The 57,671-nt window shown below is 73.4% G+C and carries 50 protein-coding genes, 2 tRNA genes and 1 pseudogene (1 of these 53 cut by a window edge); 45 read left to right on the forward strand and 8 right to left on the reverse strand.

All coding sequences use genetic code 11. From position 1 onward, the window contains the following. The 3 genes from IFT45_RS17630 to holA all read left to right on the forward strand — a co-directional run. The coding region (locus IFT45_RS17630; RefSeq protein ID WP_371810892.1) for a ComEA family DNA-binding protein at positions 1-662 on the forward strand (662 nt) is incomplete at its 5' end. Further along, positions 659-3,154 (forward strand): ComEC/Rec2 family competence protein, encoded by a 2,496-nt coding sequence (locus tag IFT45_RS06715; RefSeq protein ID WP_192127311.1) that lies wholly within the window; start codon positions 659-661, stop codon positions 3,152-3,154. The genes IFT45_RS17630 and IFT45_RS06715, both read left to right, overlap by 4 nt. 60 nt (positions 3,155-3,214) lie before the next feature. Continuing rightward, a complete protein-coding gene (holA, locus tag IFT45_RS06720; protein WP_192127313.1) occupies positions 3,215-4,249 on the forward strand; it encodes a DNA polymerase III subunit delta in 1,035 nt (344 codons plus the stop codon). 907 nt (positions 4,250-5,156) lie between these two features. Here the strand turns inward: holA and rpsT are convergent. After that, positions 5,157-5,417, reverse strand: coding sequence for a 30S ribosomal protein S20 (gene rpsT / locus IFT45_RS06725; RefSeq protein ID WP_056054191.1), 261 nt, complete (start codon positions 5,415-5,417; stop codon positions 5,157-5,159). Between the two features lie 236 nt (positions 5,418-5,653). Between rpsT and IFT45_RS06730 the strand changes: the two genes are divergently transcribed. From IFT45_RS06730 to hemW, 5 genes are all read left to right on the forward strand, one after another. Then, positions 5,654-6,841 (forward strand): pyridoxal phosphate-dependent aminotransferase, encoded by a 1,188-nt coding sequence (locus IFT45_RS06730; protein WP_056054195.1) that lies wholly within the window; start codon positions 5,654-5,656, stop codon positions 6,839-6,841. Positions 6,842-6,962: 121 nt separating this feature from the next. Further along, a complete protein-coding gene (locus IFT45_RS06735; protein ID WP_192127315.1) occupies positions 6,963-7,277 on the forward strand; it encodes a hypothetical protein in 315 nt (104 codons plus the stop codon). Positions 7,278-7,386: 109 nt separating this feature from the next. Next, complete coding sequence (gene lepA, locus IFT45_RS06740) at positions 7,387-9,237, forward strand: translation elongation factor 4 (RefSeq protein WP_192127317.1); 1,851 nt, start codon at positions 7,387-7,389, stop codon at positions 9,235-9,237. 4 nt (positions 9,238-9,241) lie between these two features. Continuing rightward, on the forward strand, positions 9,242-10,033 hold the full coding sequence (locus tag IFT45_RS06745; protein ID WP_192127319.1) for a DUF1990 family protein: 792 nt from the start codon (positions 9,242-9,244) through the stop codon (positions 10,031-10,033). Between the two features lie 2 nt (positions 10,034-10,035). Continuing rightward, positions 10,036-11,262: a radical SAM family heme chaperone HemW gene (gene hemW / locus IFT45_RS06750; protein ID WP_192127321.1), complete on the forward strand. Its 1,227-nt coding sequence runs from the start codon at positions 10,036-10,038 to the stop codon at positions 11,260-11,262. 66 nt (positions 11,263-11,328) lie between these two features. Here the strand turns inward: hemW and IFT45_RS06755 are convergent, their stop codons facing one another. Next, a complete protein-coding gene (locus IFT45_RS06755; RefSeq protein WP_082514328.1) occupies positions 11,329-11,868 on the reverse strand; it encodes a DUF4870 domain-containing protein in 540 nt (179 codons plus the stop codon). Positions 11,869-12,116: 248 nt separating this feature from the next. Between IFT45_RS06755 and hrcA the strand changes: the two genes are divergently transcribed. The 11 genes from hrcA (at position 12,117) to leuA (ending at position 23,410) form a co-directional block, all read left to right on the forward strand. Beyond that, positions 12,117-13,139: a heat-inducible transcriptional repressor HrcA gene (gene hrcA, locus IFT45_RS06760; RefSeq protein WP_056054204.1), complete on the forward strand. Its 1,023-nt coding sequence runs from the start codon at positions 12,117-12,119 to the stop codon at positions 13,137-13,139. A gap of 139 nt (positions 13,140-13,278) precedes the next feature. Further along, positions 13,279-14,391: a molecular chaperone DnaJ gene (gene dnaJ / locus IFT45_RS06765; protein ID WP_056054207.1), complete on the forward strand. Its 1,113-nt coding sequence runs from the start codon at positions 13,279-13,281 to the stop codon at positions 14,389-14,391. Between the two features lie 2 nt (positions 14,392-14,393). Continuing rightward, positions 14,394-15,137, forward strand: a complete 744-nt coding sequence (locus tag IFT45_RS06770) for a 16S rRNA (uracil(1498)-N(3))-methyltransferase (protein WP_192127323.1) — start codon at positions 14,394-14,396, stop codon at positions 15,135-15,137. A 56-nt stretch (positions 15,138-15,193) separates the two neighbouring features. Then, on the forward strand, positions 15,194-15,616 hold the full coding sequence (locus IFT45_RS06775) for a histidine triad nucleotide-binding protein (protein ID WP_056055846.1): 423 nt from the start codon (positions 15,194-15,196) through the stop codon (positions 15,614-15,616). Then, a complete protein-coding gene (locus tag IFT45_RS06780; protein ID WP_056054213.1) occupies positions 15,606-16,694 on the forward strand; it encodes a PhoH family protein in 1,089 nt (362 codons plus the stop codon). Before IFT45_RS06775 ends, IFT45_RS06780 begins: the two co-directional genes overlap by 11 nt. Beyond that, entirely contained in the window at positions 16,691-17,152 is a 462-nt protein-coding gene (gene ybeY, locus IFT45_RS06785) for an rRNA maturation RNase YbeY (protein WP_192127325.1), read from the forward strand. Before IFT45_RS06780 ends, ybeY begins: the two co-directional genes overlap by 4 nt. 7 nt (positions 17,153-17,159) lie before the next feature. Beyond that, positions 17,160-18,464 (forward strand): hemolysin family protein, encoded by a 1,305-nt coding sequence (locus IFT45_RS06790; protein ID WP_056054220.1) that lies wholly within the window; start codon positions 17,160-17,162, stop codon positions 18,462-18,464. Beyond that, positions 18,461-19,399, forward strand: coding sequence for a GTPase Era (gene era / locus IFT45_RS06795; RefSeq protein WP_167259033.1), 939 nt, complete (start codon positions 18,461-18,463; stop codon positions 19,397-19,399). The genes IFT45_RS06790 and era overlap by 4 nt, the downstream gene beginning before the upstream one ends. A 100-nt stretch (positions 19,400-19,499) precedes the next feature. Then, positions 19,500-20,774: a sensor histidine kinase gene (locus IFT45_RS17475; RefSeq protein ID WP_056054226.1), complete on the forward strand. Its 1,275-nt coding sequence runs from the start codon at positions 19,500-19,502 to the stop codon at positions 20,772-20,774. Next, entirely contained in the window at positions 20,771-21,457 is a 687-nt protein-coding gene (locus IFT45_RS06805; RefSeq protein ID WP_056054229.1) for a response regulator transcription factor, read from the forward strand. The genes IFT45_RS17475 and IFT45_RS06805 overlap by 4 nt, the downstream gene beginning before the upstream one ends. A 192-nt stretch (positions 21,458-21,649) precedes the next feature. Next, positions 21,650-23,410 carry a 2-isopropylmalate synthase gene (leuA, locus tag IFT45_RS06810; protein ID WP_056054232.1) on the forward strand — a complete coding sequence of 587 codons (1,761 nt, stop codon included), beginning with the start codon at positions 21,650-21,652 and terminating at the stop codon, positions 23,408-23,410. A gap of 280 nt (positions 23,411-23,690) precedes the next feature. Here leuA and IFT45_RS06815 read toward each other — a convergent pair whose 3' ends face one another. Continuing rightward, positions 23,691-24,353 carry a trimeric intracellular cation channel family protein gene (locus IFT45_RS06815; RefSeq protein ID WP_056054235.1) on the reverse strand — a complete coding sequence of 221 codons (663 nt, stop codon included), beginning with the start codon at positions 24,351-24,353 and terminating at the stop codon, positions 23,691-23,693. 34 nt (positions 24,354-24,387) lie between these two features. On the opposite strand from IFT45_RS06815, the pseudogene recO reads away from it, so the two are divergent. Beyond that, positions 24,388-25,107: pseudogene (gene recO, locus IFT45_RS06820) on the forward strand (DNA repair protein RecO); the annotation flags it as partial. Between the two features lie 143 nt (positions 25,108-25,250). Beyond that, positions 25,251-26,051, forward strand: a complete 801-nt coding sequence (locus IFT45_RS06825; protein ID WP_192127327.1) for an isoprenyl transferase — start codon at positions 25,251-25,253, stop codon at positions 26,049-26,051. Between the two features lie 3 nt (positions 26,052-26,054). On the opposite strand, the gene IFT45_RS06830 is transcribed toward IFT45_RS06825, so the two are convergent. Both IFT45_RS06830 and IFT45_RS06835 read right to left on the reverse strand, forming a co-directional pair. Continuing rightward, positions 26,055-26,726, reverse strand: a complete 672-nt coding sequence (locus IFT45_RS06830; RefSeq protein WP_167259037.1) for a hypothetical protein — start codon at positions 26,724-26,726, stop codon at positions 26,055-26,057. A gap of 59 nt (positions 26,727-26,785) precedes the next feature. Next, positions 26,786-27,775: a LysR family transcriptional regulator gene (locus IFT45_RS06835; RefSeq protein ID WP_185232365.1), complete on the reverse strand. Its 990-nt coding sequence runs from the start codon at positions 27,773-27,775 to the stop codon at positions 26,786-26,788. 81 nt (positions 27,776-27,856) lie between these two features. Here IFT45_RS06835 and IFT45_RS06840 point away from each other — a divergent pair, with 81 nt between their 5' ends. The 5 genes from IFT45_RS06840 to IFT45_RS06860 all read left to right on the forward strand — a co-directional run bounded on the left by IFT45_RS06840 (position 27,857) and on the right by IFT45_RS06860 (position 33,510). Beyond that, complete coding sequence (locus IFT45_RS06840) at positions 27,857-28,945, forward strand: aminotransferase class V-fold PLP-dependent enzyme (RefSeq protein ID WP_192127329.1); 1,089 nt, start codon at positions 27,857-27,859, stop codon at positions 28,943-28,945. A gap of 151 nt (positions 28,946-29,096) precedes the next feature. Further along, on the forward strand, positions 29,097-30,482 hold the full coding sequence (locus IFT45_RS06845) for a glycine--tRNA ligase (RefSeq protein ID WP_056054249.1): 1,386 nt from the start codon (positions 29,097-29,099) through the stop codon (positions 30,480-30,482). Positions 30,483-31,682: 1,200 nt separating this feature from the next. Continuing rightward, positions 31,683-32,639: a hypothetical protein gene (locus tag IFT45_RS06850; RefSeq protein WP_192045622.1), complete on the forward strand. Its 957-nt coding sequence runs from the start codon at positions 31,683-31,685 to the stop codon at positions 32,637-32,639. Beyond that, complete coding sequence (locus IFT45_RS06855; protein ID WP_371810893.1) at positions 32,636-33,349, forward strand: DsbA family protein; 714 nt, start codon at positions 32,636-32,638, stop codon at positions 33,347-33,349. The genes IFT45_RS06850 and IFT45_RS06855 overlap by 4 nt, the downstream gene beginning before the upstream one ends. Next, entirely contained in the window at positions 33,346-33,510 is a 165-nt protein-coding gene (locus IFT45_RS06860; protein WP_192127333.1) for a hypothetical protein, read from the forward strand. Before IFT45_RS06855 ends, IFT45_RS06860 begins: the two co-directional genes overlap by 4 nt. Before the next feature lie 81 nt (positions 33,511-33,591). Here IFT45_RS06860 and IFT45_RS06865 read toward each other — a convergent pair whose 3' ends face one another. Then, on the reverse strand, positions 33,592-34,152 hold the full coding sequence (locus IFT45_RS06865) for an aminoacyl-tRNA deacylase (RefSeq protein WP_192127335.1): 561 nt from the start codon (positions 34,150-34,152) through the stop codon (positions 33,592-33,594). Positions 34,153-34,167: 15 nt separating this feature from the next. On the opposite strand from IFT45_RS06865, the gene dusB reads away from it, so the two are divergent. The 10 genes from dusB to IFT45_RS06915 all read left to right on the forward strand — a co-directional run bounded on the left by dusB (position 34,168) and on the right by IFT45_RS06915 (position 46,714). Further along, a complete protein-coding gene (gene dusB / locus IFT45_RS06870; RefSeq protein ID WP_056054265.1) occupies positions 34,168-35,325 on the forward strand; it encodes a tRNA dihydrouridine synthase DusB in 1,158 nt (385 codons plus the stop codon). A gap of 107 nt (positions 35,326-35,432) precedes the next feature. Then, complete coding sequence (locus IFT45_RS06875; protein ID WP_056054268.1) at positions 35,433-36,704, forward strand: deoxyguanosinetriphosphate triphosphohydrolase; 1,272 nt, start codon at positions 35,433-35,435, stop codon at positions 36,702-36,704. A gap of 82 nt (positions 36,705-36,786) precedes the next feature. Next, complete coding sequence (gene dnaG, locus IFT45_RS06880) at positions 36,787-38,694, forward strand: DNA primase (RefSeq protein WP_192127337.1); 1,908 nt, start codon at positions 36,787-36,789, stop codon at positions 38,692-38,694. A gap of 223 nt (positions 38,695-38,917) precedes the next feature. Beyond that, a complete protein-coding gene (locus IFT45_RS06885) occupies positions 38,918-40,549 on the forward strand; it encodes an ABC transporter substrate-binding protein (protein ID WP_056054273.1) in 1,632 nt (543 codons plus the stop codon). 141 nt (positions 40,550-40,690) lie between these two features. Continuing rightward, the gene (locus IFT45_RS06890; protein ID WP_156369972.1) at positions 40,691-41,782 is read left to right on the forward strand and encodes an ABC transporter permease; all 1,092 of its coding nucleotides are present in this window, start codon (positions 40,691-40,693) and stop codon (positions 41,780-41,782) included. Position 41,783: 1 nt separating this feature from the next. Beyond that, positions 41,784-42,794 (forward strand): ABC transporter permease, encoded by a 1,011-nt coding sequence (locus tag IFT45_RS06895; RefSeq protein ID WP_192127339.1) that lies wholly within the window; start codon positions 41,784-41,786, stop codon positions 42,792-42,794. After that, positions 42,791-44,551 (forward strand): ABC transporter ATP-binding protein, encoded by a 1,761-nt coding sequence (locus tag IFT45_RS06900; protein ID WP_192045626.1) that lies wholly within the window; start codon positions 42,791-42,793, stop codon positions 44,549-44,551. Before IFT45_RS06895 ends, IFT45_RS06900 begins: the two co-directional genes overlap by 4 nt. Positions 44,552-44,589: 38 nt before the next feature. Then, positions 44,590-45,486 carry an ATP-binding cassette domain-containing protein gene (locus IFT45_RS06905; RefSeq protein WP_371810894.1) on the forward strand — a complete coding sequence of 299 codons (897 nt, stop codon included), beginning with the start codon at positions 44,590-44,592 and terminating at the stop codon, positions 45,484-45,486. Further along, the gene (locus IFT45_RS06910; RefSeq protein WP_185232379.1) at positions 45,483-46,496 is read left to right on the forward strand and encodes a D-isomer specific 2-hydroxyacid dehydrogenase family protein; all 1,014 of its coding nucleotides are present in this window, start codon (positions 45,483-45,485) and stop codon (positions 46,494-46,496) included. The genes IFT45_RS06905 and IFT45_RS06910 overlap by 4 nt, the downstream gene beginning before the upstream one ends. Before the next feature lie 145 nt (positions 46,497-46,641). Continuing rightward, positions 46,642-46,714: transfer RNA gene (locus IFT45_RS06915), tRNA-Asn, on the forward strand. 172 nt (positions 46,715-46,886) lie between these two features. Here the strand turns inward: IFT45_RS06915 and def are convergent. Then, positions 46,887-47,453: a peptide deformylase gene (gene def, locus IFT45_RS06920; protein ID WP_192127341.1), complete on the reverse strand. Its 567-nt coding sequence runs from the start codon at positions 47,451-47,453 to the stop codon at positions 46,887-46,889. A 40-nt stretch (positions 47,454-47,493) separates the two neighbouring features. On the opposite strand from def, the gene IFT45_RS06925 reads away from it, so the two are divergent. The 9 genes from IFT45_RS06925 (at position 47,494) to IFT45_RS06965 (ending at position 56,500) form a co-directional block, all read left to right on the forward strand. Next, positions 47,494-48,408: a DMT family transporter gene (locus tag IFT45_RS06925; RefSeq protein WP_371741158.1), complete on the forward strand. Its 915-nt coding sequence runs from the start codon at positions 47,494-47,496 to the stop codon at positions 48,406-48,408. Between the two features lie 145 nt (positions 48,409-48,553). Beyond that, positions 48,554-49,792: a glycosyltransferase gene (locus IFT45_RS06930; protein ID WP_056054294.1), complete on the forward strand. Its 1,239-nt coding sequence runs from the start codon at positions 48,554-48,556 to the stop codon at positions 49,790-49,792. A 29-nt stretch (positions 49,793-49,821) separates the two neighbouring features. Beyond that, positions 49,822-49,895: transfer RNA gene (locus IFT45_RS06935), tRNA-Ile, on the forward strand. 117 nt (positions 49,896-50,012) lie between these two features. Then, entirely contained in the window at positions 50,013-50,330 is a 318-nt protein-coding gene (locus IFT45_RS06940) for a hypothetical protein (protein WP_192127343.1), read from the forward strand. Positions 50,331-51,208: 878 nt separating this feature from the next. Then, positions 51,209-52,339, forward strand: coding sequence for an LLM class flavin-dependent oxidoreductase (locus IFT45_RS06945; protein WP_056055849.1), 1,131 nt, complete (start codon positions 51,209-51,211; stop codon positions 52,337-52,339). Between the two features lie 99 nt (positions 52,340-52,438). Then, a complete protein-coding gene (locus IFT45_RS06950) occupies positions 52,439-53,071 on the forward strand; it encodes an FMN reductase (RefSeq protein ID WP_056054301.1) in 633 nt (210 codons plus the stop codon). Positions 53,072-53,162: 91 nt separating this feature from the next. Then, on the forward strand, positions 53,163-54,080 hold the full coding sequence (locus tag IFT45_RS06955) for a DUF1684 domain-containing protein (protein ID WP_192127345.1): 918 nt from the start codon (positions 53,163-53,165) through the stop codon (positions 54,078-54,080). 47 nt (positions 54,081-54,127) lie between these two features. Beyond that, on the forward strand, positions 54,128-55,783 hold the full coding sequence (locus IFT45_RS06960; RefSeq protein ID WP_371810895.1) for a bifunctional 3'-5' exonuclease/DNA polymerase: 1,656 nt from the start codon (positions 54,128-54,130) through the stop codon (positions 55,781-55,783). A 225-nt stretch (positions 55,784-56,008) separates the two neighbouring features. Then, positions 56,009-56,500, forward strand: coding sequence for a DUF3145 domain-containing protein (locus IFT45_RS06965; RefSeq protein ID WP_056054307.1), 492 nt, complete (start codon positions 56,009-56,011; stop codon positions 56,498-56,500). Between the two features lie 107 nt (positions 56,501-56,607). Here IFT45_RS06965 and fabF read toward each other — a convergent pair whose 3' ends face one another. Next, a protein-coding gene (gene fabF / locus IFT45_RS06970; RefSeq protein ID WP_056054310.1) for a beta-ketoacyl-ACP synthase II crosses the window boundary here: on the reverse strand, positions 56,608-57,671 show its 3' portion. Its footprint extends 175 nt past the window's final position; 1,064 of the gene's 1,239 nt are visible here — the last part of the coding sequence; its start codon lies off the right edge, out of view; it ends in the stop codon at positions 56,608-56,610.

Genomic DNA, 57,671 nt, shown 5'->3' on the forward strand with positions numbered 1-57,671 from the left:
TGCTGGTGCTCGCGGTGGGCTCGGTCGTCGCTACGGCGGTGGCCACGGGAGGGGGAGCGGGGGGAGGCGCGGGCGAGACCGCGATCACGACGGCGTCGTCGCCGGGCGGCTCGTTCGACGACGAGGCGGGAGCGGCGGCGACCGGCGCGGGGGCCGGGTCGGGCACCGCGGGGTCGGTGTTCGTCCACGTGCACGGCCACGTCGCCCGCCCCGGCCTCTACGAGGTGCCGGCGGGAGCCCGCGTCGTCGACGTCGTCGCCGCGGCCGGGGGCTTCGCGGAGGGGGCGGACGAGGCGGGGGTCAACCTCGCCCGGCCGGTGGTCGACGGCGAGCAGCTGCGGGTGCCGGGGGTGGGCGAGGTCGTGGACGGGAGCGGTGCGGGCGGTGCCGTCGGGGGCGGGGCGAGCGGTGGCGGCGGGGGTGCTGCCGGCGGGGGCGGGGCGTCGGGTGCGGGGGGCGGCGCGGGCGGCGGCCTGGTCGACCTGAACCGCGCCGACGCCACGGCTCTCCAGGCGCTGCCCGGGGTCGGCCCGGCGACCTCGGCCGCCATCGTCGAGTGGCGGGAGGGCTCGGGCGGGTTCCGGTCCGTGGACGACCTGCTCGAGGTGCGGGGCATCGGCGAGAAGACCCTCGAGTCGCTCCGGCCGCTGGTCACGGTGTGACCGTCGGCGACGGCGGGGCGGCTCCGCCCGTCGACGTCCGCCTGGCGGTCCCGGCGGGCGTGGCCTGGGCGGTGCTCGTCGTCGCGCTGCCGTGGTCGGCGGGGCGGCAGCTGGTCGTGCTGGCGGGCCTCGCGGTGGTCCTGCTGGCGGCCGGGGCGGTGGCCGCCGTCGCGGGGAGGGGCGGCCGGGGCGTCGGCCCGCCGGGTGCGGCGGGGACGGGTGCGGAGGCGTGGGCGGAGGCGGGAGCGGGGGCGTGCGTCGGGGCGTCGACCGGGCCGCTGTCCCCGTCGGGCCCCCTCAGGAGGCCGCGGGCCTCCCGTGCGACCGCGGTCGCGACCCTCGTGCTCGTGACGGCGGGGCTGGCGGGTCTCCTGCTCGGGGCGGCCGCGGCGCGGGCGGACGACCGGTGGCCGCCCGCCGTCCTCGACCTGCAGGGCAGGGTGGTCACGATCGAGGGCACCGCGACGGCCCGGATCGTCCCGGGCAGCACTACCGCGGAGCTCGACGTGGGCCTCGTCGAGGTGGGCGGTCGGGCGGTCTGGCGTGGCGACTCCTCGCTGTTCCTGCTGGGGCCCCGGGTCTCGGGGCCGACCGTGGAGATCGGCCAGGCCGTCCGGGTCCTGGTCTCGCTGCTGCCCGTGGAGCGCGGCGATCCGCACCCGTGGGCGGCGGCGTCGCGGGGGCCGCTCCGGGCCGGAACCGAGGCGGAGGGCGTCGAGGCCGTGGCGAACGGGCTCCGGGGGGCCTTCCGCGACGCCGTGGCCGAAATGCCCGGCGACGGCGGCGCCCTGCTGCCCGGCCTCGCGCTGGGCGACACGTCGGCGGTGCCCGACGACCTGCGGGAGGCGATGGAGACGGCCTCGCTGACCCACCTGACCGCCGTGTCGGGCTCGAACTGCGCCGTCCTCGTCGCGCTCGTGATGCTCGTGGGCGGGGCGCTCCGGGTGCCCCGCGTCGTCCGCATCGGGGTCTCCTGCGTCGTCCTGCTGGCCTTCCTCGTGCTGGTGACGCCCGACGCGAGCATCCTGAGGGCCACGGTCATGGCGCTCGTGGTGCTGGTCCACCTCGCCGCCGCCCGGCCCGTGTCGGGCCTCCCGGTCGTCGCCCTGGCCGTGACGGGGCTGCTCCTCGCCGACCCCTGGCTTGCTCGCGACGTCGGCTTCGCCCTGTCCGTCCTGGCCACGGCGGGGCTCGTCGTGCTGGCGCGACCGCTGGCGGCCGAGCTCGCCCGCGTGCTGCCCACGCCGATCGCGCTGGGGCTCGCGGTCCCGGCGGCGGCTCAGCTCGCGTGTCAGCCCGTGCTGCTGCTGCTCGAGCCGAGCCTCCCGGTGCACGGGGTCGTGGCGAACGTGCTGGCCGAGCCCGCGGCTCCCGTCGCCACCGTGGCCGGCCTCCTGGTCTGCGTGACGGCGCCGTGGGCGCCCGGCCTGGCCGAGCTCGTCGCACGCGTGGCGTGGGTGCCGGCGAGCTGGGTCGGCGCGGTCGCCCGCACCGTCGCGGCGTGGCCGGGGGCTCGTCTCGAGTGGTCCGACGGGCCGGCGGGCGTGGCCGTGCTGGTCGTCGCGTCCGCACTGGTGGCGGCCGTCGTCCTGACGCCGCGTGGGCTGCGGGCCCGACGGCTGCTCGGCGTCGCGCTCGTGGCGGCCCTCGTGGTCCCGGCCGGCGCGGCCGTGGGCGCCCGCCTCGGGGAGCGCGCGGGCGTGCCCGATGACTGGGTGGTCGTGCAGTGCGACGTCGGTCAGGGCGACGCCGTGCTCGTCCGGAGCGCCGGGCGCGTGGCCCTGATCGACGTGGGCGACGACGAGGAGGCGCTGGCCGGCTGCCTGCACCGCTTCGGGGTCGACGAGGTCGACCTGCTCGTCTTCACCCACTTCGACACGGACCACGTCGGGGCGGTCGGCGTGGTCGCGGGCAGCGTCGGCACCGTGCTCGTCGGGGCGCCGGGGAGACCGGCCGACGTGGCCGTCGTCGACGGCCTCCGGGCGGGAGGCGCGGAGATCGTCCCCGTGACGGCCGGCGCCCGCGGGGTGCTCGGCGACCTGGCCTGGTCGGTGCTCTGGCCGGTCGACCCCGAGGCCTCGGGCAACGACGCGAGCGTCGTCACCGCGTGGCGCCCCACGGCCGGGTGCGTCACCGGCTGCGCGTCGCTGCTCGCGCTGGGCGACCTCGGCGAGGCCGCCCAGCGGAGGCTCCTGTCGACTCCGGCCGGCGAGGAGGCCGTGGGGCCGGTCGACGTGGTCAAGGTGTCGCACCACGGCTCCGCCGACCAGCACGCGGAGCTCTACCGTCGCGCTCCGGCCCGGGTGGCGATGATCGGCGTCGGGAGGGAGAACGGCTACGGGCACCCGACCGACGACGCCCTCGCGCTCGTCGGCGGGGCCGTCGTCGCCCGCACCGACCTCGACGGCGACGCAGCGGTGACCGTCCGCGGAGCACCCCGTGACGACGGCGCCGCGGCGGAGCTGCGCCTCTGGCGGCGGCGTCGTGGGTGACGGAGGGGTCCGTTACGCTGGTCACCGGCTGCCCGGGGCGGCCGCACCTGGAGGAGGACCGTGGCCGCGAAGACGACCGGCAAGACCGTCAAGAAGGCGTCGGTCAGCGTCGACCAGGTCGCGTGGCACCAGATCCGGCCGGCCCCCGTCGTGCTCGTGAGCGGGCCGGAGCAGTTCCTCGCCGACCGGGCCGTCAGGCAGCTGCGCGACCAGCTCACGGCGGAGGACCCGAGCCTCGAGGTCAACGACCTCGAGGCCGACCACTACCAGCCGGGCGAGCTCATCTCGCTCGCGAGCCCCTCCCTGTTCGCCGAGCCGCGCCTCATCCGGGTCTCCTCCGTCGAGAAGTGCACCGACGCGTTCCTCACCGAGACCCTCCGGTACCTCGAGTCGCCCGCCGACGACACGTACCTCGTGCTCCGGCACGGCGGCGGCGTGAGGGGCAAGAAGCTCCTCGACGCGCTCCGGTCCGGGATCGGCGGCGGCTTCGAGGTCGTCTGCGCCGAGCTCAAGAAAGAGACCGAGAAGCTCGACTTCGCCGCCGCCGAGTTCCGGGCCGAGCGTCGTCGGGTCACGTCGGGGGCCCTCCGTGCCCTCGTGACGGCCTTCAACGACGACCTCGCCGAGCTGGCCAGCGCGTGCCAGCAGCTGATCTCCGACGCGGCGGACGAGATCACGGAGGCGACGGTCGAGAAGTACTACGCCGGCCGTGTCGAGACGAACGCCTTCAAGGTGGCCGACATGGCGATCGCGGGTCGGCAGGGCGAGGCCCTGGTGCTCCTCCGGCACGCGCTGTCGTCCGGGGCGGATCCGGTGCCCGTGGTGGCCGCGTTCGCGATGAAGGTCCGCACGATGGCGAAGGTGCAGGGCTCGTACGGGCCGTCGGGCCAGCTGGCCTCGCGCTTCGGCATGGCGCCGTGGCAGGTCGAGCGGGCACAGCGCGACGTGCGTGGCTGGAGCGAGGACGGCCTCGGGCGGTGCATCGAGCTCATCGCCGAGACCGACGCCGCCGTCAAGGGCGCCGAGCGCGACGCGATCTACGCCCTCGAGCGCATGGTGACCGCCGTCGCCACCCGCGGCTCCCTCGCCCGCTGACCCGCGCCTCCCCGGCTCCCGCCCCGCCCCGGGCCGCCCCCGCCCCGCGGCTTCCTCGCCCACTGACCCGCGCCTCCCCGGGCCGCCCCGCCCCGCGACTTCCTCTCCCGCTGACCCGCGCCTCCCCGGTCCCCGCCCGGCCCCGCGACTTCCTCTCCCGCTGACCCGCGCCTCCCCGGGCCGCCCCGCCCCGCGACTCTTCGGGCCGCCCCGCTCCGCGCCCTCGCGCCCGCCCGAAGACGGGCCGTCCTGCGTCCGTCGCGCGCCCGCGACGGTCGGCAACTCCTGCTCACGGTCGCGCGCGCGGCGGGTCGCCCGCCCCGGCGAGCACCCCGCAGGAGTTGTCAACGGTCCGCGGAGTAGGCGCGGTGCCCGTGCCGTGGCTGCCCAGCACGCTCGGCGGAGCACGACGTGCGTCGGCAATTCCTGCTCCTGGTAGCGCGAGCCGCGTGGGGGGACGACCCGGCGGGCATCCCGCAGGAGTTGTCGACGGTCCGCGGGGGAGGCGCGGTGCCGGTTCGGCCGTTCCGCGGACGCTCGTCGCCGTGGAGCGTGCGCGTCGGCAACTCCTGCTCCGTGTCGCGGGAGCGGCGTGGGGGCCGACCCGGCGGGCATCCCGCAGGAGTTGCCGACGGTCCGCGGGGGAGGCGCGGTGCCGGTTCGGCCGTGCCGCGGACGCTCGTCGCTGTGGAGCGTGCGTGTCGGCAACTCCTGCTCCGTGTCGCGGGAGCGGCGTAGGGGCCGCTCCGGCGAGCACGCCGCAGGAGTTGCCGACAGGGCCCGCCCGCAGCCGCGGCCGCCGGCCGCGGGCACGACGAAGGCCCCGTCTTCGAGGAGACGGGGCCTTCATCGTCGACGACCAGGTCGTCGGGGATGCTGCGTCAGCGACGCCTCACCGGGGGTCGGCTCAGAGAGCGCTGACCTGCTTGGCGATGGCCGACTTGCGGTTCGCCGCCTGGTTCTTGTGGATGACGCCCTTGCTGGCGGCCTTGTCGAGCTTCTTCGCCGCGAGGGCGAGGGTGCTGGTGGCCTTGTCCTTGTCGCCCGAGACGATGGCCTCGCGCGTGGCGCGGATCGCGGTCTTGAGCTCGCTCTTGACGGCCTTGTTGCGGTCCTGGGCCTTCTTGTTGGTGCCGATGCGCTTGATCTGCGACTTGATGTTTGCCACGTTCGCTACTTCCTTGGTTTCTGTGTCTGGACGAGTGATGCGCCAGCCGACCGGAGGACGGTGCGTCCTGCCCGGGCTGCCGCCGGTGCTGCCACCGGAGCGGCTCACGGCTGGGATCGCGTTCCGTCAGTTCAGACGTAACGCGCAAGCCAACAGGCAACGTTACCAGTCGCGTCCGCCATCCTCAACGACCGCGGGGCCGGAGGCGCGGCGTGTCGCCCGTAGTACCGTTCAGCATGCCTTCGCTCGCCCCGCACGTCGCGTCCGTCCCCACCTCCGGCATTCGACGGATCTTCGAGATCGCGGCGAAGCTGGACGACGTCGCGATGCTCGTCGTGGGGGAGCCCGACGTGCCCGTGCCGCACCACGTCGCCGACGCGGCGAGGCGCGCCTGGGCCGACGACCGCACGAACTACACGCCGAACGGCGGCGTCCCCGCGCTCCGCGAGGCCCTCGTGGCGAAGCTCGCCCGCGAGAACGACGTCCACGTCGACGTCGAGCAGGTCTGGGTGACGGTCGGCGCCACGCAGGCCCTGCACCAGACGATGGGCCTGCTGCTGGCCGCGGGCGACGAGGTCCTCGTGCCCGACCCCGGCTACACGACCTTCACGATGAACGCGCGGATGCTCGACGCCGTCCCCGTGCCCTACGCGCTGTCGCCCCAGCGCGGCTTCGTGCCGCACGTCGACGACCTCGAGAAGCTCGTCACGCCGCGCACCCGCGTGATCATCGTCAACTCGCCGTCGAACCCCCTCGGCGTCGTCTACGAGCGGGAGGTGCTCCAGTCGCTCCTCGACTTCGCGGCGCGCCACGACCTCTGGGTGATCAGCGACGAGGTCTACGAGTACTTCACCTACGGCACGCCCCACGTCAGCCTCGCGAGCCTCGACGCCGACGACCGCGTCTTCAGCGTCTTCTCGACGAGCAAGACGTACGCGATGACCGGGGTCCGGGTCGGCTACCTCGTGACGCCGCGCGGCCTCGCCGACACGATGCGCACGGTGCAGGAGGCCGCGATCAGCTGCGTCGCCGAGCCCGACCAGCTGGCGGCCCTCGCGGCCGTGCTCGGCGACCACTCGCCGGTCTCCGAGGCCCGCGAGCACTACCGCAGCAACCTCGAGCTGGCGAAGGGCCTGCTCGACGAGCGGGGCATCCGCTACCTCGACCCGCAGGGCGCCTTCTACCTCTGGATCGACGTCGGCCACGCCTCGCAGGGCGACGTCGCCGCCTGGGCGGAGGACCTCTTGTTCCAGCACCGCGTCGCCGTCGCGCCGGGCAGCGCGTTCGGCCGCTCCGGCGAGGGCTGGATCCGCGTCTGCCTCGCCTCGTCGCCCGAGGTGATCACGCGGGGCCTGGCCGCGCTGCCCGCTCCCGGTGACCCGCGACGCCCGCTCGGCCGCGCCTCCGTCGTGTCGTCCGACTGAGCGTCGCGTCACTCGGCTGACCCGTCCGGTGTCTCCGGCACCCCGGGCGAGGGCGGCCCCCCGGCCGTTTCCGGGGGTCAGCCCCCGAGGAGTCGCGGGTCGATTTTCCTAGGCTCGGTGCATGACCTCGACCACCACCGCCCCCGCCCCGTCCCCCTCCGTCGCCGCCCCCGCCGCCGCCTCCGCGCCCCTCAGCGTCACGAGCCTCGTGCTCGGCCTGGTCTCCGTCGCCGCGGGCTTCACCCTCGTCGTGCCGATCGTCGGCCTCGTGCTCGGCGTCGTCGCGCGCCGTCGCGAGCCCGAGGCGCGCACGTTCTCGACGATCGGCATCGTCGCCAACGCCGTCATGCTCGCGGGCGCGGCGATCGTGCTGGGCCTCGGCCTGGCCGTGGGCGTCCCGCTCGGCGTCGCGCACCTCCTCGGCGGCCTCGGCTAGGCGGCCCGGGCCGACCCTCCGGGGGCGCGGGTCGGCGCTGCCGGGCCCTCGCCGCGTCGCCGGCGTGGGAGAATGCTCGGACCCCCGCCCGCCACCCCCAGAGGACCGTGTGAGCCCCCAAGCACTCCGAGCACTCGAGCCGGCCCAGACCGCGCCCGAGCAACTCCGCAACTTCTGCATCATCGCGCACATCGACCACGGCAAGTCGACGCTGGCCGACCGCATGCTCGGCATCACCGGCGTCGTCGAGAGCCGCGCCATGCGCGCCCAGTACCTCGACCGCATGGACATCGAGCGCGAGCGCGGCATCACGATCAAGAGCCAGGCCGTCCGCATGCCGTGGGAGCGCGACGGGGCGACCTACGCGCTGAACATGATCGACACCCCCGGGCACGTCGACTTCAGCTACGAGGTCTCCCGATCGCTCGCCGCCTGCGAGGGCGCGATCCTCCTCGTCGACGCCGCGCAGGGCATCGAGGCCCAGACGCTGGCGAACCTCTACCTGGCGCTCGAGAACGACCTCGAGATCATCCCGGTGCTCAACAAGATCGACCTGCCCGCGGCCGACCCCGACAAGTACGCGGCCGAGCTCGCGAGCCTGATCGGCGGCGACCCCGCCGACGTCCTCCGCGTCAGCGGCAAGACCGGCATGGGCGTCGAGGAGCTCCTCGACCGCGTGGTCGACCGCATCCCGTCGCCGGTCGGCGTCGCCGACGCGTCGCCGCGAGCGATGATCTTCGACTCGGTCTACGACAGCTACCGCGGCGTCGTCACCTACATCCGGATGATCGACGGCACGCTGCACCCTCGCGAGAAGGTGCAGATGATGTCGACGAAGTCGACGCACGAGATCCTCGAGATCGGCGTCTCGTCGCCGGAGCCGGTGCCGAGCGCGGGGCTCAGCGTCGGCGAGGTCGGGTACCTCATCACCGGCGTGAAGGACGTCCGACAGTCGAAGGTCGGCGACACCGTCACGACCCACGCGAAGCCGGCCACCGAGGCGCTGCCGGGCTACACCGAGCCGCTCCCGATGGTGTTCTCGGGCCTGTACCCGATCGACGGCAGCGACTACCCCGACCTCCGTGAGGCGCTCGACAAGCTGAAGCTCTCCGACGCGGCGCTGGTCTACGAGCCCGAGACGTCGGTGGCCCTCGGCTTCGGCTTCCGCTGCGGGTTCCTCGGCCTGCTGCACCTCGAGATCATCACGGAGCGGCTCGAGCGCGAGTTCGGCCTCGACCTGATCACGACGGCGCCGAGCGTGGTCTACGAGGTCACGGCGGAGGACGGCAAGACCGTCACCGTGACCAACCCCAGCGAGTTCCCCGGCGGCAAGATCGCCAGCGTCCGCGAGCCGATGGTGAAGGCCGCCATCCTCGCCCCGAAGGACTACGTCGGCGTGATCATGGAGCTGTGCCAGCAGCGCCGCGGGTCGCTGCTCGGCATGGAGTACCTCGGCGAGGACCGCGTCGAGATCCGCTACGCGATGCCGCTCGGCGAGATCGTCTTCGACTTCTTCGACAGCCTCAAGTCGAAGACGGCCGGCTACGCGAGCCTCGACTACGAGCCCACCGGCGAGCAGGAGGCCGACCTGGTCAAGGTCGACATCCTGCTGCAGGGCGAGCAGGTCGACGCCTTCAGCGCCATCGTCCACCGCGACAAGGCCTACGCCTACGGCGTGCTGATGACCGGGCGCCTCCGCGAGCTCATCCCGCGCCAGCAGTTCGAGGTGCCCATCCAGGCCGCGATCGGCGCGCGGATCATCGCGCGCGAGAGCATCCGCGCGATGCGCAAGGACGTCCTCGCCAAGTGCTACGGCGGCGACATCACCCGCAAGCGCAAGCTGCTCGAGAAGCAGAAGGAGGGCAAGAAGCGCATGAAGACCATCGGTCGCGTGGAGGTCCCCCAGGAGGCGTTCATCGCCGCCCTCTCCGGCGACACGGAGAAGAAGGACAAGAAGTAGCCCCATGCGCCGAGCCACCCACACCGAGACCCGGACCACCTACGGCGAGGTCGGGGCCACCCAGGCCGCCGACCTGATGCAGTACCCGCCGGTCGGCTTCACCCCGGTCGAGTACCGCACCCGGGTGGGCCACGGCGACGCGCGCTTCGAGGCGGCCTGCATCGCCGCCCTGACCTGGAAGATCCAGGAGCGCAGCGGCATCACGGTGCGCGTCGACGGCGTGCCGCCCGCCGACGACACCGGCTACGTGCCGGTGACGTTCGACGAGTCGGGCGAGCCGGTCGACCCGGCGCACTGGAGCGAGGAGCGCCCCGACGAGTCGCGCTACGCGCCCGACGGCACGCCCTTCCTCACGGCCGGCACGACCGCGACGCTCGTCATCTCTGCCTGGGGCCGCCAGGTGGAGGCGCCGGTGCGGGTCGTCTACGTCGTCGACGAGCCGAAGCGCAAGGGCTTCGCCTACGGCACGCTCGAGGGCCACCCCGAGAGCGGAGAAGAGAGCTGGATCGTCGACCAGACCGACGACGGCTCGGTGTGGCTGACGATCCGTGCCTTCTCGCGCCCGAGCACGTGGCGCTGGCGCCTCGTGTCGCCGTTCATGAAGCGCACGCAGACCCTCTACACGAAGCGCTACCTCCAGGCCCTGAGCCAGAACGACGAGACCGGCGACGCGAGCGAGACCGTGCCGAGCGTCGACGACGTCGACCTCGCGGCCGCCGCCGAGGCCGCGGCGGACGACGAGGAGTCGCGCCGTCACGGTCCCGACGAGGTCCGCGACGTGCGTCCGGGCCACTGACGGTGCCCGGAGCCCTCCCCGTCGCCGACCCGGCCCCCGCCGACGGAGCCCTGCCCGCCTCCGTGGTCGAGGGCGTCGCCGACCGCGACCTCGGCGTCTACCTCCACGTCCCGTTCTGCCGTGTCCGCTGCGGCTACTGCGACTTCAACACCTACACGGGCGACGAGCTGCGCGGGGCCCGTCGAGACGACTACGCCTCGCAGGCGGTGGCCGAGGTCGCCCAGGCCGGCCGTGTGCTCGAGCGGGCGGGCCTGCCGCCGCGCCGCGCCTCCACCGTGTTCTTCGGCGGTGGCACCCCGACGATGCTGCCGCACACCGACCTCGCGACGATGCTGCACGCCGTCGTCGACACCTGGGGGCTGGAGGCGGGGGCCGAGGTCACGACGGAGGCAAACCCGGACAGCGTCGACGCGGAGTACCTGCGCGCCCTCGCGGCCGCCGGCTTCACCCGCGTCAGCTTCGGCATGCAGTCGGCCGTGCCGAGCGTGCTGGCGACGCTCGAGCGCACCCACGACCCCGAGCGGATCCCGCTCGTCGTGGCCTGGGCGCGGGAGGCCGGCCTCGACGTCAGCCTCGACCTCATCTACGGCACGCCGGGCGAGACCCTCGACGACTGGACGAGGTCGCTCGACGTCGCGCTCGCCCAGGAGCCCGACCACCTCTCGGCCTACGCCCTGATCGTCGAGGACGGCACGAAGCTCGCACGGCAGATCCGCCGCGGCGAGGTCGCCCAGCCCGACGACGACGCGGCCGCCGACATGTACGAGCTGGCCGACGCCCGCCTGGCCGAGGCCGGCTACGACTGGTACGAGGTGAGCAACTGGTCGAGGGGCGTCGAGCACCGGTCGCGCCACAACCTGTCGTACTGGACGGGCCAGGACTGGTGGGGCGTCGGGCCCGGTGCGCACAGCCACGTTGGCGGCGTCCGCTGGTGGAACGTCAAGCACCCGGCCGCCTACGCCCAGCGGATGACCGCGGGGGAGTCGCCCGGGGCGGGGCGGGAGACCCTCGACGACGAGACGCGCCGGGTCGAGCGCGTGCTGCTCGCCGTCCGCACCCGGGACGGCCTGCCGACGAGCGACCTCGACGCGACGGGCCGGGCGGCGGTCGCCGGGCTCATCGCGGACGGCTGGATCGACGGCCGCGCCGCCCTAGCAGGCCGTGTCGAGCTGACGCGCACCGGGCGCCTGATGGCCGACGCCGTCGTCAGCCGGCTGCTCCCGGCGTGACGCGAGGCGCGCCTCCCCGGGGGAGACGCGCCTCGGTGGGTGCGGCGACGCTGTCGCGCCGGCGGGCTACGCCTTGATGAACTCGATCGTCAGCGGGTACTTGTAGTACTCGCCCTTGTTCGCGGCCAGGGCCGCGAGGATGCTGAAGACGAGGATGACGATGGCGACGGCGGCCGAGATCAGGTAGCCGACGAGCACGATCCAGAGCAGGGCACCGACCACGCTCGCGATCGTCATCGTGATCTGGAAGTTGAGCGCCTGACGCGTGTGCTCCCGGATGAACGGACCGCGGTCCTTCAGCACGAGGTAGCCGACGAGCGCCGGGATGAACCCGAACAGGATCCCGCCGACGTGGATCAGCGTCGACCAGAGCTTCTCGTCCTCGGGGCGGAGGGGCTGGCCGGCCTGCTGGTAGCCGGCACCGCCGCCCGGGGCCTGCTGCCCCCAGGGCTGCTGCTGGCCGTAGGGCTGCGGGCCGCCCTGCGGCGCCTGCTGGCCGGGTGCCTGCTGGCCGTACGGCGGCGGGCCGGGCTGGCCGGCCGGGCCGCCCTGGCCGGGCTGCTTGGCGTAGGGGTCGTGCGGCTCTGCGGGCGGGGTGTCGGTCATCTGCTCACCTGGTTCGTCGTGGTCGGAGGTGACGGCCTCCCGCCCTGGAGGGGTCGGTGCCCGAGGGCGTCGACCGGACCGCGCGGTCCGGTGTCCGTCACGCCGAGCATAGGACAGGGAGGCGCGGCGCGAGTAGGTGCCGCCAGGCCGGTGGCGTAGCATTGGCAGTCTGGTACGGCGAGTGCCAGCCGGTCCGTGTCGACGCCCCCGGGGCGCGGCGGGCCCGTGGTGCGATGAGGAGGTGTGCGGTGGTCTCGGAACGAGGGCTCGAGGTGCTGCGCGTCATCGTGCACGACTACGTCGCCTCCCGCGAGCCCGTGGGCTCGAAGTCCATCGTCGAGCGGCACCAGTTCGGCGTCTCCGCCGCGACGATCCGCAACGACATGGCCCTCCTCGAGGAGGAGGAGCTCATCGCGGCCCCGCACACCTCGAGCGGCCGCGTCCCCACCGACAAGGGGTACCGCCTCTTCGTCGACCAGCTCGCCGACCTCCGCCCGCTCAGCGCCGCGCAGCGCCAGGCGATCGAGACCTTCCTCGGCGACTCCACCGACCTCGACGAGGTCCTCGGCCGCACCGTCCGCCTGCTCAGCCAGCTGACGAACCAGGTCGCCCTCGTCCAGTACCCCTCCTTCTCGCGGGCCCGCGTCCGCCACGTCGAGCTCGTCAGCCTCGCCGAGCGCCGGGTCATGACGGTGCTCATCACCGACACGGGCCAGGTCGAGCAGCGGGTCGTCGAGCTCCCCGCGCCGGTCGACGAGTCCTTCCTCGGCGAGCTGCGCTCCTCGCTCAACGCCCTCGTCGGCGGGGCTGCCCTGAGCGCCGCCGCGACCGCGCTGGCCGACCTGCCGGCACAGCACCCGCCCGAGCGCGCGGCCACCGTCGGGCTCCTCGTGGCGAGCCTCGTCGAGCAGCTCGCCACCGGCCGCCAGGACCGCCTGGTCATGGCGGGCGCGGCGAACCTCGTCCGCATCGGCGACGACTTCAGCGGCAACCTCTACCCCGTCCTCGAGGCCATCGAGGAGCAGGTGGCGCTGCTCCGGCTCTTCGGCGAGATGCAGCTCGACGCCGTCGACGTCGCCGCCAGCATCGGCCGCGAGAACGAGTCGTTCGGGCTCTCGCAGGCGTCCGTCCTCGCGAGCGGCTACTCGTCGTCGGGCAGCGAGATCGCCCGCCTGGGCGTGCTCGGCCCGATGCGCATGGACTACTCCACCAACATGGCGGCGGTCCGGGCGGTCGCCCGCTACCTCTCGTCCCTGCTCTCCGAGCGCTGACGAGGGCCGGCGCCGGCCTGCGGCCCCGACCACCGACTCCACCCCCAGACACGACACACGACCAGCAGACATCCCACCCAGACATCCGCCCCGCGGCCCCCGCGGAGCGCAGACGCACACCAGAGGCAGACGAGAACCAGTGGCAGATCATTACGACGTGCTCGGAGTCGACCGCTCGGCGACCCCGGAGGAGATCAAGAAGGCGTACCGCCGGCTCGCCCGCGAGCTGCACCCCGACGTGAACCCCAGCCCGGAGGCGTCCGAGCGGTTCAAGGACGTCACGCACGCCTACGACGTGCTCAGCGACCCCCAGCAGCGGGAGCGCTACGACCTCGGCCCCCAGACCGGCTTCGGCGGGGGCGGCGGCGCCGCGGGCTTCGGCGACATCTTCGACGCCTTCTTCGGCGGCGGGGGAGGCGGGGGTCAGCGCCAGGGGCCGAGGTCGCGTCGCGAGCGCGGCCAGGACGCCCTGCTCCGCCTCGAGGTCGACCTGGAAGAGATCGTCTTCGGCACGCAGCGCGACATCGAGGTCGACACCGCAGTTCTCTGCGAGACCTGCTCCGGGTCCTGCTGCGCGCCCGGCACCTCGCCCCAGACCTGCGACATCTGCCACGGCTCGGGCCAGATCCAGCGCCAGGTCCGCTCGCTGCTCGGCAACGTCATGACCTCCAGCCCCTGCGGCACCTGCCGTGGCTACGGCACCGTCATCCCGAACCCGTGCCCGACCTGCCAGGGCCAGGGCCGCGTCCGCGCCCGCCGCACCATCCCCATCGACATCCCCGCGGGCGTCGACACCGGCCTCCGCCTCCAGCTGCCCGGGCAGGGCGAGGTCGGCCAGGCCGGCGGCCCGAACGGCGACCTGTACCTCGAGGTCAAGGTCCGCCACCACGAGACCTACAGCCGCAACGGCGACGACCTGCTGGCGACGCTCGAGGTGCAGATGTCCGACGCGATCCTCGGCACCGAGACGACCCTCGACGGCCTCGACGGCGCGGTGGAGATCGAGCTCAAGCCGGGCACCCAGAGCGGCGACGTGCTGACCGTCCGCGACCGCGGGGTCACGAAGCTCCGCGGCACGGGCCGCGGCGACCTCAAGATCGGCGTGCAGGTGGTGACGCCGACCAAGCTCAGCCACAAGGAGCGCGAGCTGATCGAGAAGTTCGCCGCCGGCCGTCGCGAGCAGGCGCCCGAGCTGTCGCAGTTCCAGCAGGGCCTGTTCGGCAAGCTGCGCGACCGGTTCCTCAACTTCTGATCGTGGCGCACTTCTACCTGGTCGACGACCTGACGGAGGCGGTGGCCGGCTCGACCGTCACGGTCACCGGCGCCGAGGCACGGCACGCCGTCACCGTCAGCCGGGTGCGGGTCGGCGAGCAGCTCACGCTCGGCGACGGCCGCGGCACGGTCGTGCGGGGCGAGGTGACCGAGGCGACCGGCGACCGGCTGTCGCTGGTGGCGGCGACCGTCACCGCGCATCCTCGGCCCGGCGTCCGGATCGCGCTGGCCCAGGCCCTCGCCAAGGGCGACCGCGACGAGCTCGCCGTCCAGGCCGCGACGGAGCTCGGCGTCGACGAGGTCGTCCCCTGGTCGGCGTCGCGGTCGGTGTCGCGCTGGGAGGGTGCCAAGGTCGCGAAGGGCACGAGCCGCTGGCGCGCGATCACCCGCGAGGCGACGAAGCAGGCGATGAGGCCCTGGGCGCCCGAGGTGCTCGACCTCGCGACGACGAAGCAGCTCGCGGCCCGCACGGCGCTCGGCCCGGTGCTCGTGCTGGAGCCCACGGCCGACCGCGCGCTCTCCGCGGTCGACCTCCCGCCCGAGGGAGGCGCGGGCTCGGTCGTCACGGTGGTGGTCGGCCCCGAGGGCGGCGTCTCGCCCGCCGAGCTCGCCCTCTTCGTCGACGCGGGCGCCACGCTCGCGAGGCTCGGCGACAGCGTGCTGCGGACCTCGACGGCGGGCCCGGCGGCCCTGGCCGTCCTCAGCGTGCGGCTCGGTCGCTGGTAGGCGGCCCCGTCGTCGACGTCGGGCCGGTGTCACCGGCCGCCGGTACGATGAGCGGCATGTCCGACGACCAGACCAGCCAGGCCCCCGGCGGCTCCGACCAGCCGTCCGTCTTCAGCCGCATCGTCGCGCGCGAGATCCCGGCCGACATCGTCTTCGAGAACGAGCGGGTCATCGCGTTCCGCGACGTCGAGCCCAAGGCTCCCGTCCACCTGCTCGTCGTCCCCAAGACCGAGCGGTGGCACGACGTCGCCGAGCTGGCCGCGGGCGACCCCGCGCTGCTCGCCGAGATCGTGGCGACGGCCTCGGCCCTGTCGGCCGACCCGGCCGTCTTCCGCTCCGACGACGGCACCGACCTCTCAGTCGGCCGCGGCGAGTTCCGGCTCGTCTTCAACACCGGCCCCTCGGCCGGCCAGACCGTGTTCCACGTGCACGCCCACGTGCTCGGGGGACTCCTCCAGGAAGGCACCCTTGCCCACTAGCGACACTCCGTCCACCGGCTCCGACGCCCGCGCCGAGGGCGCGACCCGGGTCGACATCACCGTCGACGGCGTCGCGATGGTCCAGCTGCTCGGTCCCCACGACCGGCTCCTCAAGACCGTCGAGAAGCAGTACCCCGACGTCCGCGTGCTCGTGCGGGGCAACGAGGTCGGACTCGAGGGGCCGGCGGCGTCGGTCGCCCGGGCCCGGGGCCTCGTCGACGAGCTCGTCTCGCTGGTGCGCAACGGCCACGACCTCGTCCCGGCCGAGGTCGAGACCAGCGCGAAGCTGCTCGACTCCGGGCAGGCCGCGCCCGCGGACGTCTTCGGCCAGCCGATCGTCTCGAGCCGCGGCAAGTCCGTCCGGGCGAAGACGCTCGGCCAGGCCCGCTACGTCGAGGCGATCGACCAGCACACCATCACGTTCGGCATCGGCCCGGCCGGCACCGGCAAGACCTACCTCGCGATGGCGAAGGCGGTCCAGGCCCTGCAGCGGCGCGAGGTGCAGCGCATCATCCTCACGCGCCCCGCCGTCGAGGCGGGGGAGCGCCTGGGCTTCCTGCCCGGCACCCTCACCGACAAGATCGACCCCTACCTCCGCCCCCTGTACGACGCGCTCAACGAGATGATGGACCCGGAGATCGTGCCCAAGCTGCTCGCGGCCGGCACCGTCGAGGTCGCCCCGCTCGCCTACATGCGCGGCCGGACGCTGAACGACGCCTTCGTCGTGCTCGACGAGGCGCAGAACACGACGCCCGAGCAGATGAAGATGTTCCTCACCCGGCTCGGCTTCGGCTCCCGCATGGTCGTGACGGGCGACGTCACCCAGATCGACCTGCCGACCGGCGCGAGCGGGCTCCAGCTCGTGACCCGCGTGCTCGACGGCATCGACGACATCCACTTCGCCCGCCTGACGAGCGACGACGTCGTCCGGCACACCCTCGTCGGCCGGATCGTCGACGCCTACACGACGTACGACGCCGAGCGGCAGGCGCAGCGCGCCCACCGAGAAGAGCAGGCGGCGGCCGCGCGGCCCTCGTCCGCCGACGGGGCGTCGCGGTCGACGGGAGGCAGCCGATGAGCATCGAGGTCAACAACGAGTCGAGCATCGAGGTCGACGAGGCCGCGCTGCAGCGGCTCGCGACCTTCGCCCTCGACCAGATGCACGTGCACCCCGAGGCCGAGCTGGCGATCGTGCTCGTCGACGAGGCCGCCATGGAGCAGCTGCACATCCAGTGGATGGACGAGCCGGGCCCGACCGACGTGCTCAGCTTCCCCATGGACGAGCTGCGCCCCGGCACGGAAGACGACCCCACCCCGGCCGGTCTGCTCGGCGACATCGTGGTCTGCCCGCAGGTCGCGGTCTCGCAGGCGGCGACGGCGGGCCACTCGCCCCTCGACGAGATGCTGCTGCTCACCTGCCACGGCGTCCTGCACCTGCTCGGCTTCGACCACGCCGAGCCGGAGGAGGAGCGCGAGATGTTCGGGCTGCAGCGCGAGATCCTGGCCGCCTTCGCGGCCGCCGACGAGAGACGGTGACGCCGTGATGGTCACCGTGTTCGTCATCGTGGCCGTCGTGCTCGTCGTCCTCGGAGGGCTGCTCGCGGCCGTCGACTCGGCCCTGGGCGTCCTCAGCCGGGGCGACCTGCACGAGGAGGCCGAGGCCTCCCCGCGCAGCCGGGCGGCCCTGCTCGCCGTCGCCGACGACGTCGGCGCCCACGTCAACGCCGTCAACTTCATGCGCATCGTCGCCGAGACGTCGGCGGCCGTGCTCGTCACGCTCTCGTTCGCGACGGCCGTCGACCAGTGGTGGCTGGCCCTGCTGCTGTCGGCGCTCATCATGACCGTCGTGTCGTTCGTGCTGGTGGGCTCGAGCCCCCGCAGCGTCGGCCGTGCCCACGCCCGCGGGCTCGTGGTCGTCACGGCCGGGCTCGTCCGGGCCCTGCGGCTCGTGCTCGGCCCCCTGGCCGACGCCCTGGTCGCCGTCGGCAACCGGGTCACCCCGGGGCGGCCGCGCACCGCGTCCTTCTCGTCGGAGGAACAGCTGCTCAGCATGGTCGACGAGGCCACCGAGCTCGACGTGCTCGAGGAGGACGACCGGGAGCTCATCCACTCGATCTTCGAGTTCAGCGACACCGTCGTCCGCGAGGTCATGGTGCCCCGCACCGACATGGTGACCGTCGAGGCGACGGCGACCGTCGGCTCGGCCATGAGCCTCTTCCTCGGCCGGGGCGTGTCGCGCGTGCCGGTCGTCGGCCGCGACAGCGACGACGTCGTCGGAGTGGTCTACCTCCGTGACCTCGCCCGACGCCTGCACGAGCACGTCGGCGACGACTCGGCGCCGGTCGTGGCGCTCGCCCGCCCCGCCCTCTTCGTCCCCGAGTCGAAGAAGGCCGACGACACCCTCCGCCAGATGCAGGTCGACAAGAACCACCTCGCGATGGTCGTCGACGAGTACGGCGGCATCGCCGGGCTCGTCACCCTGGAGGACCTCATCGAGGAGCTCGTCGGAGACATCAGCGACGAGTACGACCGCACGGTCGCCGCCCACCGTGAGGTCAGCCCCGGGGTCTTCCGCGTCAGCGCGCGCATGCCCGTCGACGAGCTCGGCGACCTGTTCGGCCTCGAGCTCGACGACGACGACGTCGACTCCGTCGGCGGCCTCCTCACCAAGGCCCTCGGCCGGCTGCCCGAGAAGGGCTCGGTCGTGACCGTGTCCGGTCTCGTGCTGACCGCCGACCGGACCGAGGGCCGCCGGCACGACCTGCAGACCGTGCTCGTCGAGCGCAGTCCCGACCTGACGGCCGCCGAGGCCGACCCCGCACCCGCCACGACGAGAGAAGCACCATGACGAACACCGACGACGCCGACCGCACCTCCGCCGCGCCTCCGGCGGGGTCCACCTACCGCGCGGGCTTCGTCTCGTTCGTCGGCCGCCCGAACGTCGGCAAGTCGACGCTGACGAACGCCCTCGTCGGCGAGAAGGTGGCGATCACCTCGTCGAAGCCGCAGACGACGCGCCGCGCCATCCGCGGCATCGTCCACCGCGAGGTCGGTCAGCTCGTCGTCGTCGACACCCCGGGCATGCACCGCCCCCGCACCCTCCTCGGCGAACGCCTCAACAGCGTCGTCCAGACGACGCTCGGCGACGTCGACGTCATCGGCTTCTGCGTGCCGGCCGACGAGAAGATCGGCCCCGGCGACAAGTTCATCAACGAGCAGCTCGACGCCTTCCCCCGGGCGAAGAAGGTCGCCATCGTGACGAAGACCGACACGATCTCGCGGCCCGCCGTGGCGGAGCAGCTGCTCGCCGTGAGCAAGCTGCGCGACTGGGAGGCGATCATCCCGCTCTCCGCCGTCGAGGGCGTGCAGCTCGACGTGCTCACCACCGAGCTGATCAAGCTGATGCCGGTCTCGCAGCCGCTCTACCCGGCCGACGCCGTCACGGAGGAGGTCGTGCAGGACCGGATCGCCGAGTTCATCCGCGAGGCCGCCCTCGAGGGCGTGGAGGACGAGCTGCCCCACTCGCTGGCCGTCACGATCGACGACATGATCGAGCGCGACGACCGCGACCTGCTCGAGATCTACGCGAACCTCTTCGTCGAGCGCGACAGCCAGAAGGGCATCGTCATCGGGGGAGGCGGCGCTCGCCTCCGCGAGGTCGGCGCCCGCGCCCGCGCACAGATCGAGCCGCTCGTCGGCAAGCAGGTCTTCCTGTCGATCCGGGTCAAGGTCGCGAAGGACTGGCAGCGGGACCCGAAGCTGCTCGGCCGCCTCGGCTTCTGACCAGGGCGGTGTCCCTCCACAGGATGATCCCCGTCGTCCTCTCGTCGTCCGGGGTGCCGTCGGTGTCGTCGGGCGGGGTCGCGGGCCGTACGGTGGTGCGGTGATCTTCCGACGACTCGCCCCGTACCAGGTGGTCGTCGACGTGTCGGCCGCGGTCGTCCTCGGGGTCGTCGCGCTGGGGCTCAGCGCGGGAGGCACGGCGGCCGGGCTGGTGATCGCGGGCATGACGGCGACTCTCGCCGTCCGGCGGCTCGCCCCGGGCCCGTCGCTCGCGCTCGCCTGGGTGGTGGCGATCGGCGAGATGCTCTCGCAGACCAGCCCCGGCGTGAGCAACCTGGCGATCTGCGCGGTGCTCTACACGGTCGCCGCCTACGGCACCGAGGCGACGAAGTGGGCGGGGCTCGTCTCCACGGTCGTCGGGGCCGCCGTGGGCACCTTCTACGTGACGAGCGTGCAGACCACGCTCTTCGGCATCGACTACACGGTCTACGGCCTGCAGGACGTCGTGCGGATCCTGCTCCAGCTGGGCATCACCTTCCTCGGCTTCCTCGCCCTCCTCGGCCTGCCGTGGGCGGGCGGCCTGCTGGCGCGGGCACGGTCGTCCGAGCGCCTCAGCCGTGAGGCGCAGCTCATCGCCGAGCGCGAGACGGCACGGGCGGAGGGCGAGGTCGCCCGCATCGAGCGGGAGGCCGCCCGGGCCGAGCGCGACGTGGCGGTCGAGCAGGAGCGCAACCGCATCGCCCGCGACATGCACGACGTCGTCGCGCACTCCCTGGCCGTCGTCATCGCCCAGGCCGACGGCGCGCGCTACGCGGCAAGGGTCGACGCCGGGTCCGTCGACGACGCCCTCGTCACCATCGCGACCACGGCCCGGGAGGCGCTCGGCGACGTCCGCGTGCTGCTCGGGCAGCTCCGCCACAGCCAGGGGGAGGCGCCCCAGCCGGCCCTCGGCGACCTCGACCGGCTGCTGGAGCAGATGCGCGCCTCCGGCCTGGTCATCGAGCACCGGGTGCAGGGCGAGGCGCAGGTGCTGGGCACCAACCGGCAGCTCGCGGTCTTCCGGATCGTGCAGGAGTCGCTGACGAACGTGCTGCGCCACGGCGCCGCGGGCGCGCCCGTCGACCTCCTCTTCGACTGGCGGTACGAGGCCCTCCACCTGGTCGTCACGAACGTCGTCCGGCCCGCCACCCAGCCCGTCGACACCCGCCCCGGCGGAGACGACCGACGCGGCGGCGGGCACGGCCTCGACGGGATGCGCGAGCGCGCGACCCTCGCCGGGGGCTCGCTGACCACGCAGGACGCCGACGGCCGCTTCGTCGTGCACGCCGTCGTGCCCACCCTCGCCCTCACCCAAGAAGTAGGAATCCGCCGATGAGCCCCACCACGCCCGCCACCGCCGTCCGAGTCGCGCTCGTCGACGACCAGGCCCTCTTCCGGGCCGGCATCAAGATGCTCGTCAGCTCGCAGCCCGACCTCGAGTTCGTCGGCGAGGCCAGCAACGGGGAGGAGGGCGTCGCCATGGTCGCGGCGACCCGCCCCGACGTGGTGCTGATGGACATCCGCATGCCCGTCATGGACGGCATCGCCGCGACGACGGCAGTCCTCGCCCAGGCGCAGGCCGCCTCCCGCAAGCCTCCGCGCGTCATCGTGCTCACGACCTTCGACCTCGACGAGGCCGCGACCCGGGCCATCCGGGGCGGGGCCAGCGGGTTCGTCCTCAAGGACGCCGACCCCGAGTTCCTGCTCGCGGCCATCCGGACCGTGCACGCCGGCAACGCCGTCATCGCCGCCTCCGCCACCCGCGAGCTCTTCGAGCACTTCGACGGGCGGTCGGCGCGGGCCGCCGCGGTGCCCGCCGCGTTCGGCACGCTCACCACGCGCGAGCGCGACATCTTCGACCTCGCCGCCCGCGGGCTCAGCAACTCCGAGATCGCCGGGCGGGAGTACCTCAGCGAGGCCACGGTCAAGACGCACATCAGCCGCGTGCTGTCGAAGCTGTCGCTGCGCGACCGGGTGCAGCTCGTCGTCTACGCGTACGAGCACGGGCTGGCGGAGTAGCCGGGCGCCTGCGTCGTCACGGTCCTGCGGGCCGTCGGGGTCGGTGCTAGCCTCGGCACGTGCTCACCTGTGTGCTCCTCCTCCTTCGCCGCCGCGACGAGTCCTGACCCTGGCCTCCCTCGTCGCGGAGTTCGCCGTCGGCCGACCCACACGCGAAGACAGCCCCTCGCGGGGCGAGAGAGACCTGAGACCATGAAGAACGCACAGCAGCCCTCGGCCATGCCGATCCACAAGTACCGCCCGTTCCACGAGCAGATCGTCGTCGACCTGCCCGACAGGACGTGGCCCGCCAAGCGGATCGAGCAGGCCCCGCGCTGGTGCGCCGTCGACCTCCGCGACGGCAACCAGGCGCTGATCGACCCGATGAGCCCCGAGCGCAAGCGCATCATGTTCGACCTGCTGGTCGGCATGGGCTACAAGGAGATCGAGGTCGGCTTCCCGAGCGCCTCGCAGACCGACTTCGACTTCGTGCGCAGCCTCATCGACGAGGGCGCCATCCCCGACGACGTGACGATCCAGGTGCTGACGCAGGCGCGGGAGCACCTCATCGCACGCACGTACGAGTCGATCGCGGGGGCGAAGCAGGCGATCGTCCACCTGTACAACAGCACGAGCGTCCTCCAGCGTGACGTCGTCTTCCGCACCGACCGCCAGGGCATCGTCGACATCGCCCTGGAGGGAGTCCGGCTCTGCCGCGAGCACGAGGCGACGATCCCCGAGACCACCGTGTTCTACGAGTACTCGCCCGAGAGCTACACCGGCACCGAGCTGGAGTTCGCGCGCGACATCTGCAACCAGGTGATCGAGGCCTTCGACGCGACTCCTGACCGCCCCGTGATCATCAACCTGCCGGCCACCGTCGAGATGGCGACGCCGAACGTGTACGCCGACTCGATCGAGTGGATGCACCGCAACCTGGCGCGTCGCGACAGCGTCATCCTGTCGCTGCACCCCCACAACGACCGCGGCACCGGCATCGCCGCCGCCGAGCTGGGCTACCTGGCCGGCGCCGACCGCATCGAGGGCTGCCTCTTCGGCAACGGCGAGCGGACGGGCAACGTCGACCTCGTCGCCCTGGGCATCAACCTGTTCACGCAGGGCATCGACCCGCAGATCGACTTCAGCGACCTCGACATGGTCAAGCGCACCGCGGAGCACTGCAACCAGCTGCCCGTCCACGAGCGCAGCCCCTGGGCGGGCGACCTGGTCTACACGGCCTTCTCCGGCTCGCACCAGGACGCCATCAAGAAGGGCTTCGAGGCGATGGCGGCGACCGCCGCCGAGCGGGGCGTCGACGTCGACCAGCTCGAGTGGGCCGTGCCCTACCTGCCGGTCGACCCGAAGGACCTCGGCCGCAGCTACGAGGCCGTCATCCGCGTCAACTCGCAGTCCGGCAAGGGCGGCGTGGCCTACCTGCTGAAGGCCGACCACGCGATCGACCTGCCCCGCAAGCTGCAGATCGAGTTCAGCGGCGTCGTGCAGTCGCGCACCGACGCCGAGGGCGGCGAGATGACGAGCGCGCACATCTGGTCGATCTTCCAGGACGAGTACCTGCCCGCCGACGACGCCGACGAGAAGTGGGGCCGCTTCGAGCTGACCCGCACGGGCACGTCGAGCGACATGAGCGGCGAGACCAGCCTCGACGTCGAGCTGCGCGTCGGCGACGAGCGCCAGCTGACGACCGGTCGCGGCACCGGTCCGATCGCGGCGTTCCTCTCCGTGCTCAGCGAGCAGGGCGTCTCGGTCAAGCTGTACGACTTCGTCGAGCACACGCTCAGCGCGAGCGGCGACGCACAGGCCGCGGCGTACGTCGACCTCGACGTCGACGGCACGCGCCTCTGGGGCGTCGGGATCGACGCCGACAGCTCCACCGCGTCGCTCAAGGCGATCGTCTCGGCCGTCAACCGGGCCATCCGCCAGACGTCGGAGACGCGCGAGCTCGCCGCCGTCTAGCCTCCGTGGCCGTAGTCGTGGCCGTGGCCGGGGCTCGAGCCCGTGGCCTCTGCCGTGGCCGTAGCCGCAGCCGCAGCCTCGGCTTCTGGCCGACCTCGTCGGCTCGTCACGCGCATCCCCCCGGTCGGCAACTCCTGCGCACCGTCGTCGAGAACGACGCCTGAGCCCCTGGCGCGCCACGGGGCAGGAGTTGCCGACCGGTCCCTTCCGGGGCCCGGCGAGCGGGGCCCCGGCGCGAACGAGGGCGACCGCCCGCGACCGCGAGGAGGCGCGGGCCGGCTCAGCGGGGCCGGCGCCAGCGGGGCAGGCGGCTGAGCGAGCGCTGCTCGGGCAGCGTCCAGCCGAAGCGCACGGCCAGCAGCCGGATCACCAGCGTCACCGACGTGCCGATCACGGCGGCGGCCGCCGCGGGCACGCCGAGGGAGACGAGGCTGACGAGCACCACGGTGCCGCCCGCGGCCGCGACGGCGTAGAGCGACCCCACGTGCATCATCGCGATCGTGAGGTTCATGAGGACGTCGCGGAGCACCGAACCGCCCACGGCGGAGATCACCCCCACGAAGATCGCCGGGATCTCCGGCAGCCCGAGCGACAGCGCCTTCGTCGAGCCGATCGCGCCGAAGAGCCCGATCGTCAGGGCGTCGAGGGCCGTGATGACGCTGGCGAGCCGGTGGAAGAGGCGCTGCAGCGCCATTCCGACGAGCGCGGCGGCGACCGCGACCAGCAGGTACCAGTTGCTCGCCATCATGCGCGGCACCTGCCCGAGCAGGACGTCGCGGAGGATGCCGCCGCCGAGCCCGGTCGCGATGCCGATGATGGCGACGCCGAGCAGGTCGAGGCGGCGGTCCTTGAACTCGGAGGCGAACATCGCGCCCTGGAGGCTCCCCACGCCGACGGCCAGGAGATCAGCCCAGAGGGGGATGGCGAAGGCCGTGGCGTGCATCCGACGTTTGTACCACGCGTGGGATCATGGGTCGGTGCCCGTCTACCGTGATGAATGCGTCGTGCTGCGCACCCACAAGCTGGGTGAGGCCGACCGCATCGTCACCATGCTCAGCCGCCAGCACGGCAAGATCCGAGCCGTCGCCAAGGGCGTCCGTCGCACCGCGTCGAAGTTCGGGGCCCGCCTCGAGCCGATGATGGTCGCCGACCTGCAGCTCTACGAGGGCCGCTCGCTCGACATCGTCCAGCAGGCGGAGTCCCTCGGCTCGTACGGCGCCCTCATCGCGAGCGACTACGCCAGTTACACCGCCGGCAGCGTCATGGTCGAGACGGCCGACAAGCTGACGGAGGCGGAGGCCGGCCTCCAGCAGTACCTCCTGCTGGTGGGGGCGCTGCGGTCGCTCTCGCGGCACGAGCACGCGCCGCAGCTGACGCTCGACTCGTACCTCCTCCGGGCCCTCAGCGTCGCCGGGTGGTCACCCAGCTTCGGGGACTGCGCCGTCACGGGTGCACCCGGGCCGCACTCGGCGTTCGTCGTCCAGCTGGGCGGTGTCGTCGCGGACTCGCACGCGCCTCCCGGGGCTCCTCGCCTGTCGCGCGAGGCGCTCGGCCTCCTCGCCGCGCTGCTCACCGGCGACTGGGCCACCGCGGAGGCGGCGAGCGAGGCGACGCGCAACCAGGCCAGTGGCGTCGTCGCGGCCTACACGCAGTGGCACCTCGAGCGTGGCCTCCGGTCGATGCAGCACCTCGACCGCGAGCCGGGGCGACCGCAGCTCTCGCCCGGCGTCCGCGCGACGGCCGCGGCCGAGGCGGCAGCACTCGCGGCCACCGTCGTGCCCGTGCCCGTGCCCGCGGTCCATCCGACCACCCCGACCCTGCACGCCCCCGGAGGGACCCCGTGAAGAAGACCCACCGCGACGCCGTCGACTTCCGCCCCCTCGACTGGACGGGCCTCTACCCGCCCGAGCTGCCCGCCGCGGCCGTGCCCGAGCACGTCGCCATCGTGATGGACGGCAACGGAAGGTGGGCCAACGGTCGCGGCCTGACGAGGGTGGAGGGCCACAAGGCCGGCGAGGCGAGCCTGCTCGACGTCGTCGCGGGCGCGATCCAGCTGGGCGTCAAGCACCTCAGCGTCTACGCCTTCTCGACCGAGAACTGGAAGCGCTCGCCCGACGAGGTGCGCTTCCTCATGGGCTTCAACCGCGAGGTGCTGCACCGTCGACGCGACCAGCTCAACGCCTGGGGCGTCCGGGTGCGCTGGGCGGGCCGGAAGCCGCGGCTGTGGGGCTCCGTCATCAAGGAGCTGCAGTTCGCCGAGCAGCTCACGCGCGACAACGACGTGCTGACCCTCACGATGTGCGTCAACTACGGCGGCCGCACCGAGATCGCCGACGCCGTCCGCGAGATCGCCGAGGGGGTCGCGGCCGGGCGCATCAAGCCGTCGGGGGTCAGCGAGAAGCTGATCCAGAAGCACCTCTACACGGCCGACCTCCCCGACGTCGACCTCTTCGTCCGCAGCTCGGGCGAGCAGCGGACGAGCAACTTCCTGCTGTGGCAGTCGGCCTACGCCGAGATGGTCTTCCTCGACACGCTCTGGCCCGACTTCACCCGCGAGGACCTCTGGGGAGCCGTCACCACCTACGCCCGTCGGGCGCGCCGGTTCGGCGGGGCCGTCGACGCTCCCGGCCAGGGCGCCTGAGCCTCAGAACTGGACGTTGGCCCCGAGGAAGATGCGCTCGGCGGGCCAGAGGAACTGCAGCGTCAACGGCCCGTCGGCCTGACGGTGGAACCAGGCGTTGCCGAACACGACCTGCTCGCCGGGCAGCAGGTACCACGACGTCGCGTCGGCGGGGAACTGCGTCGCCAGCTCGGTCGACCAGCCCTGGCTCGTGATGAGGTCCTGCCCGGCGAAGGTGTCCTGCTGGGCGAGGTCGTTGCCGTACGACGAGTAGTCGGCCGAGAGGTCGGTGAGGTCGAGCCGGCGCTGCGAGGCGTTCGACAGCACGTAGACGGTCGCCTCGACCGTCGTGCCGGCCGGGTAGGGGTCGGTGCCGTCCGGCCGCGCGAAGATCGACGGTTCGGTGGTCGTGAGCTCACCGACGCCGTAGACGTAGATCGTGAGGTCCTTGTAGTTGACCTGGTTCAGCAGCGCGCCGCCGGGCACGAGGTCGTCGGCGGCCGAGCCGCCACCGGTGCCGGGCGCCCCGGTCACCTGGGGCTGCGGGACGCCGGAGGAGCCCTGCCCGGGGTCGGACCCCGACGCCCCGGACGAGCCGTCGGCGGGGCGCAGGGTGTCGAGGTCGGCGTAGCACCCGGTCAGCCCCAGGAGGGCCGCGGAGAGCAGGGCGGCGGAGGCGAGGGTTCTTCTCGACACGGGGCAGGCACCTCTCGGGCGGGAGGCCGGGCGGGCGGCACGGCGGGCGGATCGCCAGCCTAGCCGGGCCCCCCGACGCCGACGCGGGAGGCGGGGGCCGGAGCGGCCTCGGGCCCCACGACGCCCCGGAGCCCGTGCACCGCGGGATCGACCGCGTGCAGGGCCTCGGCCAGCAGCCGCACGCTCGGCACCCGTCGGGCCCCGCGTCGGTGGACCACGGAGATGACGCGGGCCATCCCGCGCGGAAGCGGCACGACCCGCACGCCGTCCGACACCGCCGCGGCCTGCAACGAGAGCCCCGGCAGGAGGGCGACGCCGAGCCCCGACGCGACGAGCCCGAGCACCGCGAGGGCGTTGTCGGTCTCGAGCACGATCTCGGGCTCGAAGCCCGCCGACGCGCACGACGCGAGCAGGTGACCCCGACAGCGCGGGCACCCGCCGATCCAGCGCTCCGCCGCGAGCGAGGCGAAGTCGTCGCCGGGCTGGAACCCGTGCGCGCGCGGCACCACGAGCACGGTCTCGTCGACGAACGCGGGGTGCTCCCGCAGGGAGTCCGGCAGCGGGGCCGGCGAGGGCGCGCCCGCCCCGGCGTGCCCGAAGACCAGGGCCACGTCGGCGAGGCCGTCCCTGACCAGGGCCAGCGCCTCCGGCGGCTCGGCCTCGACGTAGTCCACCCGCAGCCCGGGGCGGCTCCGGTGCAAGGCGGAGAGGACCTCGGGCACGAGGGTCGAGGAGGCGCTGGGGAAGCCCGCCAGGCGGACCCGGCCGGACGTCGCCCCGCCCAGGTGGTCGAGCTCCTGCCGCGCGGCGTCGAGCGCGGCCTGCACGTGCACGGCGTGCTCGGCGAGACGTCGGCCGGCCTCGGTGAGGGCGACCCCGCGGCCCGACCGCAGGACGAGCGGGTGGCCGACCCGCGCCTCCGCGCGTCGCAGGTGCTGGCTGACGGCGGGCTGGCTGTAGCCCAGGCGGGCGGCCGCCGCGGTGATGGTGCCCGTCTCGGCCAGGGCCCTCACGACCCGGAGGGTCTGCAGGTCGACGTCGTCGCTCATGGTTCGACCATAACCCCGGGTTATGGATGACGAGCAGAGCTGGCGGTTGTCGTGACGGAGGCGGGTCGTCACCCTGGAGGCATGACCGCACCCGCCCGCACCCTCCCGGCCCCGACCGGCGCCCCGCTCTCCGTCGCGGACCTCGCGGGGCAGTTCGCCCGCGGCACCGGCTACCTCGCGGCCTGCACCATGGGGCTGCCGCTGGCCGCGACGCTGGAGGCGCAGCAGCGTGACCAGGAGGCCTGGCGGACGGGGCGCCGGTCGCCCGTCGACTACGGGGCGATCGTCGAGGAGTCGCGGGCCGCGTGGGCCCGGTCGGTCGGCGTCCCGACGTCGGCCGTCGCGATCGGCTCCCAGACGTCGGTGATGGTGTCGGTGGTCGCCGCGGCCGTCCCCGACGGCGCCGAGGTGCTCTGCGTCGACGGCGACTTCAGCTCGATGGTGTTCCCGTTCGTGGCGCAGGCGCACCGGGGCGTCACGGTGAGGAGCGTGCCGCTGGCCGAGCTCGCGGAGAGCGTGGGGGAGCGCACCGCCGTGGTGGCCTGGTCGGCCGTGCAGTCGGCCACGGGGGAGGTCGCCGACCACGCCGCGGTCGTGGCGGCGGCGGCCCGGCACGGCAGCCTCACCGTCTGCGACCTGACCCAGGCCGCCGGCGTGCTGCCGGTCGACGCCGCGACCGTCGACGTGACGGTCTGCCACGCCTACAAGTGGCTCTGCAGCCCCCGCGGCGCGGCTTTCGCGACGTTCTCGGCGCGGGCCCTCGCCGAGCTCCGGCCCGTCCAGGCCGGGTGGTACGCGGGGGAGTCCGTGTGGTCGTCCTGCTACGGGCCCGAGATGCACCTCGCGAGCGACGCCCGGGCGTTCGACGTGTCGCCGGCCTGGCAGGCGTGGGCCGGCGCCCTGCCCGCCCTCGACGCCTTCTCCCGGCTCGACGTCGCGGAGGCCTGGGCCCACGCCAGCGGGCTCGGCGACGAGCTGTGCCGACGCCTCGGCATCGCCGAGCAGGGGCAGGCGATCGTCACCTGGCCCGACGCGGAGGCCCGCGACGTCGCGGCGATGACCGCGGCGGGCCTGACCGTCTCGGGCCGTGCGGGGCGGGCGCGCGTCGCCTTCCACCTCTGGAACGACGGCGACGACGTCGAGGCCGTCGTGCGGGCCCTCCGGACCTGACGCCGGGCCTCCGGCCCTGACGCCGGCCGGGGCCCCGGACGTGGCGCCGGCCCGGGCCCCGGCCCTGGCGTGGCGACCTCGGCGGCTAGAGTTGCCGGGTACCTCGACCCACCGGGCACCCAGCTCGGCCTGACTCTCTGGAGCATCACACGTGGCAGCACCCAACCGTCTCGATTCCGTCATCGCCCTGGCCAAGCGCCGAGGGTTCGTCTTCCAGTCGGGAGAGATCTACGGCGGATCGCGGTCGGCGTGGGACTACGGCCCCCTCGGCGTGGCCCTGAAGGAGAACATCAAGCGCCAGTGGTGGCAGACCATGGTGCAGGGCCGCGACGACGTGGTCGGGCTCGACTCGGCGGTCATCCTGCCCCGTCAGGTGTGGGAGGCCTCCGGCCACGTCGAGGTCTTCAGCGACCCGCTGGTCGAGTCGCTGCACACCCACAAGCGCTACCGCGCCGACCACCTGCTCGAGGCGTACGAGGCCAAGCACGGCCACCCGCCGGAGAACGGCCTCGCCGACGTGCGCGACCCCGAGACCGGCCAGCCCGGCTCGTGGACGGAGCCGCAGAACTTCTCCGGCCTGCTGAAGACCTTCCTCGGCCCGGTCGACAACGAGCAGGGCATGGCGTACCTGCGCCCCGAGACGGCCCAGGGCATCTTCACCAACTTCGACAACATCCTGCAGTCGTCGCGCATCAAGCCCCCGTTCGGCATCGGCCAGATCGGCAAGAGCTTCCGCAACGAGATCACGCCCGGCAACTTCATCTTCCGCACCCGCGAGTTCGAGCAGATGGAGATGGAGTTCTTCGTCGAGCCCGGCACCGACGAAGAGTGGCACCAGTACTGGATCGACCAGCGCTTCCAGTGGTACGTCGACCTCGGCATCGACCCCGACAACCTCCGCCTCTACGAGCACGCGGCCGAGAAGCTGTCGCACTACTCGAAGCGCACCGTCGACATCGAGTACCGGTTCCGCTTCGCGGGCGGCGAGTTCGGCGAGCTCGAGGGCGTCGCGAACCGCACCGACTACGACCTCAAGACGCACGCCGCCGCCTCCGGCAAGGACTTGTCTTACTTCGACCAGGCGAAGAACGAGCGCTGGACGCCCTACGTCATCGAGCCCGCGGCGGGCCTCACCCGCTCGCTGATGGCCTTCCTCGTCGACGCCTACACGGAGGACGAGGCGCCGAACGCGAAGGGCGGCGTCGACAAGCGCACCGTCCTGAAGCTCGACCGCCGCCTGGCGCCCATCAAGGTGGCCGTGCTGCCCCTGAGCCGCAACGAGCAGCTGTCGCCGCTCGCCCGGGGCCTGGCCGCCGACCTGCGCAAGTACTGGAACATCGACTTCGACGACGCCGGCGCGATCGGGCGTCGCTACCGCCGCCAGGACGAGATCGGCACGCCGTTCTGCGTCACGGTCGACTTCGACTCCCTCGACGACGACGCGGTCACGGTGCGCGAGCGCGACACGATGGCCCAGGAGCGCATGCCGCTCTCGGCCCTCCGCGGCTACCTGGCGGAGCAGCTGCTCGGCGCCTAGGCGACCGGCACGCCGAGAGGGCCCCGACAGCGCGTGCTGTCGGGGCCCTCTCTCCGTCCAGGTCTGCGCCCGCGCCGCGTCCTGGCCTGGGACGCGCCCCGGAGTCCGAGCCTGCGGCCTGCACGCGCGGTGCCGTCGCTCGCGACGGCCCCGGAGTCCGTGCAGGGCGCCGCCCTCGTCCCGGCCCGCAGCGCGTCCTCCGCCCGTGGTCGGCAACTCCTGCTCGCTGTCACTCCGCGGCGGCCCAGCCCCTCCCCACGTGCAGCGTGCAGGACGAGCCGACCGCCGCGTAGCGCAACCGGCAGCGGACCGTCGACGCCGGGCTGGAGGCGGCAGGGTCCTCCGCCGCGCCCCCGCCTCCGCCTGGTGGTGCTGGGCAGCGACCCGCGCCTCCGCCTGGTGGTGCTGGGCGCTGACGCCCGCGTCCGCCTGGTGGTGCTGGGCGCTGATCCGTGCCTCCGCCTGGTGGTGCTGGCCAGCGACCCCCCGCCTCCCACCCTGGGCGTCTCCCCACCGCTCGCCGCCGGTGTCCCCTGGTGCTGAGGTCGGGAACTCCTGCCCGATGTCTCCGGCGCGCGCTCCGCGGCTCGGGCCGCGACAGCGGGCAGGAGTCGCCGACCGGTCCCAGGGCGGTGGGGGCCTCCGGGCGTGGCGGAGGGGGCTGCCCGCGTCGGCTCGGCCGCGGTCGGCAACTCCTGCCGGGTGTCGCCACGGCGCGCTCGGCGGCTCGGCCCACGACAGCGCGCAGGAGTTGCCGACCGGCCCCGGAGCGACGCGGGCTGAGGCGGTGCCGTCACCGGCTGTGCGACCGGCGTCGGCGCCGTCGGCAACTCCTGCCGGTCGTCGTCGGCGGGGGCGTCGAGGCGCGTCACGCCGCAGGGAGCAGGAGTTGCCGACGGAGGGCGGGTGACCGGGTGGGGTGGGGGAGAGCGGGAGAGCGAGACGACGAGACGGCGAGAGAGAGGGGGAGGCGCGGGAGCGCGTGCGGGGGAGGCTCGGGGAGCGCGTGCGGGGACGGGAGGCGCGGGGAGCGCGAGAGGGGGAGGCGCGGGCGCGCGTGCGGGGGAGGCGCGGGGAGCGCGTGAGGGACGGGAGGCGCGGTGCGGGACGCGTCCTCCCCAGCGGCCGCAGGGGGTTCCCTGTCCACGGGAGGGCAGGCGCTGTCGGGACCCTGCCCTCGCGGAGCGCCAGGATCGGCCCATGACGACGATCCGAGAGCTGGTGCACGACGCCGGGGGACTCCTGCACAAGCGCGACCTGGTCGCGCACGGCGCGTCCGACCGACACCTCACCGCTGCCGTCCGCCACGGGGGAGTGCTGCGGCCCCGCCGGGGGTGGTACTCGACGTGGAGTCCGACCGATCCGCGCTTCGTCGCCGTCGGCGTCGGGGGCCGCCTCGCGGGGGCGTCCGCGCTGGCCCTGCAGGGAGCCTGGGCCTGGCGGCCACCGTCGCAGGTCGTCGTCTCCGTGCCCCGCACGGCGTCACGGCTCCGCCGCCGGCCGGGCACGAGGGTGGTGTGGGACGGTCCGGCCGTGTCGGCCCGCGGCACGACGGCCGTCGTCCACGTGCACGACGCCCTGGCGCGAGCCGTGGTCGAGGCCGACTCGTTCGAGGACGCCGTCGCCCTCGCCGACTGGGCCCGACGGGCCGCAGTGGTCGACCGGGTCGACGTCGAGCCCGTGCTCGGAGCTCACCGGAGCGACGCGGCGGGCCTGGCGGCCTGGAGCGACGACGGCGCCCAGAGCATCCTCGAGAGCGTGGCGGGCACCCGCCTCCGCCTCCGTGGTCGCCGGGTGGCTCGGCAGGTGGTCGTGGGCCCCCTGGGGGAGGCGGTCGACCTGACCGTCGACGGGCTCGTCGGTCTCGAGACGGACGGCCGAGAGCACCACGAGGGCCGGTTCGAGCGCGACAGGTGGAAGGACGGCCTGACAGCCCGGGCCGGGTACCTGCCGCTCCGGGCGAGCTTCCTCGCCGTGCGCCACCGGTGGGCCGAGACCGAGGCCGCCGTCGACGCGATGATCAGCACCGCCGGCGGTCCTGCCCCCGGCCGACGGCCCGGGCCGGGGCTCCCGCGGCTCCTGGCTGCTCGGGGCGGGCGGTCCTGGAGGCTGTCCCGGGAATGCCGGGGGCGTGGCCGGACTTGGCTCCAGGCGTGACCGACTCGACCCCCGCCTCCACCGTCCCCTCTCCCCGCGACCCCGTCGTCGTCGACGTGTGGAGCGACATCGCCTGCCCGTGGTGCTTCATCGGCAAGCGCAAGTTCGAGGCCGCGGTCGAGAGGTTCGAGGGCGACGTCACCGTCGAGTACCACTCGTTCGAGCTCTCGCCCGACACCCCGGTGGACTTCGAGGGCGACGAGATCGACTTCCTGTCGAAGCACAAGGGCATGCCGGCCGACCAGGTGCGGGGCATGCTCGACAACGTTGCCGGGATCGCGGCCGAGGTCGGGCTCGCCTACGACTTCGACGCCCTGAAGCACACCAACACCGTCAAGGCGCACCAGCTGCTGCACTTCGCGAAGGCCCGGGGTCGCCAGCTCGACATGAAGGAGCGCCTCCTCTCGGCCTACTTCGAGGAGGGGCGGCACGTCGGCCGGGTGCAGGACCTCGCCGACCTCGCCGCCGAGATCGGGCTCGACCGCGACGAGGTCGTGGCGGCCCTCGAGTCGGACGCCCACCTCGCCGACGTCCGGGACGACCAGCGGCAGGCCCAGGCGTACGGCATCTCGGGGGTGCCCTTCTTCGTCCTCGAGGGCAAGTACGGCATCAGCGGCGCCCAGGCGCCGGAGAACTTCCTCGGGGCGCTGCAGCAGGTCGTCGCCGAGCGCGTCGCCGCAGCAGCCCCTGCCGTCGGGGCCGACCGATGAACGCGGCCTTCACGATGCTGGGCGACGCCGACGCGCTCGCCTGCGAAGGGGAATCGTGCCTCCTGCCGGCCGTCGTCGCCGACGTGCACGCGGCCACCGCGAGCGGCCAGGCACCCGCCCGGGCCGTCGTCGAGGCTCTCGACGAGGGCCGTCAGATCTGACGCGACGTCCGTCGTGCCCGACGACGACGACGGCGTCCACCGCCGTCGTCGTCGTCCACCTCGCGACGGCGAGGAACGAGCTCAGTCGCTGATGTCCGCCACGGTCGCCGAGAGGCCCGCGACGAGCGCGTCGGCGTCGACGAGGGCGCTCCGGCCGTGGACACCGGCCCCGAGGGCGACGCGCAGCCCCAGGATCCGCTCGTCGGCGAAGACCGGCCACGCGGTCGAGCTGCCCAGCGGGGTGATGGTGCCGCGTTCGTAGCCGGTGGCCTCGAAGGCCACCTCGGCCGAGGGCATCGACAGCTTGTTGACGCCGACCACGGAACGCAGCTTGCTCCACGAGATCTGTCGGTCTCCCGGCACGAGCGCGAAGAGGAACGTCCCGTCGTGCCGCTTCACGACGAGGCTCTTCACCACCGACGATGCGTCGAGTCCGAGCAGGGCCGCGGCCTCCTCGAGGCTCTCCGCGGCGGGCCGCTCGACGACCTCGACGGCGAGGCCCAGCCGGTCGGCCGCGACCGACACCCGGTCGGCGCCGGGAGCTGCGGGGGAGCCCCCGTCGCCCCGTCCCTCCCCGACTCCCCGCTCCTCCGACTCGTCCACACCCGCTGCCGACCCGACTGTCGCGCCCTCGTCGCTCATGGGAGAATCGTACCGATGTCCACCACCACCCTTCCTTCCCCCGGCCTCTCGATCGGACCGATCGACGTGGCCTCGCCCGTCGTCCTCGCCCCGATGGCCGGCATCACGAACACCGCCTACCGCCGCCTCTGCCGCGAGTACGGCGCCGGTCTCTACGTGAGCGAGATGATCACGAGCCGTGCGCTGGTCGAGCGCACCCCCGAGTCGATGCGCCTCATCCAGCACCACGAGAGCGAGACCCTCCGCAGCATCCAGCTCTACGGGGTCGAGCCCAACACCGTCGCCGAGGCGGTCACCATGCTCGTGGCGGAGGACCGCGCCGACCACATCGACCTCAACTTCGGCTGCCCGGTGGCGAAGGTGACGCGTCGGGGCGGGGGAGCAGCCCTCCCCTGGAAGCTCGGCCTGTTCCGCGAGATCGTCGAGCGGGCCGTGCGCGCCGCCGGTGACGTCCCGGTCACGGTGAAGATGCGGAAGGGCATCGACGCCGACCACCTGACCTACCTCGAGGCCGGCCGAGCGGCCGAGGGCGCGGGCGTCGCGAGCATCGCGCTCCACGCGCGCACCGCCTCCGAGTTCTACTCCGGCACGGCCGACTGGTCGGCCATCGCCACCCTGAAGGAGACCATCAGCAGCGTGCCCGTGCTGGGCAACGGCGACATCTGGTCCGCGGCGGACGCCCTGCGCATGGTCGACGAGACCGGCTGCGACGGCGTCGTCGTCGGCCGGGGGTGCCTCGGGCGACCGTGGCTCTTCGGCGACCTCGCGGCGGCCTTCCGCGGCGAGGACGCCAAGGCCGAGCCCACGCTCGGCGAGGTCGCCGCCGCCTTCCGGCGTCACGCCGAGCTGCTCGTCGAGTTCTACGACGGCGACGAGCCGCACGCGTGCCGCGACATCCGCAAGCACGTCGCCTGGTACTTCAAGGGGTACCCCGTCGGCGGCGAGACCCGTGCCAGCCTGGCGGCGGTCGAGTCCCTGCAGCAGATGGACGACCTGCTGTCGACCCTCGACGGCTCGCAGGAGTACCCGGGCGAGGCCGCCGAGGGCCCCCGGGGCCGCGCCGGCAGCCCGAAGCGCCCGTCCCTTCCCGACCGCTGGCTCGAGAGCCGCGAGCTCGACGTCGCCTTCAAGGCCGAGCTGGCCGCGGCCGAGCTGCACCACAGCGGCGGCTGAGGCGTGTCGATCCGCGTCGCCCCGCACCTGCCGGCCCGCACCCGTCCCGTCGTGCCCGCCCGCGACTCCGCCCGCCTTCCTGCCTGCCCCGAACCGAGAGGTGACCGGTGACCGCTGCGTCCCCGCACGCCGTGAGCGTCGCCTACGACCCCGCCGACTCCGAGCGGTGGCTGCCCGAGCAGCACTCGAACCGACGCAGCGACTTCGCCCGAGACCGCGCTCGGCTGCTGCACTCGAGCGCGCTCCGTCGCCTCGCGGCCAAGACGCAGGTGCTGAGCCCCACCGCGGGCCTCGACTTCGCGCGCAACCGGCTCACGCACTCGCTCGAGGTCGCGCAGGTCGGCCGGGAGCTCGCGACGAGCCTCGGCCTCGACCCCGACGTCGTCGACACGGCGTGCCTGGCCCACGACCTCGGGCACCCGCCCTTCGGCCACAACGGCGAGCGGGCCCTCAACGAGTGGTCGCGCGACATCGGCGGCTTCGAGGGCAACGCGCAGACGCTGCGCCTGCTCACGCGCATCGAGCCCAAGGTCATCGACGCGACCGGTCGCAGCTTCGGCCTCAACCTGACGCGGGCCAGCCTCGACGCCAGCTGCAAGTACCCGTGGCCGGCCGCGCAGGGCGTGCCCGACCCCGGTGGTCGCATGAAGTTCGGCTTCTACGACGATGACACGGCCGCGTTCGAGTGGCTGCGCGCCGGGGCACCTCGCCGCCGTCGCTGCATCGAGGCCCAGGTGATGGACCTCTCCGACGACATCGCCTACTCGGTGCACGACTTCGAGGACGCCGTGGTCAACGGCTACGTCGACGTCTCGAGCCTCGGCTCGCTCGACGGCCACGACGACCTCGTGACGGCCATGCACGCCTGGGTCGGCGGCGAGCTCAGCCGTGACGAGCTGGTGGAGGCGTTCGAGCGGCTGCGCCGCCAGCCCTTCTGGCTGCGGTCGTACGACGGGGGCCGGCTCGACCAGGCCCGGCTGAAGAACCTCACCAGCCAGCTCATCGGCCGCTTCGCGGGGTCGGCCACGCAGTCGACCCGGGAGTCGTACGCGGAGGAGTCGCTCATCCGGTTCCGCGCGAGCATGGTCATCTCGCCCGACGTCATCGGCGAGATCGCGGTGCTCAAGGGGATCACCGCGGCGTTCGTGATGACCCAGGGTGCACGCCAGCCCATCTACGAGCGTCAGCGCGAGGTGCTGACGACCCTCGCCGAGTCCCTCTGGCAGCGGGGCGACTCCGAGCTCGACGCGGGCTTCGCGGCCGACTGGGCCAGCGCCTCCGACGACGCCGCCCGCCGCCGCGTGGTCGTCGACCAGGTCGCGTCGCTGACCGACCAGAGCGCCATGGCCTGGCACGACCGCCTCGTCGGCTCCCGGTGACGCGCCCGAGCGACACCGCACCCGTGCACACGGGCCTCCGGGGCACAGCTCCCGTGTCGGCCCCCCGACCTAGGATCGACCCGTGGCAGGGCTGATCAAGCGGGACGACATCGACGAGGTGCGCTCGCGCACCAACATCGCCGACGTCGTCGGCGACCACGTCACGCTCAAGGGCGCCGGCGTCGGCAGCCTCAAGGGCCTCTGCCCGTTCCACGACGAGCGCAGCCCGAGCTTCCACGTGCGGCCGCAGGTCGGCCGGTACCACTGCTTCGGCTGCGGCGAGGACGGCGACGTCTACAGCTTCGTCATGAAGATGGACCACACCACCTTCCAGGAGGCGGTGGAGCGCCTCGCCGGCCGCATCGGCTTCGCCCTGCACTACGAGGACGGCGGCCAGGCGAGCGACCACGGCAACCGGGCGCGTCTCCTGGCGGCCAACGAGGCGGCTCGCGAGTTCTTCGTCGAGCACCTCACGGCGGCCGACGCCGACCCGGCCCGACGCTTCCTCGGCGAGAGGGGCTTCGACCCGGCAGCCGCCGAGCGCTTCGGGGTCGGCTTCGCGCCGAAGTCGTTCGACGCCCTCCGCTCGCACCTCAAGGGCCTGCGCTTCACCGACGAGGAGCTCGTGACGGCGGGCCTGCTCAGCCAGGGCGACCGCAGCCCCTACGACAGGTTCCGGGGCCGTCTGCTCTGGCCGATCCGCGACGTCACCGGCTCGACGATCGGCTTCGGCGCGCGCCGCCTGCTCGACGACGACAAGGGCCCGAAGTACCTCAACACGCCCGAGACGCCCGTCTACCACAAGTCGCAGGTGCTCTACGGGCTCGACCTCGCCCGACGCGACATCGCCAAGGGCAAGCAGGTCGTCATCGTCGAGGGCTACACCGACGTCATGGCGTGCCACCTCGCGGGCGTCACGACGGCCGTCGCCACCTGCGGCACGTCGTTCGGCGTCGACCACATCAAGCTGCTGCGCCCGATGCTCGGCGACGTCGGCGGGGCCGACACGTCGACGGCCGGTGAGGTCGTCTTCACCTTCGACCCCGACGAGGCCGGACAGCGGGCCGCCTCCCGGGCCTTCGCCGAAGAGAGCCGCTTCTCGGCACAGACCTTCGTGGCCGTCGCGCCCGACGGGCTCGACCCGTGCGACCTGCGGCTCAACCGCGGCGACGACGCGGTCCGCCGCCTCGTCGACACGAAGCGGCCGATGTTCGAGTTCATGATCCGCCGCGTGCTCGACGCCCACGACCTGGAGACGGTGGAGGGGCGGGTCGCCGCCCTGCGCGCCGCGGCTCCCGTCGTGGCCGGCATCCGCGACCGGTCGATGACCCAGGGCTACGTCCGCTCGCTCGCGGGCTGGCTGGGGCTCGACCCGGGGGAGGTCGCGACCAGCGTCGAGGAGGCGCGCCGCGCCTCCGGTGCCGTGGCCGCCCTCGAGCGGGCCCAGCCGAAGAGCGTCTCCGACGGGCGGCAGTCCATCACCAGCCTGCCGCCGCTGCCCGAGGAGCCCGCGGGGCCCAGCCTGATGACGCTGCCCGGCGACCTGACCACCCGTCTCGAGCGGGACGCGCTGATGGCGATCCTGCAGCAGCCGGCCGCCATCGGCCTCGAGCTGATCCAGCGGGCGACGCGGGCGACGCTCGCGACCGCGTCGTTCGACGTGGTCAAGGACGCCGTCGCGGTCAGCCTCGACAGCTTCGGCGACCCGCGGTGGCTCGACGTGGTGCTCGACCAGACACCCGAGTACTACGCGGGCCTCGCGAAGGAGCTCGCCGTCGCGCCGCTGCCGGAGCGGGAGGGCCGGGAGATCACCACCTACTGCCGCGGCATCGTCTCCTCGCTGGTCGAGCGTGACCTGCTCCGGCAGAAGGCGGACCTGATGGGGCAGTTCCAGCGCACCGACGTCAAGGTCGAGCCCGAGCGGCATCGTGAGCTGCAGCGTCGGCTCGTCGAGGTCGAGGCGGAGCGGCGCGCCGTCCGCGCCGAGTAGCACGACGGCCCGCGATCGCGACGGCACCGCCCTGGAAGCGCATACACGAGCCGCCGCGACGACCAGACCACGTGGCAAGGTTCGTTGCCGTCTTGTTAACGATCCGGCCTGGGCTACGACCCGAGGCCGGGCGTGTGTTACCAATGAGCACTCCCAGAAACGGCCGCACCTCACAGCAGCGGTGTCGGGAGCCCCTCGTACCCAGAGAAAGAGGCAACCGGATATGACAACGTCCGACATCAGGCTCGGCCGTCGCGTCCTCGCGATCACCGGTGGCGTCGCCGCCACCGCCCTCGTCCTCGCCGGCTGCGCGTCCGGAGGCGGCGACGCCGCCGACGACGCGCTGAACGGCATCAGCGTCGGCACCACCGACGTCATCACCTCGCTCGACCCGGCCGGTTCGTACGACAACGGCTCGTTCGCCGTGCAGAACCAGGTCTTCGGCTTCCTGATGAACTCGCCGTACGGCAGCCCCGACGTCGAGCCCGACCTCGCGGCCTCCGCCGAGTTCACCGACCCGACGACCTACACGGTCACCCTCAAGGACGGCCTGACCTTCGCGAACGGCAACGCGCTCACCTCGAGCGACGTCAAGTTCACGTTCGACCGCCAGCTCGCCATCGCCGACGACAACGGCCCCTCGTCGCTGCTCGCGAACCTCGACAGCACCGACGCGCCCGACGACACGACCGTCGTCTTCCACCTCAAGGGCGCCGACCAGACCTGGCCGCAGATCCTCTCGAGCCCCGCCGGCCCCATCGTCGACGAGGACGTCTTCTCGGCCACGAGCCTGACCGCCCCGGCCGACATCGTCTCGGGCGACGCCTTCTCGGGCCAGTACTCGATCACCGACTACAAGGAGAACGAGGCGATCCAGTACGAGGCCAACGACTCGTACGACGGCGTCCTCGGCGCTCCGAAGGCCTCCTCGATCACGGCCACGTACTACACCAAGGAGACCGACCTCAAGCTCGCCGTGCAGGAGGGCGACGTCGACGTCGCCAACCGCAGCCTCAGCCCGACCGACCTCGCCGACCTGGCGAAGGACGACTCGCTGACGGTGCACAACGGCCCCGGCGGCGAGATCCGCTACATGGTCTTCAACCTGAACACCCAGCCCTTCGGCGCCACGCAGCCCGACGCCGACCCGGCCAAGGCCCTGGCCGTCCGCCAGGCCGTCGCCGACAGCGTCGACCGCGCGGCCCTCGCCAAGGACGTCTACAACGACACCTACACGCCCCTCTACTCGGTCGTCCCCGACGGCCTGACCGGCGCGACCGAGCCCCTCAAGGAGCTCTACGGCGACGGTGAGGGCGGAGCCGACGTGGCGAAGGCCACCGAGGCCCTCTCGGCCGCCGGCGTCTCGACGCCCGTGTCGATCGACCTGCAGTACAGCCCCGACCACTACGGCGCCTCGAGCGACGAGGAGTACGCGCTGATCAAGACGCAGCTCGAGGCCACCGGCCTCTTCACCGTCAACCTGCAGTCGACCCTCTGGGACACCTACTCGAGCGAGCGCCGCGAGGATGCCTACCCCGTGTACCAGCTGGGCTGGTTCCCCGACTTCTCGGACGCCGACAACTACCTGTCGCCGTTCTTCGTGAAGGACAACTTCGTCGGCAACCACTACGACGACGCCGAGGTGCAGGGCCTGCTCACGCAGGAGATCGCCGAGTCCGACGAGACCGCCCGCACGGCGCTCATCGGCCAGATCCAGGACGCGGTCGCCGCCGACCTGCCGACGCTGCCGCTGCTCCAGGGCACGCAGGTCGTCGTCTCGGCCTCCGACATCCAGGGAGTCGACGACACGCTCGACGCGTCGTTCAAGTTCCGCTACGGCGCCCTGAGCCGCTGACGGCCGCACCGCTGACCCGCCACGAGCGGGTCGGCACCGACCGAGACACCGCGTGACGCGGAGGGGGTGTCCCGCCCACGGGCGGGACGCCCCCTTCCCGCGTCCGCTCCGCACCACCACGAAAGGCACAGTGACGTGACAGTGCTCACCGGGAGCGCTACAGCTCCCGCGACGCCCCCGACGACCACCGAGAAGAGGCGGAAGTCCGCCGGCGGCGGCCTCGGCCGCTACCTCGTGGTCAGGGCCCTCCTGATCATCCCGACCGTCTTCATCCTGGTCACCCTGGTCTTCTTCCTGATGCGGGTCGTCGGGAACCCGATCACCGCCTCCGTCGGGGGCCGCCTCACCGAGGCGCAGCTGCAGGAGCGTCTGCACGCCGCGGGCTACGACCGGCCGATCATCGTCCAGTACCTCGAGTACCTGGGCCAGATCGTCCGCCTCGACTTCGGCACGACCGCGACCGACAACCGCCAGATCAGCGAGGTCATCGTCACGTACGGCGCGGCCACGGTCGAGCTCGTCTTCTACGCCCTGATCGTCGCCCTCGTCATCGGCATCCCGCTCGGCATGCTCGCCGCCTACGTGCGCGACCGCTGGCCGGACGCCGTGCTGCGCATCCTCGCGATCCTCGCCTACGCGACCCCCGTCTTCTTCGCGGGCCTGCTGCTCAAGCTCGTCTTCTCGGTCTGGCTGGGCTGGCTGCCGCTCAGCGGCCGCGCCGACACGAGGGTGGGCATCGCCCTGGGGCGGATCGAGAACCCCACCGGCATCTACATCATCGACGCCCTCCGCATCGGCAACGCCACCATCACGACGAACGTGCTGAGCCACGCCGTGCTGCCCGCCCTGACCCTCGGCCTCCTCACGGCCGGCATCTTCCTGCGCCTGGTGCGCACGAACGTCATCGGCACCCTCGGCTCCGAGTACGTCGACGCCGCCCGCTCGCGCGGGGTCTCGGAGTTCCGCCTCGTCCGCAAGCACGCGCTGAAGCCCGCCCTCATCCCGATCATCACCGTCATGGGCCTGCAGATCGCCATGCTGCTCGGCGGCTCGGTGCTGACCGAGACGACCTTCGGCTGGCGCGGCCTCGGCTTCGAGCTGCAGCAGTACCTGTCGGCGCGCGACTTCGTCGCCGTGCAGGGCATCGTGGCCGTGCTGGCGGTGATCGTCGCCGTGACCAACTTCGTCGTCGACGTGATCGCGGCTCTCATCGACCCGCGAGTGAGGTACTGACATGTCCACCGTCCCCACCGCCGTCCTCGCCGACCGCCGCGAGCCGCTCTGGAAGCGCCTCCCGGTCGTCTCGCACCTCCGCCGCTCGGTCGGGCTCCAGCGCGGCATGCTCGTCGCGGGCCTCGTGCTCTGCGTCGTCTTCATCGTCCTGGCCCTCTTCGCCCCCCTCATCGCGCCCTACGGCTTCGGCCAGCTGAGCGACGCCGACGGCAACTTCGCCCGTCAGGCCGCCCCCTCCGCCATGCACCTCTGGGGCACGACGGTGGGCGGCTACGACGTCTTCAGCCGGGTCGTCTGGGGCACCCGGACGGCGATCGCCGTGATCGTCGTCGCCGTGGTCCTCTCGATCACGATCGGCGTCGTGCTCGGCCTCGTCTCGGGCTACCTCGGCGGCTGGCTCGACCGCGTGCTCGTGGTCGTCGCCGACGCCGTCTACGCCTTCCCGTCGCTGCTGCTCGCCATCGTCATCTCGATCGTCATCAGCGGGGGGCAGTCGAGCCTGGGGGGCGGCATCCTCTCCGCCGGCATCTCGATCACGGTGGTCTACGTGCCGCAGTACTTCCGCGTGGTCCGCGCCGAGGCCGTCCGCCTCAAGGCCGAGGCCTTCGTCGAGTCGGCGAAGGTCGTCGGCAGCAGCACCCCGCGCATCATGTTCCGGCACGTGCTGCGGAACGCCACGCGGAGCCTGCCGCTCATCCTCACCCTGAACGCCTCCGAGGCGATCCTCACCCTGGCCGCCCTCGGGTTCCTCGGCTTCGGCATCGGCCCGACCTCGGCCGCGGAGTGGGGCTACGACCTCAACCGGGCGCTCAGCGACACGGCGAGCGGCATCTGGTGGACGGGCGTGTTCCCGGGCTCGGCGATCGTGCTGATGGTGCTCGGCATCACCCTCGTGGGCGAGAGCCTCAACGACCTGGCCGACCCGCGCCTCCGGACGCGTCGTCGTGCGGGGCGCAAGAAGACGACGGCCGCGGCGCAGGCCCCGGCCGAGACGACGGAGGTCCCCGCATGAGCGACGACACCAGCACCACGGCCGGCGGCACGACGAGCGCGGGAGGCGCGGTGGCGGTCCGCCACGCCTCGCACGACCTGCCTCGCGACCAGCGCGACGTCGCGGTCGGCATCACCGACCTGCGCGTCACGTTCGCGACCGACGGCGGCGACGTGCCGGCCGTCCAGGGCGTGACCCTCGACGTCCGCGCCGGCGAGGTCCTCGCGATCGTGGGGGAGTCGGGGAGCGGCAAATCCGTGACGGCCAAGACGATCCTGGGGCTGCTGCCCGAGACCGCGACCGCGAGCGGCGCCGTGGTGCTGAGCGGGAGTGACGTGCTCTCGGTCGGCGCCGGCAAGGTGCGCGAGCTGCGCGGCACCGAGGTCGCCATGGTCTTCCAGGAGCCCTCGACCGCGCTCAACCCCGTCTACACGGTGGGCTGGCAGATCGCCGAGGGCATCCGGGCCCACGGCAAGGTCAGCCGGAAGGACGCGAAGGCCCGCGCCGTCGACATCCTGCGCCGCGTGGGCATCCCCGACCCGGAGACGCGGGTCGACCACTACCCCCACCAGTTCTCGGGCGGGCAGAAGCAGCGCGTCGTCATCGCGATGGCGCTCGTGCTGAACCCGTCGGTCATCGTCGCCGACGAGCCGACCACCGCCCTCGACGTGACGGTGCAGGCCGAGATCCTCGACCTGCTGCGCGACCTGCGCGACGAGTTCGGCACGGCCATCGTGCTCATCACCCACAACATGGGCGTCGTCGCCGACCTGGCCGACCGCGTCGCGGTGATGTACCTCGGCCGCGTCGTCGAGCAGGCGTCCGCCACGGACCTCTTCGCGGCGCCGCAGGACGACTACACGAAGCGCCTGCTGGCCTCCGTGCCCAAGCTGGAGGCGCGGGGCGCGCAGGTGCAGGCGGCGGAGGCCGACCGCGAGGTCGTCGTGCGCGCCACGGGGCTCGAGATCGAGTACCCGGGCCGCTTCGGCCGCAGCGGCTTCCGTGCCGTCAAGGGCGTCGACTTCTCCATCGCGAAGGGGGAGGTGCTGGGCCTCGTCGGCGAGAGCGGCTCGGGCAAGACGACCATCGGCCGGGCCATCGCCGGGTTGACCAAGGTCACCGGCGGGTCGCTCGAGGTGCTGGGCGTCGAGATGAACGGCGTGCACGAGCGGGACTTCAAGCCCCGCCGCGCCGACATCGGCTTCGTCTTCCAGGACCCGGCCTCCAGCTTCAACCCCCTGCTGACGATCGCCGAGTGCGTCGCCGAGCCCCTGGTGGTGCACGGTCGTGCCCCGCACGCCCGCGCGGCGCGGAAGCGCGTCGACGAGCTGCTCGAGGCCGTGCAGCTGCCCCGGGCGTTCGGCGACCGGTACCCGCACGAGCTCAGCGGCGGCCAGCGCCAGCGTGCGAGCCTGGCCCGGTCGCTCGCCCTCGAGCCGACCCTGCTGATCGCCGACGAGCCGACCAGCGCGCTCGACGTGTCGGTCCAGGCGCGGGTGCTCGAGCTGTTCCGCGAGCTGCAGTCCGACCTCGGGTTCGCCGCCCTGTTCATCAGCCACGACCTCGCCGTCGTCAACATGCTCGCCGACCGCATCGGCGTGCTCTACCACGGCGACATGGTCGAGATGGGGCCGAACGACCAGGTGCTCGGCGCCCCCGAGCACCTGTACACGCAGCGGCTGCTGGCCTCGCTGCCCGTGCCCGACCCGGCCGAGCAGGCGGCGAGGCGGCAGCACCTCGCCGAGCTCGACCGCGTGGCGGCCGAGGGCGCGGCCTGACCGTGGCGGGGCTCGACCTCGACCTGTCGCGACCGGTCGTGACCGACGACCTCTCGCTCGAGTACCCGGCGCGTGCCGGCAGCCCCGCCCTGCGCGCGGTCGACGGCGTCACGCTCTCGGTGGCCCCCGGCGAGATCGTCGCGGTGCTCGGCGAGAGCGGCTCGGGCAAGTCCACCCTGGCCCTCGCCCTGGCCGGCCTCGTCGGGCGCGGCCGGGCGCCCGAGGGGCGGCCCCGCATCGTCGGCGGCGCCGCCCGCGTCTTCGGGCAGGACCTCCTGCGGGCGTCGCCGCGGCGTCGCGACCGGCTCACGGCCGTGGTCGGCTACCTCGCGCAGGACGACGGCGAGGCGCTCAGCCCCGACCTCACCGTGGGGGAGGCCATCGCCGAGCCGATCTACCTCCGCGACAAGCGGTTCGACCGACGGGAGGCCGGTCGTCTGACGTCGACGCTCGTCGACGCGGTGCACCTGCCGCTCAGCGTCATGCTCAAGCAGACGTGGGAGCTCAGCTCGGGCCAGCGGCAGCGCGTGGCGCTCGCTCGGTCGCTCGTGCTCGAGCCGAGCCTGCTCGTCGCCGACGAGCCCGCCCGCGGGGTCGACGTGCTGGTGCGGCAGGCCGTGCTCGACGTGATCAAGAACCTGCACGAGGACCGCCAGTTCTCGGCCGTCGTCGTCACCTCGTCGGTGGCCGAGGCGCGCGCCGTGACCGACCGCGTCGCGGTGATGCGCGGGGGCCGTCTCGTGGGCCACGGCCAGATCGACGAGGTGCTGCGTGACGGGGTCGACCCGTACGTGAAGGTGCTCGCGCAGACGTCGCCGATCGACGTCATCCGACGGGGGTCGAGCGGCGCGGTCGGCTCGGCCGGCCCGCTCGGCGAGGCCGAGGGCGACGCCGACGGCGATGCCGGGCAGATCGCCGGGGGAGACCCGCGATGACCGGGGGCGCTGACGTTCCGGTCGCCCGCGGGCACCGCTCCACCGACGTGGTCGCCGCCCTGCCCGCCGACCGCCGACCCCGCCCGGGCGCCGTCACCGTCGCGCCGCGGGAGTCCCCGGTCTTCGTGGCCGCCGTCGAGGAGGCCGGGGGCACGCTCGTCCCGCTCGGCCCCGACACGCGCGGCCTGATCTGGCTGTCGTACCGTGACGTCGCCGGCCTCGACGCGGCACTCGCCGCCCATCCCGGCATCGAGTGGGTCCAGCTGCCCTGGGCCGGCGTCGACGCCTTCTCCGACGTGCTGGCCCGGCACGCCGACGCCCCCCGGCCCCTCTGGACGAGCGCGAAGGGCGCGTACTCCGAGCCGGTCGCCGAGCACGCCCTGATGCTCGTCCTCTCGCTTCTCCGGGTCGTGCCCTCGCGCGTCCAGGCCACCTCGTGGCAGACCGAGCAGCGCGGCGTCTCGCTGTACGGCCGACGGGTCGTCGTCGTGGGCGCCGGAGGGATCGCGCGCGAGCTGCTGCGGCTGCTCGCGCCCTTCGAGTGCCGCGTGACGGTGGTCCGCCGGTCGGCCGAGCCCGTGGCGGGCGCCGAGCGCACGGTCACCGTCGAGCAGCTCGACGAGGTGCTCCCCGACGCCGACGTCGTCGTGCTCGCGGCGGCCTCGACCGCCGAGACGGCGCGCCTCGTCGACGCCCGGCGGCTCGCGCTGCTCCCTCCGCGGGCCGTCCTGGTCAACGTCGCGCGCGGTGACCTCGTCGACACGGAGGCGCTGGTCGCCGCCCTGGACGACGAGCGTCTCTGGGGCGCCGGCCTCGACGTGACGTCGCCCGAGCCCCTGCCCGACGGGCACCCGCTCTGGGGCCACCCCCGGGCGATCGTGACGCCGCACCAGGCCGACACCCCCGAGATGACGGCGCCGCTGCTCGCGGGCCGCATCCGCCACAACGTGCGCGCCCTGGCCGGCGACGGCGACTTCGCGGGGGTCGTCGACCCGCGCGCCGGCTACTGAGGTCCGGTCCCACGGCCGCCCGCGGGCGGTGGGGGCAGGGGCCGCGGCGCGACGCGCCCGGCGCGCGCCCGGTGTTCATCCGGAGGTCAGATGTGCGCTACAGTTGGACCCGCTGTTGAGAACTCAGGTTCGCAGCAGTTGCCATTCCTCGATAGCTCAATTGGCAGAGCAGCCGGCTGTTAACCGGCAGGTTCTTGGTTCGAGTCCAAGTCGGGGAGCGAAGGCCCAGCGGCTCCACCCGCTGGGCCTTTTCACGTTCCTGGGGGAGCGACGGCCCAGCGGCTCCACCCGCTGGGCCTTCCCACGTTCTGGGGGAGCGACGGCCCAGCGGCTCCGCCCGCTGGGTCTCCTCACGTCCTCGGGGAGCGACGAGGCCCGAGGCCGCGCCGATCAGTCGTCGAGGTGGTCGACTCCCGGCAGCCAGGTCTTGCCGGGCACGCCCCAGCTCGCGCGCTTCACGGCCTTGGCGGCCGCCTTGTGGAACGGGTGCTCGAGACGGTCGGCGTAGAGCACGCCGTCGAGGTGGTCGTACTCGTGCTGGAAGATGCGGGCGAGCCAGCCGACCGCCTCGATCTCGAACGGCCGCCCGTCGAGGTCGGTGGCCCGGAGCAGCACGCTGTCGGCGCGGCGCAGCGGGAAGCGCTCGCCCGGGATCGACAGGCAGCCCTCCGACTCGCCCTCGTCGTCGAGCGGCTCGATCGTCAGCGGACTCTGCCACAGGGTCGGGTTGATCGCGACGCCGCGCTGGTCGCCGCCGTCGTCGTCGATCCACGACCAGACGAAGAGGCGCAGGCCCACGCCCACCTGCGGGCCGGCGAGGCCGACCCCGGGAGCGGCGTCCATGGTCTCGAACATGTCGGCGACGAGCGTGCGCAGCTCTTCGTCGATGTCGAGCACCTCGGAGGCGCGGTGGTGGAGGACGGGATCACCCGTGATCGAGATGGGACGTACGGCCATTCGTCCAGACTATCGACGACGCGCCCGCTACCGTGGTCGCGTGAGCGCTGACCTCGGGGACCTGACCGCCCAGGTCTCGTTGACCCCGTACCAGGCGCTCGGCATCCCGCTCGCCCTCGTCGGCGCGGTCTTCCTGTCGATCGGCGCGCAGCTGCAGAGCCGGGGGGTCGCGAAGGTCGAGCACCGGCTCGGCGCGGCCCACAGCGGCATGTCCGTGCGCCAGGTCCTCGCCCTGCTCGGGCGGCCCTCGTGGGTGATGGGGACGGCCATGCTGGGCCTCGCCATCGTCTTCCAGCTCACCAGCCTGAAGATCGCGCCCCTCCTCGTCGTGCAGCCGCTCGGCGCCGTCGCGCTCGTCGTCACGGCCCTCGTCAACGCCAGGGTGACGGGGCGTCGGCTGACCGGCAGGGTCAAGCGCTCGATCGCGATCTGCGTGGGCGGCATCGGGCTGTTCGCGACCGTCGCCGCCTTCACCGCCACGGAGAGCCCGATCACGACCCCGCAGCTCGTCACGGTGCTGGTGCTGCTGCTCGTCGTGGGGGCCCTGCTCGGAGGGGCGTTCGTGCTCCTGCGCCGTCGCCGCAGCGCGCTGTTCTACATCATCGGGGCCGGGGTGCTCTACGGCTTCGTGGCGACGCTCGCCAAGGTCGTCCTGAACAGGATCACGGCGGGGGAGTTCGACTGGCTCAGCGTGGTCTGCCTCGTGATGCTCCTCGCCGCCGGGGCCCTGGGCGGGTACTTCGTGCAGAACGCCTACTCGTCGGGCTCGCCCGACCTGGTCATCGCCGGCCTCACGGTGGTCGACCCGATCATCGCCGTCACGATCGGCATCGTCGTGCTGGGGGAGGCCGCGACCGCGCCCGCCGTCGCCGTCGTGCTCTTCCTGCTCGCCGGCGCGGTCGCCGTCTACGGCGTGTTCCAGCTGGCCAAATACCAGCCCGTGAAGAAGACCTGAGCTAGCGTGGCCACGCCGCGACGGGAGCGGGCCGCTCACCGGACGCGCGCCTCCTCGGCACGACCCGCGCCTCCTCGGCCTGACCCGCGCCTCACCTGACCACCGTTCGACCTGACCACCGAGCCTCACGAAGGACGCCCGAGACGTGACCGACGCCCCCGATCCCGCCGCGCCGACCCGCCCGGAGGCCGACTCCGACGCCCGCCTCACCGTGCTGATCGCCGCCGACACCTTCCCGCCCGACGTGAACGGCGCCGCCAACTTCGCCGAGCGCCTCGCCGTCGGGCTCGCCGACCGTGGCCACGACGTGCACGTGCTGGCCCCGGCGGCCACGCGTCGCCACGGCACGTTCCTCGAGCAGCACGCCGGCACGACCCTGACCGTCCACCGCCTGTACTCCACGCGCTGGCCGCTGCACGACTGGCTGCGCTTCGCGACCCCGTGGCGGGCGCAGCGCAACGCCGAGCGCGTCATCGCGCAGGTGAAGCCCGACGTCGTGCACATCCAGTCGCACATCGTCGTCGGGCGCGCGGTCGTCCGCGTCGCGAACCGCCTCGGCATCCGCGCCGTCGCGACGAACCACTTCATGCCCGAGAACCTCCTCGAGCACACCGGGCTGCCCCAGGGGCTCCGGGCCACCGCCGTCGCGCTGGCGTGGAAGGACGCGAGCTCGACGTTCCGCCGCGTCGAGGCGATCACGACGCCGACCCAGGCCGCCGCGGACTTCCTCGAGCAGGCCGTCGACGTGCACGGGGTGCTCGCCGTCTCGTGCGGCATCGACGCGGCCGACTACACCGCCCGGACCGACCGCCCGGCCGAGAACCGCATCGTGTTCGTCGGCCGGGTCACCGCCGAGAAGCAGATCGACGTGCTGCTGCGGGCCGTGACGCAGCTCGACCCCGCCCTCGGCGCCACGCTGACGATCGTCGGCGGGGGCGACCTCATGAAGCAGCTGCAGCAGCTGACCGTCGACCTGGGCCTCTCCGACCGGGTGACGTTCGCGGGGTACCTGTCCGACCACGACCTGCGGCAGACGCTCACCGACGCCACGGTGTTCGCGATGCCCTCGATCGCCGAGCTGCAGAGCATCGCCAGCCTCGAGGCGATGGCGTCGGGCCTGCCGATCGTCGTCGCCGACGCGATGGCGCTGCCGCACCTCGTGACGGAGGGCGTCAACGGGCACCTCTTCCGGCCCGGCGACAGCCGAGACCTCGCGGCGAAGCTGACCCGGGTGCTGACCCTCCCCGACGACGAGTACCTCGCGATGCGGCGGGCCAGCCTGCGGGTCATCCAGGGGCACGACATCCAGCGCACGCTGAGCGTGTTCGAGGGGCTGTATCGTGGTCAGCCGGTGGCACCCACCACCGAGGTCGACCCGGCCTGACCCGCCTCGGCGGCCCGACGGGTCGGCGGGGGGCGGTAGCTCAGCCGGTTAGAGCAGTCGACTCATAATCGATCGGTCACGGGTTCAAGTCCCGTCCGCCCTACTGGTGTCGCGTGCGGGGGCGTCGTCGCGCGCTAGGTCGTGGCTCGCGGATCGCGGATCGCGGATCGCGTCTCGCGCCTCGCGCCTCGCGCTGAGGTGCCTGTGGCACGATGTGCGCATGTTCACGAGGCGACCGCGCGATCTGCAGTCCGACGACGACGGCCCCGCGGCCGGCCCGGCCCGCATGGGCATCGGGGCGCAGGTGTACGTGCTCGACTCCGACGAGGACGCCGCGTCGCCCTTCCCCTACGGCCCGACCGGCGTCGTGCTCCGGGCCGGCGGCTCGGCCTGGCAGGGGGTCTCCGCCATCGGCGGGTCCGCCCGCGCCTGGTGGGTCGAGTTCGACTCGCCGCAGATCGACCGTGACGGCGACGGCCCCGTCGAGCGTGCCCAGGTCGCCGAGCGCTTCCTCCGCCTCGCGCCCCCGCTGGCCTGACCCGCTCCTCCTTCTCCTCGTTCTGCTCGGGCGCCCCGTCCGCTCCGGTGGGCGGCGTCCTTCCCTCCACGACCTTCGGGCCCCCGACCGGACCCCTCGTCCGCGACCCTCCTCGACCGCGACCCCCCTCGTCTGCGACACTCCTCGTCCGAGCGCCCGCCTCCCGTCTCGTCTGCCGCCCTCCGGCCTGTCGGCAACTCCTGCTCCGTGCCCCGGAGCGGCCCCGTCGGCCGGGACGGGCGTGCCCGAGCAGGAGTTGCCGACACACCTGAGCCGATCGAGTGGGCCCCGGTGCGTCGGGTGCGCGACGGGCACGCCTCCGTCTATCGCGACTCCTCGCTGGTCTCGGGATCGCCGCGCTCGGTCGGCAACTCCTGCGCTGTGGTGCGCGGAGCGGGGGGAGTCGCGGTGTCGGACGCAGGGAGCAGGAGTTGCCGACAGGGCGGGCCGTGGAGGGCGTGCCCGGCGATGACGAGGTGGCCGGACACGGCTGGCGCGGGGGCTCGTCCGTGGGCGCTCTGGGGCCCCTCGTGCTCGGTCGGCAACTCCTGACTCGTGGTGCGCGGAGCGGGGGAGTCGCGGTGTCGGAGGCAGGGAGCAGGAGTTGCCGACACGAGGGGTGGGAGCGGGGAGCAGGAGTTGCCGACAGGAGGGTGCGAGCAAGGAGCAGGAGTGGCCGACACGAGGGGTGGGAGCGGGGAGCGGGAGTTGCCTACAGGGGGAGGGCGCCGGGCGCGGGGCGGGAGCCGTCGACGCGGTCGAGAGAGAGAGAGAGAGAGAGAGAGAGAGCGAGGACCCTCGGGGCGGGAATGCCGAGGGGGAAACGCGCGTTCGGACAACTACATGCAAACGCATGCAGTTGAGCTAAGGTGGACACCATGCAGCTAGGGATCTTCAGCGTCGGCGACATCACGACCGACCCGACCACGGGGCGGACCCCGACCGAGCACGAGCGCCTCGAGGCGATGGTCACCATCGCCAAGAAGGCGGAGGAGGTCGGCCTCGACGTCTACGCCGCCGGCGAGCACCACAACCCGCCCTTCGTCAACTCCAGCCCGACGACCCTCCTCGCCTGGATCGCCGCGCAGACCGAGACGATCACGCTCAGCACCTCGACCACGCTCATCACGACGAACGACCCGGTCAAGATCGCGGAGGACTTCGCGACCCTCCAGCACCTCACGAACGGCCGCGTCGACCTGACCCTCGGCCGCGGCAACACCGGGCCGGTCTACCCCTGGTTCGGCAAGGACATCCGCCAGGGCATCAACCTCGCGATCGAGAACTACGCGCTGCTGCGCCGACTCTGGACGGAGGACGTGGTCGACTGGAAGGGGCACTTCCGCACGCCCCTGCAGGGCTTCACCGCGACTCCCCGGCCCCTCGACGGCGTGGCGCCGTTCGTGTGGCACGGCTCGATCCGCAGCCCCGAGATCGCCGAGCAGGCCGCGTACTACGGCGACGGCTTCTTCGCCAACCACATCTTCTGGCCCGCCTCGCACACGAAGCAGATGGTCGAGCTGTACCGCACGCGGTTCGAGCACCACGGCCACGGCCGCGCCGACCAGGCGATCGTCGGCCTCGGCGGCCAGGTCTTCCTGGGGAAGAACTCGCAGGACGCCAAGGCCGCGTTCCGCCCCTACTTCGACCAGGCCCCCGTCTACGGCCACGGGCCCAGCCTCGAGGACTTCACCCGCCAGACGCCCCTCACGGTCGGCAGCCCGCAGGAGGTCATCGACCGCACCCTCGGCTTCCGCGAGTACGTCGGCGACTACCAGCGTCAGCTGTTCCTGATGGACCACGCCGGGCTGCCGCTGAAGACCGTGCTCGAGCAGCTCGACATCCTCGGCGAGGAGGTCGTCCCGGTGCTGCGCGCCGAGTTCGACGCCCGGCGGGCCCCCGGCGTGCCCGACGCGCCGACCCACGCCTCGCGGGTGGCCGCGGCCGACGCCGCCGCGCTCGACGCGCAGGCGCTCCGCGAGGCCGACCCCGTCGCCACCGCGCGCTGAGCGCCGGCCGGAGCCCCGGCACGCACAAGCACCAGCATCAGCACCAGCACCAGCACCAGCACGCACCAGCACCAGCACCACAGACAGGAGCACCACCCCGTGAGCACCAAGACCGTCGTCGTCGTCAGCGCCGGGCTCAGCCAGCCCTCCTCCACGCGGCTGCTCGCCGACCGCCTCGCCGAGGCGACCGCCCGCGAGCTGCTCGCCGGCGGGACGCCCGCGCGCGTCGAGGTCGTCGAGCTGCGCGACCTGGCGCACGAGATCACCGACGCCCTGCTCACGGGGTTCGCTCCGGAGGCGCTGGCCGCGGCCCTGGAGCAGGTCGCGCGGGCAGACGGCCTGATCGCCGTCACTCCCGTGTTCACCGCGTCGTACAGCGGCCTCTTCAAGTCGTTCTTCGACGTGCTCGACAAGGACGCCCTGAGCGGGACCCCGGTGCTGCTCGGGGCGACCGCGGGCACGGCGCGCCACTCGCTCGTGCTCGACCACGCGCTCCGGCCGCTGTTCTCGTACCTGCGGGCGGTCGTGTCGCCGACGGCCGTCTTCGCCGCCTCGGAGGACTGGGGCGGGGGAGACGAGACGACGACCGGCCTGCCCGAGCGCGTCAGCCGCGCCGCCGGTGAGTTCGCCGCCCTCGTCGCCCGCCACGACACCGAGCGCGACGACCCGTTCGCCGACGTCGTGCCGTTCGCCGAGCAGCTGCGCCGCCTCGGCGGCGACACGACGCCGTAGCCCGCCGCGCCGCGGCACGGCCCTCCGCGCCGCGCCGTGGGGCATGATCGGACGCCCCGCGAGGTTCACCCCGACAGACCCAGGAGGACCCATGGCCGACACCACGCCCCGCACCCCCGACGCCGCGCCCCGCACGCCCGACGCTGTGCCCCGCACGCCCGACACCGCGCCCCACACGCCCGACTCCGCGTCGGCGGCCGTCGAGCTCGAGCGCTTCCGCGCCCTCCGCCACGCCCACGTCGTCGGCGCCCGCGGCCCGCTCGCCCTCGTGAACACGCAGTGGGTCGACTCGCCCCAGCCGATCTGGGGCGTGCCGGGCACGTGGGAGCCGACCCCCGCGGGCGTCTCCGGCCTGCGGGTGACGGCCGCCGCCTCCGACGGGATCGTGGTCGACGGCGACCTCGTCGACGGATCGGTGCTGGTCTCGGGGGACGACGCGATCACCCCGAGCAGCGTGCGGTTCTCCGACACGGTCACCGGCACCGTGGTAGCGAACGACGACCGCACGAGCTGGGCGCTCCGCGTCTGGGACGCCGCGTCGCCCGACATCGGCCGCTTCGGCGAGATCGACGCCTTCCCCCACGACCCGGCCTGGGTCGTCACCGCCGAGTTCGTCCGCAGCGAGGAGGGGGCCCAGGTCGACATCCGCCACCAGGCCGACCTCGAGCTGAGCCGGCCGAAGCCGCTGCCCGGCGTCATCCGCGTCACCCTGGGCGGCGTCGAGCACGAGCTGGTCGCGTTCCCGGCCGGTCAGGGCGACCGCCTCCAGCTCGTCTTCTCCGACGGCACGACCGGCGACAGCACCTACTCCGTCGGCCGCTTCCTCTTCCCGACGCCGTCCGACGACGGCACGATCGTGCTCGACTTCAACCGGGCGGTGCTGCCGCCCTGCGCCTTCAGCTACGCCTTCAACTGCCCGGTGCCGCCGCCGCAGAACCGGCTCACGGTCGCGGTCGAGGCGGGCGAGAAGACCGTGCTCGACACGGCCGGGGCCCCGCTGCACGAGTAGCGCGGGGTGCGGCCGGGCGGGCCCCCGTCAGGTGGCAAGATCGACGGGTGTTCATCCTCGTCCGCCGTCTCGACGACGGCGACGTGGAGCTGACCCCGTGGAGCCGCGAGGCCCCGGGCGCCGCGCTCGCCCCCGGCCCCTCCCGCACGGTCGCCGACGGCGAGCTCGCCGAGGTGGTCAGGAGGCGCGAGGCCGACCCCGACGTCGCGTCGCGGCCCCGCTGGGTCTGGGACGACACCCCGCGGTGGTACCCGTGCCTCCTCGAGGCCGGCGTCCGGGTCGCCCGCTGCGTCGACCTGCGCCTGTGCCACGCCCTGCTGCGGGCCTCGGCCGCCACCGTCGGCTCCGAGCTGCACGGGGCCCCTCGGGGGCCGTGGGACGTGCCCCAGGCGAGCGAGTCCCCGCGCGACGGGCTCTTCGACGTCCTGCCCGAGTCCCTCCCCGACCCCGCGGCCGAGTTCGCCCGCCAGCGCGCGGCGATCGAGGCCGCCGAGGGGCGGGGCAGGCTCGAGCTGCTGACGGCCGCCGAGTCGACGGGGGCCCTGATCGCGGTCGAGATGCGCCACCGCGGCGTGCCCTGGTCGCCCGTCGTGCACGACCGGCTGCTGACCGAGATCCTCGGGCCGCGGCCCGCGCCGGGCGAGCGGCCGAGCCGGATGCGCGCCGACCTCGCCGAGGTGCGCGAGGCCCTCGGGGCGCCCGACCTCAACCCCGACTCTCCCGCCGAGCTCGTCCGGGCGCTGCACGGCGCCGGCGTCATGGCCGCGTCGACGAGCAAGTGGGAGCTCGAGCGGCACGACCACCCCGTCGTCGAGCCCCTGCTGCGGTACAAGAAGAAGCAGCGGCTGCTCGTCGCGAACGGCTGGGCCTGGCTCGACGCGTGGGTGCGCGACGGCCGGTTCCGCCCCGACTACGTGCCGGGCGGCGTCGTGACCGGTCGCTGGGCGACGAGCGGGGGAGGCGCGCTGCAGCTGCCGAGGGCGGTCCGCGCCGCCGTCGTGGCCGACCCGGGCTGGTCGCTCGTCGTGGCCGACGCCTCGCAGCTCGAGCCGCGCATCCTCACCGGCCTCAGCGGCGACCGGGCGATGGCCGCCGCGGGGGAGGGCGACCTCTACGAGGGCATCGTCGCGAGCGGCGCCGTCGCGAGCCGCGCCGAGGCGAAGGTCGCGATGCTCGGCGCCATGTACGGTGCGACCCAGGGCGAGAGCGGGCGCCTCGTGCCCCGGCTGGCACGGAGGTTCCCCCAGGCGATGCAGTTCGTCGAGGACGCGGCGCGGACGGGCGAGGCGGGCGGCGTGGTCAGCACGCTCCTCGGCCGCACCTCGCCCTCGCCGGCCGACGCCGCCGACGAGCTGCCGCCCGAGATGCCCCGCGCCGCGGTCGACCGCGACGCGCGCTCGTGGGGCCGCTTCACGCGCAACTTCGTCGTCCAGGGCACGGCTGCGGAGTGGGCCCTGTGCTGGATGGGCGCGCTGCGCTCCCGGGTGCACGACCGCTGGGGCCACCTCGGCGACGGCGCTCCCCACCTCGTCTTCTTCCTCCACGACGAGGTCGTGCTGCAGGCTCCGCGGGAGGCGGCGGCGGAGGTCGCCGAGATCGTCACCGAGGCCGCGGCGGAGGCCGGGCGCCTCCTCTTCGGGTCGGCCCCGGTGCGCTTCCCGCTGACGGTGGCCGTCGTCGACGACTACTCGCAGGCCAAGTGACGGGCCGGCCCGCCGGGTGCGCCTCGTCCGCCCACGCCGACGCGCCAGGGCGCACAGCTGTTACACGGTTGTGATGCACGGGCGGCATCTGCGATGATCTCCCCAGCGGGCTAGCCCGCGCACAACTGAACACGCACGAGAGCAACGATCGCAGCCGCGCTGCACCGTTCGAGAGGTCGATGGGGAAGTCGCACCTGACCGAATGGAGGAATCGTGGCTGCTGCAATGGCTCGGGGAGTGCTCTACGTGCATTCATCCCCTCGTGCACTGTGCCCACACGTGGAGTGGGCCGTCGGTCGTGCCCTCGGGCACGCCGTCAACTTCGCGTGGGTCGACCAGCCCGTGCTGAAGGGCTCCCAGCGCACCGAATTCTCCTGGCAGGGAGACGAGGGCGCGGGTGCCCGCATCGCCTCTGCCCTCCGGGGCTGGGAGCACCTCCGCTACGAGGTGACGGAGGACCCGGGCGCCGAGAACGACGGCGGGCGGTGGATGCACTCGCCCGACCTCGGCGTGTTCTTCGCCCAGACCGACACCGCGGGCAACACGGTCGTCCCCGAGGACCGCATCCGGTACGCCATGGACATCGCGGGCTCCAACGCCCTCGAGCTGCACCGCGAGCTCCGGCTCGCGCTCGGGCAGGCGTGGGACGACGAGCTCGAGCCGTTCCGCCACAGCGGCGAGGGCAACCCCGTCGTGTGGCTGCACAAGGTGGGCTGACCGCTCAGCCGACCCGCGCCTCCCGGGTCACGTGACGAAGGCCGGCACCCTCGCGGGTGCCGGCCTTCGTCGTGCTCGCTACGACGCGTCGGGGCGCGTCGCGCCGGTCAGACCGAGCGGAACGCGATGACCGCGTTGTGGCCGCCGAAGCCGAACGAGTTGCTGATCGCGACGATCTGGCCGTCGGGGAGGCGACGCGGCTCGCCGAGCACGACGTCGAGGTCGATCTCGTCGTCCATCTGCGTGACGTTGATCGTCGGGGGAGCGATCTTCTCCTGCAGCGCCTTGACGGTGAAGACCGCCTCGATCGCGCCGGCCCCGCCGAGCAGGTGACCGGTCGCGGCCTTCGTGGCCGACACGACGAGCTTCGAGGTGTGGTCGCCGAAGACGCGCTTGATGGCGCGGTACTCGGCGATGTCGCCCACCGGCGTGCTCGTGGCGTGGGCGTTGACGTGCACGACCTGCTCGCGCTCGACGCCGGCGGCCTCGAGCGTGGCGACGACGGCACGCGCCGCGCCGGAGCCCTCGGGGTCGGGAGCCGTGATGTGGTACGAGTCGCTGGTCACGTCGCCGCCGATCAGCTCGGCGTAGATCTTCGCGCCGCGGGCGAGCGCGTGCTCCTCGGTCTCGAGGACGAGCGCGGCACCTCCCTCGCCCAGGACGAAGCCGTCGCGGGTGACGTCGTACGGGCGCGAGGCCGTCGCCGGGTCGTCGTTGCGCTTCGAGAGGGCCTGCATGGCCGCGAACGACGCGAGCGGCATGGGGTGGATCGCCGCCTCGGAGCCGCCGGCGATGATGATGTCGGCGAGGCCCTGCTGGAGGTGCGAGTACGCGTTGGCGATGGACTCGGTGCTGGAAGCGCAGGCCGACACGACGGTGCGGGCGCCGGCACGGGCGCCGAGGCCCATGGAGATGGCCGCGGCGGGGCCGTTGGGCATGAGCATCGGGACGGTCATGGGCAGGACCCGGCGGGGGCCCTTCTCGCGGAGGGTGTCCCAGGCGTCGAGGAGGGTCCAGACGCCGCCGATGCCGGTGGCCCAGTCGACGCCGAAGCGCTCGGGGACGACCTCGGGGGAGCCCGCGTCGGCCCAGGCCTCGCGCGCCGCCGTGAGGGCGAACTGGCTGGAGGGGTCGAGCCGCTTCGTCTCGCGGCGGTCGAGCACGTCGGCCG

This window comes from Frigoribacterium sp. CFBP 13707 (genome assembly GCF_014842245.1).
GTDB lineage: Bacteria > Actinomycetota > Actinomycetes > Actinomycetales > Microbacteriaceae > Frigoribacterium > Frigoribacterium endophyticum.

Excerpts from the sequence above, each read along its gene's own strand:
- IFT45_RS06730 (WP_056054195.1), top strand. The coding sequence starts at position 5,654 with ATGCCTTCGCTCGCCCCGCACGTCGCGTCCGTCCCCACCTCCGGCATT.
- IFT45_RS06735 (WP_192127315.1), top strand. The coding sequence starts at position 6,963 with ATGACCTCGACCACCACCGCCCCCGCCCCGTCCCCCTCCGTCGCCGCC.
- IFT45_RS06745 (WP_192127319.1), top strand. The coding sequence starts at position 9,242 with ATGCGCCGAGCCACCCACACCGAGACCCGGACCACCTACGGCGAGGTC.
- IFT45_RS06755 (WP_082514328.1), bottom strand. The coding sequence starts at position 11,868 with ATGACCGACACCCCGCCCGCAGAGCCGCACGACCCCTACGCCAAGCAG.
- IFT45_RS06775 (WP_056055846.1), top strand. The coding sequence starts at position 15,194 with ATGTCCGACGACCAGACCAGCCAGGCCCCCGGCGGCTCCGACCAGCCG.
- ybeY (WP_192127325.1), top strand. The coding sequence starts at position 16,691 with ATGAGCATCGAGGTCAACAACGAGTCGAGCATCGAGGTCGACGAGGCC.
- IFT45_RS06790 (WP_056054220.1), top strand. The coding sequence starts at position 17,160 with ATGGTCACCGTGTTCGTCATCGTGGCCGTCGTGCTCGTCGTCCTCGGA.
- era (WP_167259033.1), top strand. The coding sequence starts at position 18,461 with ATGACGAACACCGACGACGCCGACCGCACCTCCGCCGCGCCTCCGGCG.
- IFT45_RS06805 (WP_056054229.1), top strand. The coding sequence starts at position 20,771 with ATGAGCCCCACCACGCCCGCCACCGCCGTCCGAGTCGCGCTCGTCGAC.
- leuA (WP_056054232.1), top strand. The coding sequence starts at position 21,650 with ATGAAGAACGCACAGCAGCCCTCGGCCATGCCGATCCACAAGTACCGC.
- IFT45_RS06815 (WP_056054235.1), bottom strand. The coding sequence starts at position 24,353 with ATGCACGCCACGGCCTTCGCCATCCCCCTCTGGGCTGATCTCCTGGCC.
- IFT45_RS06835 (WP_185232365.1), bottom strand. The coding sequence starts at position 27,775 with ATGAGCGACGACGTCGACCTGCAGACCCTCCGGGTCGTGAGGGCCCTG.
- IFT45_RS06840 (WP_192127329.1), top strand. The coding sequence starts at position 27,857 with ATGACCGCACCCGCCCGCACCCTCCCGGCCCCGACCGGCGCCCCGCTC.
- IFT45_RS06850 (WP_192045622.1), top strand. The coding sequence starts at position 31,683 with ATGACGACGATCCGAGAGCTGGTGCACGACGCCGGGGGACTCCTGCAC.
- IFT45_RS06860 (WP_192127333.1), top strand. The coding sequence starts at position 33,346 with ATGAACGCGGCCTTCACGATGCTGGGCGACGCCGACGCGCTCGCCTGC.
- IFT45_RS06865 (WP_192127335.1), bottom strand. The coding sequence starts at position 34,152 with ATGAGCGACGAGGGCGCGACAGTCGGGTCGGCAGCGGGTGTGGACGAG.
- dusB (WP_056054265.1), top strand. The coding sequence starts at position 34,168 with ATGTCCACCACCACCCTTCCTTCCCCCGGCCTCTCGATCGGACCGATC.
- IFT45_RS06885 (WP_056054273.1), top strand. The coding sequence starts at position 38,918 with ATGACAACGTCCGACATCAGGCTCGGCCGTCGCGTCCTCGCGATCACC.
- IFT45_RS06895 (WP_192127339.1), top strand. The coding sequence starts at position 41,784 with ATGTCCACCGTCCCCACCGCCGTCCTCGCCGACCGCCGCGAGCCGCTC.
- IFT45_RS06900 (WP_192045626.1), top strand. The coding sequence starts at position 42,791 with ATGAGCGACGACACCAGCACCACGGCCGGCGGCACGACGAGCGCGGGA.
- IFT45_RS06910 (WP_185232379.1), top strand. The coding sequence starts at position 45,483 with ATGACCGGGGGCGCTGACGTTCCGGTCGCCCGCGGGCACCGCTCCACC.
- def (WP_192127341.1), bottom strand. The coding sequence starts at position 47,453 with ATGGCCGTACGTCCCATCTCGATCACGGGTGATCCCGTCCTCCACCAC.
- IFT45_RS06940 (WP_192127343.1), top strand. The coding sequence starts at position 50,013 with ATGTTCACGAGGCGACCGCGCGATCTGCAGTCCGACGACGACGGCCCC.
- IFT45_RS06945 (WP_056055849.1), top strand. The coding sequence starts at position 51,209 with ATGCAGCTAGGGATCTTCAGCGTCGGCGACATCACGACCGACCCGACC.
- IFT45_RS06955 (WP_192127345.1), top strand. The coding sequence starts at position 53,163 with ATGGCCGACACCACGCCCCGCACCCCCGACGCCGCGCCCCGCACGCCC.
- IFT45_RS06965 (WP_056054307.1), top strand. The coding sequence starts at position 56,009 with ATGGCTCGGGGAGTGCTCTACGTGCATTCATCCCCTCGTGCACTGTGC.